At 46.1% G+C, this 57,671-nt stretch carries 41 protein-coding genes (1 of these 41 running past the window's edge); 15 read left to right on the top strand and 26 right to left on the bottom strand.

Features of this window, described 5'->3' with window-relative positions; translation table 11 throughout:
* From N2K84_RS09805 to N2K84_RS09790, 4 genes are all read left to right on the top strand, one after another.
* A protein-coding gene (locus N2K84_RS09805) for an alpha-L-arabinofuranosidase C-terminal domain-containing protein (RefSeq protein ID WP_282591626.1) crosses the window boundary here: on the top strand, positions 1–783 show its 3' portion. The gene continues 1,812 nt to the left of window position 1, outside the view; the window shows 783 of its 2,595 coding nt (coding positions 1,813–2,595); the start codon falls outside the window, past its left edge; it ends in the stop codon at positions 781–783.
* 53 nt (positions 784–836) lie between these two features.
* A complete protein-coding gene (locus tag N2K84_RS09800; RefSeq protein ID WP_282591625.1) occupies positions 837–3,332 on the top strand; it encodes a glycoside hydrolase family 2 TIM barrel-domain containing protein in 2,496 nt (831 codons plus the stop codon).
* A 21-nt stretch (positions 3,333–3,353) separates the two neighbouring features.
* A complete protein-coding gene (locus tag N2K84_RS09795) occupies positions 3,354–5,522 on the top strand; it encodes a glycoside hydrolase family 43 protein (RefSeq protein WP_282591624.1) in 2,169 nt (722 codons plus the stop codon).
* 141 nt (positions 5,523–5,663) lie between these two features.
* A complete protein-coding gene (locus tag N2K84_RS09790) occupies positions 5,664–6,269 on the top strand; it encodes an NAD(P)H-dependent oxidoreductase (protein WP_282591623.1) in 606 nt (201 codons plus the stop codon).
* On the opposite strand, the gene N2K84_RS09785 is transcribed toward N2K84_RS09790, so the two are convergent.
* From N2K84_RS09785 to N2K84_RS09765, 5 genes are all read right to left on the bottom strand, one after another.
* Entirely contained in the window at positions 6,266–7,606 is a 1,341-nt protein-coding gene (locus N2K84_RS09785; protein ID WP_282591622.1) for a BNR repeat-containing protein, read from the bottom strand. The genes N2K84_RS09790 and N2K84_RS09785 overlap by 4 nt on opposite strands.
* A gap of 305 nt (positions 7,607–7,911) precedes the next feature.
* Positions 7,912–8,928 (bottom strand): zinc-binding alcohol dehydrogenase family protein, encoded by a 1,017-nt coding sequence (locus tag N2K84_RS09780; RefSeq protein WP_282591621.1) that lies wholly within the window; start codon positions 8,926–8,928, stop codon positions 7,912–7,914.
* 15 nt (positions 8,929–8,943) lie between these two features.
* Positions 8,944–9,771 carry an amidohydrolase family protein gene (locus tag N2K84_RS09775; protein ID WP_282591620.1) on the bottom strand — a complete coding sequence of 276 codons (828 nt, stop codon included), beginning with the start codon at positions 9,769–9,771 and terminating at the stop codon, positions 8,944–8,946.
* 10 nt (positions 9,772–9,781) lie between these two features.
* A complete protein-coding gene (locus tag N2K84_RS09770) occupies positions 9,782–10,822 on the bottom strand; it encodes an aldo/keto reductase (protein WP_282591619.1) in 1,041 nt (346 codons plus the stop codon).
* 4 nt (positions 10,823–10,826) lie between these two features.
* The gene (locus N2K84_RS09765; protein ID WP_282591618.1) at positions 10,827–11,219 is read right to left on the bottom strand and encodes an L-rhamnose mutarotase; all 393 of its coding nucleotides are present in this window, start codon (positions 11,217–11,219) and stop codon (positions 10,827–10,829) included.
* 189 nt (positions 11,220–11,408) lie between these two features.
* Between N2K84_RS09765 and N2K84_RS09760 the strand changes: the two genes are divergently transcribed.
* Positions 11,409–12,428, top strand: coding sequence for a LacI family DNA-binding transcriptional regulator (locus tag N2K84_RS09760; RefSeq protein ID WP_282591617.1), 1,020 nt, complete (start codon positions 11,409–11,411; stop codon positions 12,426–12,428).
* 399 nt (positions 12,429–12,827) lie between these two features.
* Here N2K84_RS09760 and N2K84_RS09755 read toward each other — a convergent pair whose 3' ends face one another.
* The 10 genes from N2K84_RS09755 to N2K84_RS09710 all read right to left on the bottom strand — a co-directional run bounded on the left by N2K84_RS09755 (position 12,828) and on the right by N2K84_RS09710 (position 35,436).
* On the bottom strand, positions 12,828–14,426 hold the full coding sequence (locus tag N2K84_RS09755; RefSeq protein WP_282591616.1) for an alpha-N-arabinofuranosidase: 1,599 nt from the start codon (positions 14,424–14,426) through the stop codon (positions 12,828–12,830).
* A gap of 26 nt (positions 14,427–14,452) precedes the next feature.
* Positions 14,453–15,472 (bottom strand): arabinan endo-1,5-alpha-L-arabinosidase, encoded by a 1,020-nt coding sequence (locus tag N2K84_RS09750; protein ID WP_282591615.1) that lies wholly within the window; start codon positions 15,470–15,472, stop codon positions 14,453–14,455.
* Between the two features lie 11 nt (positions 15,473–15,483).
* On the bottom strand, positions 15,484–17,148 hold the full coding sequence (locus N2K84_RS09745) for an arabinan endo-1,5-alpha-L-arabinosidase (RefSeq protein ID WP_282591614.1): 1,665 nt from the start codon (positions 17,146–17,148) through the stop codon (positions 15,484–15,486).
* 90 nt (positions 17,149–17,238) lie between these two features.
* Positions 17,239–18,996, bottom strand: a complete 1,758-nt coding sequence (locus tag N2K84_RS09740; protein WP_282591613.1) for a RagB/SusD family nutrient uptake outer membrane protein — start codon at positions 18,994–18,996, stop codon at positions 17,239–17,241.
* A gap of 28 nt (positions 18,997–19,024) precedes the next feature.
* Complete coding sequence (locus N2K84_RS09735) at positions 19,025–22,240, bottom strand: SusC/RagA family TonB-linked outer membrane protein (RefSeq protein WP_282591612.1); 3,216 nt, start codon at positions 22,238–22,240, stop codon at positions 19,025–19,027.
* A gap of 25 nt (positions 22,241–22,265) precedes the next feature.
* Complete coding sequence (locus tag N2K84_RS09730; RefSeq protein WP_282591611.1) at positions 22,266–23,981, bottom strand: hypothetical protein; 1,716 nt, start codon at positions 23,979–23,981, stop codon at positions 22,266–22,268.
* Between the two features lie 546 nt (positions 23,982–24,527).
* A complete protein-coding gene (locus N2K84_RS09725; protein ID WP_282591610.1) occupies positions 24,528–28,880 on the bottom strand; it encodes a two-component regulator propeller domain-containing protein in 4,353 nt (1,450 codons plus the stop codon).
* A 154-nt stretch (positions 28,881–29,034) separates the two neighbouring features.
* On the bottom strand, positions 29,035–30,780 hold the full coding sequence (locus tag N2K84_RS09720) for a SusD/RagB family nutrient-binding outer membrane lipoprotein (protein ID WP_282591609.1): 1,746 nt from the start codon (positions 30,778–30,780) through the stop codon (positions 29,035–29,037).
* Between the two features lie 11 nt (positions 30,781–30,791).
* Positions 30,792–34,067 carry a SusC/RagA family TonB-linked outer membrane protein gene (locus N2K84_RS09715; RefSeq protein WP_282591680.1) on the bottom strand — a complete coding sequence of 1,092 codons (3,276 nt, stop codon included), beginning with the start codon at positions 34,065–34,067 and terminating at the stop codon, positions 30,792–30,794.
* Between the two features lie 124 nt (positions 34,068–34,191).
* Positions 34,192–35,436, bottom strand: coding sequence for an ROK family transcriptional regulator (locus tag N2K84_RS09710; RefSeq protein ID WP_282591608.1), 1,245 nt, complete (start codon positions 35,434–35,436; stop codon positions 34,192–34,194).
* A 257-nt stretch (positions 35,437–35,693) separates the two neighbouring features.
* Between N2K84_RS09710 and N2K84_RS09705 the strand changes: the two genes are divergently transcribed.
* Complete coding sequence (locus N2K84_RS09705; protein ID WP_282591607.1) at positions 35,694–36,860, top strand: DUF819 family protein; 1,167 nt, start codon at positions 35,694–35,696, stop codon at positions 36,858–36,860.
* 80 nt (positions 36,861–36,940) lie between these two features.
* Here the strand turns inward: N2K84_RS09705 and N2K84_RS09700 are convergent, their stop codons facing one another.
* Positions 36,941–37,843, bottom strand: a complete 903-nt coding sequence (locus N2K84_RS09700; protein ID WP_282591606.1) for a hydroxypyruvate isomerase family protein — start codon at positions 37,841–37,843, stop codon at positions 36,941–36,943.
* Between the two features lie 83 nt (positions 37,844–37,926).
* Positions 37,927–38,310: a VOC family protein gene (locus tag N2K84_RS09695; RefSeq protein WP_282591605.1), complete on the bottom strand. Its 384-nt coding sequence runs from the start codon at positions 38,308–38,310 to the stop codon at positions 37,927–37,929.
* A gap of 223 nt (positions 38,311–38,533) precedes the next feature.
* On the opposite strand from N2K84_RS09695, the gene surE reads away from it, so the two are divergent.
* Positions 38,534–39,295, top strand: coding sequence for a 5'/3'-nucleotidase SurE (gene surE / locus N2K84_RS09690; protein WP_282591604.1), 762 nt, complete (start codon positions 38,534–38,536; stop codon positions 39,293–39,295).
* The gene (locus N2K84_RS09685) at positions 39,295–39,597 is read left to right on the top strand and encodes a hypothetical protein (RefSeq protein ID WP_282591603.1); all 303 of its coding nucleotides are present in this window, start codon (positions 39,295–39,297) and stop codon (positions 39,595–39,597) included. The genes surE and N2K84_RS09685 overlap by 1 nt, the downstream gene beginning before the upstream one ends.
* A 13-nt stretch (positions 39,598–39,610) precedes the next feature.
* On the opposite strand, the gene N2K84_RS20530 is transcribed toward N2K84_RS09685, so the two are convergent.
* Positions 39,611–40,006 (bottom strand): DUF2752 domain-containing protein, encoded by a 396-nt coding sequence (locus N2K84_RS20530; RefSeq protein WP_428221987.1) that lies wholly within the window; start codon positions 40,004–40,006, stop codon positions 39,611–39,613.
* Complete coding sequence (locus tag N2K84_RS09680; protein WP_282591602.1) at positions 39,978–40,256, bottom strand: CD225/dispanin family protein; 279 nt, start codon at positions 40,254–40,256, stop codon at positions 39,978–39,980. Before N2K84_RS09680 ends, N2K84_RS20530 begins: the two co-directional genes overlap by 29 nt.
* A 232-nt stretch (positions 40,257–40,488) precedes the next feature.
* Between N2K84_RS09680 and lpxB the strand changes: the two genes are divergently transcribed.
* From lpxB to N2K84_RS09655, 5 genes are all read left to right on the top strand, one after another.
* Positions 40,489–41,619 (top strand): lipid-A-disaccharide synthase, encoded by a 1,131-nt coding sequence (gene lpxB / locus N2K84_RS09675; protein WP_282591601.1) that lies wholly within the window; start codon positions 40,489–40,491, stop codon positions 41,617–41,619.
* 39 nt (positions 41,620–41,658) lie between these two features.
* Positions 41,659–44,070, top strand: a complete 2,412-nt coding sequence (gene gldG / locus N2K84_RS09670; RefSeq protein ID WP_282591600.1) for a gliding motility-associated ABC transporter substrate-binding protein GldG — start codon at positions 41,659–41,661, stop codon at positions 44,068–44,070.
* A gap of 135 nt (positions 44,071–44,205) precedes the next feature.
* Positions 44,206–45,336 (top strand): DNA polymerase III subunit beta, encoded by a 1,131-nt coding sequence (gene dnaN / locus N2K84_RS09665; protein ID WP_282591599.1) that lies wholly within the window; start codon positions 44,206–44,208, stop codon positions 45,334–45,336.
* Between the two features lie 226 nt (positions 45,337–45,562).
* Positions 45,563–46,366, top strand: a complete 804-nt coding sequence (locus N2K84_RS09660; protein WP_282591598.1) for a 3'-5' exonuclease — start codon at positions 45,563–45,565, stop codon at positions 46,364–46,366.
* Between the two features lie 84 nt (positions 46,367–46,450).
* A complete protein-coding gene (locus tag N2K84_RS09655) occupies positions 46,451–47,065 on the top strand; it encodes a fumarylacetoacetate hydrolase family protein (RefSeq protein ID WP_282591597.1) in 615 nt (204 codons plus the stop codon).
* A gap of 87 nt (positions 47,066–47,152) precedes the next feature.
* On the opposite strand, the gene gap is transcribed toward N2K84_RS09655, so the two are convergent.
* The 4 genes from gap to N2K84_RS09635 all read right to left on the bottom strand — a co-directional run bounded on the left by gap (position 47,153) and on the right by N2K84_RS09635 (position 51,150).
* Positions 47,153–48,160, bottom strand: coding sequence for a type I glyceraldehyde-3-phosphate dehydrogenase (gene gap, locus N2K84_RS09650; RefSeq protein WP_282591596.1), 1,008 nt, complete (start codon positions 48,158–48,160; stop codon positions 47,153–47,155).
* Between the two features lie 391 nt (positions 48,161–48,551).
* Positions 48,552–48,722: a hypothetical protein gene (locus N2K84_RS09645; RefSeq protein WP_282591595.1), complete on the bottom strand. Its 171-nt coding sequence runs from the start codon at positions 48,720–48,722 to the stop codon at positions 48,552–48,554.
* 93 nt (positions 48,723–48,815) lie between these two features.
* Positions 48,816–50,555, bottom strand: a complete 1,740-nt coding sequence (locus tag N2K84_RS09640; RefSeq protein WP_282591594.1) for a serine hydrolase domain-containing protein — start codon at positions 50,553–50,555, stop codon at positions 48,816–48,818.
* A gap of 220 nt (positions 50,556–50,775) precedes the next feature.
* Positions 50,776–51,150, bottom strand: a complete 375-nt coding sequence (locus N2K84_RS09635; protein ID WP_282591593.1) for a cupin domain-containing protein — start codon at positions 51,148–51,150, stop codon at positions 50,776–50,778.
* A 685-nt stretch (positions 51,151–51,835) separates the two neighbouring features.
* Between N2K84_RS09635 and N2K84_RS09630 the strand changes: the two genes are divergently transcribed.
* The gene (locus N2K84_RS09630; RefSeq protein ID WP_282591592.1) at positions 51,836–52,225 is read left to right on the top strand and encodes a nuclear transport factor 2 family protein; all 390 of its coding nucleotides are present in this window, start codon (positions 51,836–51,838) and stop codon (positions 52,223–52,225) included.
* Positions 52,226–52,364: 139 nt separating this feature from the next.
* Here the strand turns inward: N2K84_RS09630 and N2K84_RS09625 are convergent, their stop codons facing one another.
* The 3 genes from N2K84_RS09625 to N2K84_RS09615 all read right to left on the bottom strand — a co-directional run bounded on the left by N2K84_RS09625 (position 52,365) and on the right by N2K84_RS09615 (position 55,230).
* The gene (locus N2K84_RS09625; protein ID WP_282591591.1) at positions 52,365–53,084 is read right to left on the bottom strand and encodes an NUDIX domain-containing protein; all 720 of its coding nucleotides are present in this window, start codon (positions 53,082–53,084) and stop codon (positions 52,365–52,367) included.
* A gap of 506 nt (positions 53,085–53,590) precedes the next feature.
* Entirely contained in the window at positions 53,591–54,556 is a 966-nt protein-coding gene (locus N2K84_RS09620) for a hypothetical protein (protein WP_282591590.1), read from the bottom strand.
* A gap of 332 nt (positions 54,557–54,888) precedes the next feature.
* A complete protein-coding gene (locus N2K84_RS09615; protein WP_282591589.1) occupies positions 54,889–55,230 on the bottom strand; it encodes a hypothetical protein in 342 nt (113 codons plus the stop codon).
* Positions 55,231–55,822: 592 nt separating this feature from the next.
* On the opposite strand from N2K84_RS09615, the gene N2K84_RS09610 reads away from it, so the two are divergent.
* Positions 55,823–56,539: a DUF6261 family protein gene (locus N2K84_RS09610; RefSeq protein WP_282591588.1), complete on the top strand. Its 717-nt coding sequence runs from the start codon at positions 55,823–55,825 to the stop codon at positions 56,537–56,539.
* Positions 56,540–57,671: the final 1,132 nt, after the last annotated feature.

The following is a 57,671-nucleotide window of genomic DNA, read 5'->3' as shown; positions in this document are numbered from 1 at the left end:
ATGATTTTTAAGGCCGTCCGGGAAAAGCATCCAGAGATTAGCGTGATTGGCACGGTGGGGCCGTTCTCGGAAGGAACAGACTACCGCGTGGGCTGGGATTTTGCGACGGAACTGAACGTGCCGATGGTGGACGAGCACTACTACCAACCACCGGGCTGGTATCTGAACAACCAGGATTACTACGACCGATACGACCGCTCGAAATCCAAAGTCTATTTGGGTGAGTATGCCACGCACATACCGGGGCGCAAGTTGAACATGGAAACGGCTCTCTGCGATGCCCTGCACCTGATTAATGTGGAGCGCAATGCCGACGTGGTGAGCATGACTTCGTACGCGCCCTTGCTGGCGAAACACGGACATACGCAATGGAATCCCGACCTGATCTATTTCAACAATACGGAAGTGTTCCCCACAACAGATTACTATGTGCAGGTACTGTTTGGACAAAACGCAGGCGACGAATACATCGCTTCGCAGATCAATCTTTCAGATAACAAAAAGGATGTGAAAAAGCGCGTGGCTTCCTCCTTGGTTCGCGATAGCAAAACCGGCGATTATATCTTGAAACTGGCCAACCTGCTACCGGTTTCGGTAGACGCCAAGATTAAGCTGGCTGACCTTCCGGTAGCGGAAGGCGAGGGGGTTTTGACCTTGCTTCAAGGTGAACCAACAGATGAAAGTGCCCGGCCAGAGAACCGTACGATTTTGGTTGCCCCGGAATTTGAATTCGAAGTACCGGCCTATTCATTTTCAGTAATCCGCATGAAGCCGAAGGAATAGAAACTGAATCAAATTCAGAAGATTAACGACGACTACTATTAATACTCAATACGATGAAACAAAAATTGATTTGCTTGCTATTGGTCAGTTTTGTTGGCGTGAGTTCCCTATTGGCACAGGGGGGATTCGGACAAGCTGAAAAGATCAACGCGAATTGGAAATTTGTTCTGCAGGATGTTGAAAATGCAGAGCAGGCGGATTTAAATGACCGGCGTTGGCAGACTGTTCATTTGCCCCACGACTGGAGTGTCCGGCAGCAATTGAGCCCCACTCTGGCCAGTGCTACAGGCTATTTGCCCGGAGGAATTGGTTGGTACCGGAAGAAACTATTTGTACCCAATGAACGCGAAGGCGAAAACGTATACCTGTATTTCGAAGGGGTGTACAACCGAAGTGAGGTGTTCGTGAATGGGGTTTCGCTGGGAAAGCGGCCCAACGGCTACATCTCCTTCATGTACGATGCCACGCCTCATATCAACTACGGCGAAGAAAACCTGATTGCCGTTCGGGTGGATCACAGCCAATCGGCCGATTCGCGCTGGTACACAGGCTCGGGAATTTATCGCGATGTGTGGGCGGTATATGCGAACCCGGTTCATTTGGCGCAGTGGGGCGTTTATGCCTGGCCCGAAAAGCAGAAAAAAGGTTATCAACTGAATGTTGAGGTGGAGGTGGAAAATGGCACCAGCGAGTCTTCAGTTTTAAGCATTCAAAATGAATTGTTTTCGCCTGATCAAAAGTTGGTGGGTAAATCCTCTGAAAAGCTGACGGTCGATGGAAATCAATCCGGAAAAATTCAATCCGAACTAAAAGTTGCCAAACCTGAGCTTTGGTCACTCGATCATCCGGCCTTATATACATTGAAAACAACTGTTTATCGCGATGGTCAAAAAATTGATGAAACAAGTACTCAAACCGGCTTCCGTCATTTCACTTTCGATCCCAATAAAGGGTTTGCCTTGAACGACGAATGGATGAAGATCAAAGGCGTTTGTCTGCACCACGATGCCGGTGTACTCGGTTCTGCCGTACCCCGCGAAGTGTGGAAGCGCCGCTTGCTTACTTTAAAGGAAATAGGCGTGAATGCCATTCGTACCAGCCACAACCCGCAGGCCACGGATTTGTACGAGCTGTGCGACGAGCTTGGCTTGCTGGTAATGAATGAGGCCTTTGACGAATGGGAATTTCCCAAACGCAAATGGCTTCAGGGATGGAATGTCGGAATGCCGGGCTTTCAGGGCTCCTTCGATTTCATTGAGGAGTGGGGTGAGCAGGATTTAGCCGATATGGTGAGGCGCGATCGCAACCACCCGTCTATTTTTGCCTGGAGTATTGGCAACGAAGTGGATTATCCGAACGATCCGTATTCGCATCCGGTGCTGGATGGCGGCGGCGAAACCGGATTTACCCAGCCTATTTTTGGCGGCTACAAGGATGATGCGCCCGACGCCATGCGATTGGGTGACATTGCCAAACGGCTGGTGAAAGTGGTGAAACAATACGATCAGTCCAGGCCAACAACCGCCGGACTGGCCGGTGTTGCCATGTCGAACCAAACGGCCTACCCCTTTGCTTTGGATATCACTGGCTACAACTATACGGAAAGTCTGTATGACCGTGATCATTCCAAATATCCCGACCGCGTGATTTTTGGAAGCGAAAACCGGCACGATATGGGAGCCTGGAAAGCCGTCACCTCACGCGATTATATTTTTGGCCAATTTCTGTGGACGGGGATTGACTATTTGGGAGAATCCGGTCGCTGGCCGTCGCGCGGCTTCTACTCGGGCTTGCTCGATTTTGGCGGCTTTATCAAACCCCGGGGGTACTTCCGGCAATCGTTATGGTCGGAAAAGCCGATGGCCTATTTGGGAACTTATCCCACGCCTGGCCGCGGCAGCCAAAGCCAGCTGAAAGACGTTTGGTCGCAACTGGAGGCTGAAAATGCCGGTGAAGCCCGCGAAGAGAAAGTGCCTTCGATGGATGCCTGGTCCATCTGGAATTACGATGAAGGCCAATTGATCCGGGTGGTTTGTTACACGAATTCGGCTTCGGCTAAACTGCTATTAAATGGCGATCTGGTTGGCGAACCCCAGCCCTACAACGAAGAGACCGGGATCATTTTTTGGGATATTCCTTATGCTTCGGGTAAGCTTGAAGTGGTTGGGATGGATGCCAGCGGAAAGCAGGTCAGCGATTGCGCCCTACAATCATCGGGACGGCCATACGCCATTGAGGTGATTGAAGGCCAAGAAGCGATTACGCCGGGCGGAGTCGCTCAAATAGCTATTCAGGTGGTGGATGAAGCAGGAATCCCCGTGATGCTGTCGGATGAAGAAGTGACCTGCCAGATTCATGGCGATGCCCGCTTACTTGGTCTGGAAGCCAGCAACAATTCAGACATATCTGATTACACCGACAACAAACACCGTGTTTTTCATGGCCGGATGATCGCTTACATTCAGGTGGGTGATAAGCCGGGTGAAGTCATGCTGAGATTTTCGGCTAACTGGCTAAAGCCTGCCGAAACAAAATTGATCGTTCAATAAAAACCTTAAAATTCAAATTCGATGACCTTCAAGAATAGAATAAAAAAACCCATTCGTATGGCCAACTTGCTGTTTGCTGTACTTGCCCTGTTTGGCTCATGCAACCAATCTCAACCGGACGATGAACTTTCCGCCTACCTCTTTACCTATTTTACCGGCAATGGCCCGGGCGAGGAGGCCATCCACTTTGCGGTGAGTCTGGATGGCTATAACTATCGTGCGCTGAACAACAATAAGCCCATTCTGGATTCAAAGGAAATCAGCACCTCGGGCGGTGTGCGCGATCCCCATATTTTGCGTGGCGCCGACGGCTGGTTCTACATGGTGGTCACCGATTTATACGTGCCCGATATGGGATGGAAAAACTACGCCATGGTGTTGCTGAAATCAAAAGACCTGATCAACTGGGAATCGTCGAAAGTGAATATTCCCGAAACCTTTCCCGAAGAGTTTGGCGATGTTTGGCGGGTTTGGGCGCCGCAGACTTTTTATGATGAAACCACCGGGAAGTATATGATTTACTTTTCGATGAAGCAGGGAGACGAGCCCGACATTATTTATTATGCCTTTGCCAACGAAGATTTTACGGGACTGGAAGCCGCGCCCCAACAACTGTTTTATAGTCCCACAGACAATGCGGCCATCGATGGCGACATTATTTTGAAGGATGGAACCTACCACCTGTTCATGAAATCGGAAGATGGTGAACCAGGCATTAAGCTAGCGCTTTCAGATCAACTAACCGAAGGATATGAATTGGTGAGCGACGAACGGGTAGATTGTGAAGATCGTCCGGTGGAAGGTAGCGGCATTTTTAAATTGATCGGTTCCGACGAGTATATTTTGATGTACGACGTGTACACCAGCGGACGCTACCAGTTTACCAAAAGCAGCGATCTGCAAAACTTCTCGGTGATTGATGAATCGATCTCGATGAATTTTCATCCGCGCCACGGAACCGTGCTGCCCATTACCGGCAAGGAACTGAAGCAGCTGATTCGCCAGTGGGGACAGTTTGATGATCTGCTGATTGAGGCTCAATCCGCTTCGCTGAAAAAGCAAAATGTCGTGATCAATGGAAATGAAAGGACGATTGAATTACCCCTTAAACGAGGAACTGATTTATCGGCCTTCGATCCGGAATTCAGCGCCTGGCCGGGCATTGATTTTCATCCCAAAGGAGCGCAGGATTTCTCCGGCGGGGCAGTTGAGTACATCTTCAGTATCGACGGCAAAGGCGAAGTGATTTACCAGGTTTCGGCTGCTATGGACCATAATCCGGTGTTGGAAGGCTACTATGCTGACCCTGATATTTTGTATTCCAAAAAGACCGGCAAGTACTACATCTACCCAACCAGCGACGGTTTTATGAACTGGAGCGGAACTTACTTCAAGGTGTTTTCTTCGGATAATTTGGTCGACTGGACCGATGAAGGCGTGATTCTGGATTTGAAAACTGATGTGAGCTGGACCGACCGAAATGCCTGGGCGCCTTGTATTATCGAAAAGAAGATCGATGGCGAGTACAAGTATTTCTACTATTTCACGGCAGCACAAAAAATAGGGCTGGCTGTGGCCGATGACCCAACCGGGCCGTTTGTGGATAGCGGTCAACCGCTAATCGATTACAAGCCCGAAGGCATCACCGGAGGGCAGGAAATTGATGCCGACGTGTTTACCGATCCCGAAAGTGGAAAAAGCTACCTCTACTGGGGCAATGGCTACATGGCCGCCGCCGAACTGAGTGAGGACATGCTGTCGATCAAAAAAAATACACTAAAACTGATGAACATCGACAACACCTACCGCGAAGGAACCTACGTGATTTATCGTAACGGCACTTACTATTTCATGTGGTCGGAAGACGATACCCGCAGCCCCAACTACAAAGTTCGCTATGCTACTTCCGACTCGCCGCTGGGAACACTAACCATCCCCGAAAACAACATTGTCATCAGGCAGGACGCTGCGCAGGAGATCTTTGCCACCGGCCACAATTCGGCTATTCAGGTTCCCGGCAAAGATGAATGGTATTTGGTGTATCACCGATTTACCCGACCCAAAGGCATTGACATGGGCCGCGCCGGAGGTTTTCACCGCGAAGTGTGCATCGATAAGCTGGAGTTTGATGAAAATGGCGGCATCATTGAGGTAAAACCCACAATAAAAGGAATAGAGCCGGTGAACTAAAGAAGAAAAAATGTGTTAGAATAGATCTGTGCAGATTGATATAATATTAAAAATAATCTTGAATAACTTGTGGAAGCGAGTGGCCCGGCCGTGTGCCGGGCTTTCTTTTTTAGCTTTAAGGAAACGAAAACAAAATCAGAAATGAAAAACTTTAAAACACTGGCAGTGAATCGGTACACAACCAAAAAATACGATTCGACAAAGAGAATTTCCGAGGAATTAGTGGAAGAGCTGAAGGAAGTGTTATGGCTAAGTCCGTCTTCCATCAATAGCCAGCCCTGGCGTTTCACCTTTATTGCCAACCCAACATTGAAAAACGAATTAGCGGAATATTCTTTTCACAACGAGGAAAAGGTGAAAGATGCCAGCCATATTGTGGTGTTTAGTGTGATCGACGATGTGGCTGTCTTTGAAAAGCAGATAGCCAAAAATTTGCCGGAAGGTGCGATTGCGTATTATAACAAGAACATCAAGCCGGGACCGGAAGATCAGATTAAAAACTGGATGGCCCATCAAGTATATTTGTCACTGGGTTTCTTTTTAAGCGCCTGCGCTCATATGGGAATAGACTCAACCCCGATGGAAGGCATTGATAAACCCGCCTACAATAACTTGCTGAAATTGGATGGGTATCGCACCTTGTTTGCTGTCGCCCTTGGCTACCGCGATACCGGCGACTCCAATCAGCCAGTTATCAAACCCAAATCACGCCTGGATCGCGATCAGGTGGTTTTTTCGGTTGATTAACGGGAGGCACTCTTCAGTGCTACCTCCAGGATATTCACCATTTGAGGTTCTAGCGCCACACTGGTTTCTTCTTGTCCCTGTCCTACTTGCTGAAAATACAGGTGTAGCTTTCCTTCGCGTCTCAGCAGCTCGCTATCGTACGACGGTTCCCATCGGTCAACCGGGTAGGGGCTGATTATTTGCGAGTTCCAGTTGAATGATCCGGAGATTATTGTTGAAGCCAGGATGACGTGGTTGTCCACTTCTTCATCGCGGTAAATCAGTACCAATTGCTGTTCGCCTCCATTGGGCATGACCATCAACTGCGGACGGCTAATGGGAATGCTTCGCGAACCCATGCCACCCAGCTCAAAATTAAGCGTACGATTCGAGGCAGACGATGATTTCCACGATCTGTTTTGTTTGTAAATGACGTGGAATTGGGTACAACTGTCGCCTTCGGCCTGGTAATACGTGGCGATGTACGGATTGCCCTCCCGATCCGTCGTCATAGAGGTCTGGTTGATCAGATTGCTGCCCTGCGCGATAACTTTCACCACCTCGGCAGTGGCTTCGGTGATGGGAAGTTGGTACATTTCGCCGGTCGATTTTTGCCAGCTCAAACCGCCGTCTCTCGAAACAGCATAACACATATCATGATTGGAGCGGACATCGGGCGTTTCGCGCCACACCCACGACACATGTATGTGCCCCAAATGATCGACAAACAATTGCCAGTAAGCATTTCGCTGGCCTTCGCCGTCAATCAGGTTGGTTTGTAACCGTGACCAGCATTGCATTTTCAGGTCATATTTGTTCAATACCAGGTTGCCATTTCCCGAACCGCCATCACGATAGACAAAAAGCAGGTCGCCGCCATTCAACGCGTAAAATTCGGGGTACGACACCACATCTTCGTTTTCCCCGGTCATACTCAATCGTTCACCCATTTCCAGTTCTTCTGGCTCCACGCTCCGGCAATAGTTCAGCGGGTTGTTGTGGTGGTCCCAGCTCAGGTGCAGGTAGCCGTCGCCATCCACCATCAGGCTGATCACATTATGGGCATCATGCACATTCCCGGTATATTGGGTTTGGTGAAGTTCCCACTCAGAACTTCCGTGCTTGCGGCGGGCCAGCACCACGTGGGCAGTACTGTCGTAATAGGCCACAAACTGGTAATTGGCAGATGAAACCACCGAATTCTTCCGAAAGATAGTAGCATTTACGCTGGTTTGCGACCAACCTTTACCTATCGGGACCAGGTTTGCGTTGATTTCTGTTTCTGCTTTCTTTTCGGATGTGCAGGACAAACCTGCCAGTAAAAAAATCATTGTAAAAAGCCGGATCACTTTGGTCATAGGGCATTCAAGGTTTTCGCAGAAGGAAATCGATGTTTCCCTAACATTCTGCTATTAGTTAAAAACGTACATTTCGCTAAACAATGGGTAAAAATACATCTTTATTCGAATGAACATCCGTAAAATGCGTTAGCTTTTGCTCACGACCAAGGTGTTTTGATCCGGATTGACTTCACTATATTGAAACCTCATCACTTAAAAACAAAAAACGCCCCGATTCTCTCGCGGGGCGTTTTTCTATTATTCCGACTCTCCGGCATTTGCGGAGTGCAATACGATTAATGTAATTTGAAGTTAGGCAGCTCTTAAAAGCGCACCAGGATCTTTAAGATCTTACCGGGGTCTTCCGACCATTTCTGCATTGCCCCGGCAGCTTCATCCACCGAAACAATATTCGAAATCAACAGCGTTTCATCCAATCCGGCATTTTTCAGGTATTTGATAACCGCTTCAAAATCGGTGGGGTTGGCATTTCGCGAGCCCATAATTTCCATCTCTTTTTGTACCCATAGTTTGGTGGGGAAAGCAATCTCGGCTGCCGCATAACCAATACAAACCACCTTGCCCGCAAAGGCCACTTCTTCAATGGCTGCCCGGTAGGTAATCGGGTTTCCGGCGGCTTCAATCACAACAGAAGGCCCGTTTCCGTGGGTCAGTTTCTCCAGCTCTTCATGCAAATTTTGCACCTTCGAATTAATCAGGTGAGTGGCTCCCAACTTTTTGGCCGTTTCCAGTTTCGAATCGTCAATATCAACAGCAATCACAGTGGCTCCGCGTAAATGGGCCCGGACAATGGCGCCACTGCCAATCATGCCGCACCCAAATACCACCACCGTATCCAAATCGGTAACCTGCGCATTGTCGATGGCATGAAAACCGACTGTCAGCGGCTCCACCAAGGCCAGTTGCACATCCGTCAAGGCCACATCAACCAGAATTTTTTGCCAGGGCACCGCCAGGTATTCGGTCATGGCGCCATCGCGCTGAACCCCCAATGTTTGATTATAGCGGCAGGCATTAAACCGTTTCTTCCGGCACGATGTGCAATGGCCACAGTTAGTATAAGGAACTACCGTCGCCCCCAGCCCAACCTGAAAATCAGCCGGGACGTTCTCTCCCACTGCTTCAATCACGGCCGAAATCTCGTGACCGGGAATGCGCGGATATTGTACCATCGGATTTTTCCCCAGAAAGGTGCTCAGGTCGGAACCGCAAAACCCAACGTATTTTATTTTTAACAGAACATCATCCTTCCCGAGACGTGGCATCTCACGTTCAACCACCTGCATCACGCCCGGTTTTGTTATTTCTATTGCTTTCATAATTAACTTGACATATTAGAGTTGATAAATCCTTACGGCATTTTCATAAAAAATCTGTTTTTGTTCCGCCTCACTTAAAGCAGATAAAACCTTTTTCACCAGCTTCAGCCAATCGGCGTACGGGGTTGCCACCAGGCATACCGGCCAGTCGGAACCATACAACAAACGGGAAGGGCCAAAGGCTTCCAACACAACATCGAAGTAGGGCTGAAGTTGTTCTGCCGTCCAGTTTTTGTAATCAGCTTCGGTGACCATGCCGCTGATTTTACAGCTCACATTCCCACGTTTCGCCAGTTCTTTCAGTTTTTTTGCCCAAGCCGTTATTTCATTGGCCTTGATTTTTGGCTTGGCGATATGGTCGAGCACAAACTGCTGCTCCGGGTGCTGGTCGACAAAGCGGATGGTATTGGGCAGCTGGTGTTCAAAAATCAGGATATCGTAAACCAGCCCGTAATTTTTCAAAAGCGAAATTCCCCGGTTAAAGTCCTTCCCAAGAATAAATTCGGGGTCCGGCTCGCCCTGCACCACATGGCGGATGCCTTTTAACCAGGGATTGGCGGCATAGTGACGAAGTAATTCATTGATAGTCTTATCGGCCAGGGGCAACCAGCCAACCACGCCCCTCATAAAGTCGTTTTCAGCAGCCAAACGCAGCAGCCAACCGGTTTCTTCTAAACATTGCCGCGCATGCACCGAAACAACGCCGTCCACGCCATTGCCATCAAGCGTTTGCTTCAAATCACCTGGCAAAAAGCTTTTTCGGATAGCCGCCATTTCCTCATCAATCCAGTCAAATTCAACCGGATTATAGTTCCAAAAATGATGATGTGAATCGATTATCATGACAATACAATTACAGGTACGGATAACTTTGATCAATGATACCTTCCCGCTTAAGCTCGTGCCAGAAATCTTCGGGGAACTCTTCGTCGAGGACAGCCTTGTTGTGCGCCATCCGGTGCGGCTTGCTGGGGTTGAGCGCCACCGCAGCAATTTGCGGCGCCGAAAGGGCAAACTTCAGGCAGGCATCACCCGGGGCAATCCGGTACTTTTCGCAGATGGCAAAAAACTTTTCGCGCCAGGCAAACAACGGTTCGTCAGCGGGATCATCCGGATTGACAATGCGGTAATCGAAATAGTCGCCACCGGTTAAAAAGCCCGCATTAAAAATTGCCGAGTTGATAATCCCTACCCCATCGGCCTGCAATTGTTCCAGAAAGTCAACAATCTCTTTTGGGTGGTGGTAAATTGTAAATTTATTGGCAAACATTACCCAGTCAAATTTTACCTGTTGGTACAGCTCCTTGATTACCAACCAGTCTTTGGAACCAACGCCAACCGCTTTAACTTCTCCTTTTTCTTTCAGTTCGAACAACGCGCGATAGGCGCCTAACACATCAGTCAACCGTTTTTCCCGGTCCCGGCTATCTGTTGCCGCCATCAGATATTCATCCGGATCGTGTACCGATACCAATTCGGCTTTGTATTTGTTTCCCAGCAAACGGCAGCCTTGCTCCCAACAATCCAGGATTCCCTGGCAGCTTATTTTTTGCACGGCGTCGTACTTCAGATTAGCCCAGGCGCCCGGCTCGAAGGTTGGCTCATCGGTTTCCAGCGGAACACGGTACCAGCCCAGTTTATTGCTGATGCTGATTTGTTCCGGCGCAATGCCCAGCTGTTCCAGGCCACGGCCGATCACTTCGAGCGCCAGGCCGGCGCCGTATTTTCCGGCCGTGTCAATCATCACAGGTCCGTCGGCCACCTTGAACCATTCCTGCATCAGAGCCAGTTTCTCGGCCTCCGTCAACTCGCGGTAAAGGTTTCCCAAAAAACTCGTTCCGTAAATAATCGGCGGACAGGCCATGCCTGTTTTTCCTAGATATCTTGCTTTCATACTATTACTTTAGCTCCTTTTGCTGACCTTCGATGGCAGTAAAAGCCAGCTGCTGGTCGAGTTCATAAATCCGCTCCATCAATTGCCACTTTTCATTGGCCGTAGCCTCCCGGCTGGTTACCTGAAAACGCGAGACAAAAGCTTCCCACTCAGCCTGCCGGGGTTTTCCGGCCAATTCGGCCATCGCGCGGTCGTGATCAAAATCCGCCACTGTATCCATGATCATGAACAACCGGTTTTCGTGAATGTAGATTTCCATGTCCAGAATGCCAACGTCTTTCATTCCCCGGGATATTTCAGGCCAGGTATTTCCAGGTGAATGCACGTGTTTATAGGCTTCGATCAGCTTCGGATCGTTTTCCAGCAACAAGGTTTTGCAATACCGTTTAAATTTCATTTCATTACTGTTTTTCACAAAAATCAGTTAAACCAACTCACCATACAAGTCCTTTTGCACTTGCTATAGCCGCAAAGCTTTGCGCAAAGCTTTGCGGAACGGAAAAAATGTTTTTAAACACAGAGCCGCAACCCGGACCGTTCATTCCAACAGACAGAAAAGCTATCTTTGCTGAGCGAGTTTTGAATTATGGGCAACAGACACACCTCCTTAAAAGATTTGGCCAGGGAACTGAACGTTTCCATTTCCACCGTTTCGCGCGCCCTGAGAAACCACCCGGACATCAGCCCGGAGATGCGTGAAAAGGTAAAACAGTTGGCCAATCTCCGGAAATACAGTCCGAACCCGCTGGCCATGGGTTTGCTGAAACAGGAAACGCGGATGATTGGCGTAATTGTCCCCGACCTGGTGACCCATTTCTACGCATCCATCATTTCGGGGATCGAAAGCCTGGCAAAAGAAAAAGGCTACTTCATTTTAATAGCCAGCTCAAATGAATCGGCGGAAAAAGAAAAGGAATCGATTGAAAATTTACGAAAAGCCCGGGTGGAAGGATTGCTGATTTGCCTGAGCCAGGAAACCACTGACACCGGTCATTTTGAGAATCTATTGGAGCAAGGAATCCCGCTTGTTTTTTTCGACCGTGTATGCTTGCAGGGTCAGATACCAACAGTAACAGCCGACAATGCGGAGGCTGCCGGTAAAATTACCCGCCATTTTTACGAACAAGGTTACCGCCGAATCGCATTTATCTCCGGGCCGGAACAACTCAACATTTCACGCGAACGCCTGGCTGGTTACAAGGCCGGGTTAGAGGCCTGCAACCTTCCTGTTGACCCTGATTTGATTGAACGATGCAACCTAAGCCACGATTCGGCCAGACAGGCAATGAGCCGCCTGCTGAAACTGCCGAATCCACCCGACGCGGTTTTTGGCATCAATGACACGGTGGCTTTTGCCGTGATGAAGGAAATAAAAGAGCACGGACTTAGGATTCCCCGCGACATGGGCTTGGTGGGTTTTACCGATGAATTTCATGCGACCGTTGTCGAACCTCAATTGACCTCCATCACCCATCCAACCTTTGAAATGGGCCGGAAAGCCGCCGAACTTTTCTTTGACAAAATCGAAAAGAACGCTCCACCCGAAACCATCATCCTTCAAACAAAACTGGTAGTCAGGGAATCATCGGCCAAGCATTCTGACTGAACCAACAGGATAAATTACCGGCCTCGGAGCACCAGTCTGCGCCCAAGCGCTGAGTATCCTGCTACTGTTCCCTACCCAACCCGATGATTACAACGGGCCAACCATCTTCTGTCCACTGTATTTCGCGAACGTGGCCCACCAGAAGGACATTTGATGCATTTATTCCGGGCACACTCCCGAGCAATTTTCGCTGAGAGACATAATACCATTATTTCAACCCGGTTTCCTGAAACACGCAACAATGCGAAATTCCAACCACCCGGTGTGATTATTGATTTCCGGGGCTTCCAGGGCTTGCCAGCCGTTGGTTGAAATGTTCCCACGGCCAGCAAGCTTTGAAAACCAAGCTATTCCAGCAGGTAAATAATACATTTACTCATTCCATTGACGCCTAAATATCTAGCGAACTATCTTACCCTTTAGCATGGTAAAAGAGTGCGGTGGAAATTGATAGGTAAATTGTTCTGCTTTTTTTGTTTTTACAGCTTCTTTCTGAACGGTTTCAACCGTCGTTTTATCGAAGTCGTTTTCTGCTTTGATATCCGGACCATTCACTTCGTAAACCTCAAACTCGCCATCAAAAAGTCCTTCCTGCGAAATAATATCGGTTGCAATGGCTTTGTCTTTGTGGCGGTTAATTACGGCAATAACAACTTCGTCATCGTTGTATGATACTGCAACATCAAGATAAGGCACATCATTTTGTTGTGTGGCTTGTTCAGCCAGTCCGAGGTAGAATTCATCGGTGTCATAGGTATCGCAATCCACATATACATCGAGCGCAGTTCCGAACATATTGTTGGCAAAAAGCTGAAGCGGATAGTAAATAGTTTGCTTGAACATGCCGTCTTTTTCAGCAAAAATAGGTGCGATAACATTTACCAGCTGTGCCATGTTGGCCATTTTTACAATGTCGGCATTGCGGATGAAGGCATTCAGAAACCCTGCGATAACCAACGCATCTTCGAGGTTATAGCGTTCTTCCAGGGCGCGTTCGCCAGTCATAGTTTCATCCTGGCGCCAACGGTACCAAATGTTGTACTCGTCCCAGGCAATGTAAATCGGTTCGCGGTCGCCTCGGTCGGCTTTTTCCATTTCACGCTGTATCATTCCCTTTACCACCTGTGTACGTTCTTCCAACACCAAGGGCGAGGATACAAAATTATAGTAATTATCCTCGTGGTTCCCCACATACATGTGCAGGGCGATGTAATCCACCACGTCGCGTAATTCGGCCAGCACCGTGGCATTCCATTCGTGCGGGTCGTTATTTGGCCTGAAGTTGGAAGCACCGGCAGCAATCAGTTTGATGTTCGGATCGGTCAATCGCATCAGCTTGGCGGCTTCGCGGGCTTTTTTGCTGTAATCTTCAGCATTCAGGTGTCCCATCTGCCAGAATCCGTCCATCTCATTTCCCAAACTCCAGTATTTGATGTTATGCGGTTCGGGATAACCGTGCTTTTTGCGGAGTTCGGCATAATACGGGCCTTCTTTCACGTTGCAGTATTCAACCCATTCCTGGGCTTCTTTTATGGTTCCTGTCCCCAGGTTTACAGCGAAATACGGTTCCGTACCCAATTGCCGGGCGTAGTCGATAAACTCGTTGGTCCCAAACTGGTTGGTTTCCAGGCGTGCCCAAGCCAATTCCATCCGAGCAGGGCGTTCCTCTTTGGGGCCGACACCGTCTTTCCAGTGGTAGTTTGAAACAAAGTTTCCACCCGGATAACGCGTTAGCGGAATGTTCAGCCCTTTGGCGGCTTCCAGTACATCGGTGCGGATTCCATTTTCATCAGAATGCGGAGATTCGGGATCGTAAATACCGCCATACACACAGCGGCCAAGGTGCTCCACGAAGTTGCCGTAAATGTTGTTGTTGATCTCGCCGATTTGGCGGTCAATGTCAATTTTAATCCTGGCGTTTTCCTGTGCAAACAGAGAGCCCGAAAACAGCAGGCCTGCGATGACCAGATTCCGTAATTGTCTTATTTTAAGTTTCATATTCGTATATTTTAGTTATTTCTGATTCAGTTTTGAACAACAGGCCAACCGTCGGCATCCCATTGTAATTCTTTGATGATAAGTTTTGGCCGTCCTTCGTCATTCGCGTCGTAACCATGAAAAATCAGGTAATCTTTTCCGTTAAACGTGTAGGTTGAATTGTGTCCCACACCGTACCAATTCTTATCGCCTTGCAGCAAAATGCTGCCTCCTCCCGTTGCCATGTTTTTTCCTTCTTTATCAAGGTAGGGGCCGGGAATCGATCCTGAGCGGCCGACAATCATCTTATAGGTGCTGTTCACTCCTTTGCAGCAATAATCGATAGACGCGAACAGGTAGTAATACTTTCCCTTTTTAAAGATGAACGGCGCTTCAATGGCATTTCCACCCGCATCAACCGGATTGTTGTCAACAGAAGGCGGATTCGGTTCATCAGGCGATTTTTTGCGCGAGGCAATGGTTGGAACCATGTCCATATCTTCGGCCGGGGCAGTTGCATCTGCGTTCATTTTCACCAGTTTCAAGCCGTCCCAAAACGAACCCCAGGAGAGGTAAGGAGTACCGTCATCTGCCACAATTAAATTGGGATCGATAGCATTCCAGTTGGTTTTACCCGGGAACGACTGGATCACTTTTCCGTGATCGACCCATTCAAATTCAGGATCGGCCGGATCCAGCGTTTTATTGGTTGCCAGTCCGATACAGGAAGTGTTTTTCCCGAAGGACGAAACCGAATAATAGAGGTAATATTTCCCGTTGAAAAAGGAAATATCGGGCGCCCAGATGTGGCCTTTGAAATCTTTAACTGATTCGGCAGCCCATTGGGGTGCTTCTGAAAACACAGGTTTTTCGCGGGTCCAGTCTTTCATGTCTTTTGACGACCAAACACTGATTCCCCAACCGGTGCAAAACAGGTAATAGGTATCATTCTGCTGGATCATCACCGGATCATGAACGGTCGGGGCTTGTGCATAAAGTTGCCCCCCCATGGCCAAGCCGAGAAGGGCGAAAACCAAACGTCTTAGTGATTTCATTTGTCGTTGCATGCTTGTTCGTATTATTTTTTCATTTTGCCCCAATAAGTCGCATTCAGATTTTTTTCCGTTCCGGCATACACAAAGGTGACCACGCGCGGGGTTGCATCCCAATCCACTTCACGCTCAACACACACAATTACATTGCCCAGAGTGAGCTGCTTTTTAGCGGCATCGTAGCTCCAACTACCGGTCAGTGCCCCCGACATGGTGCCATTGGTATTGAGGGTCAGCGAAGATGCGCTATTTTGCTGGCCATAGGTGTATTGCAGGTTGATGTGCTCCCAGGTTCCTACAAGCGAATCTTTAGTTATTGTGCCGTAATCGGGTACGGCGGCGTAACGTTCGGGCAAGGCTATCGGCCACAGGTTATTGGGCTCGCCTGCGGAGGCCGGGCACCACACAATGCGGCGTACATGCCCCATCATAATGGCATTGGAGTAGGCATTTCCGCCAACATTCACCGGCAAACGTCCCTGCGACATATAGAACCAGTTGTCGGTATCCTCCTCCTTGAAAATACAGCAGTGCGCGATACCCACCCATCCGTAGCTCAGATTGAATTTATAAGGATGGGTAACGATGGGATAGCAATCGCCACGGCCATTGGTAAAGTTGCGACCGGTGATGTCGTAATAAGGTCCTTCAATGTTTTCGCTCCGAACTACCCGCGTGTTGTAAGGTACATCGAGTCCGTCGTAGGCCATAAATAAATAGTAGTAGCCGTCTTTGTAGATAACTTCGGGCGCTTCGCTGCCCTGCCAGCGCGAACCGTCAGTGCGTGTGCCAATTCGTACACCATAGCGGGAAACCAGTTCACTTGCACTGCTGGCATAGGGCTCACCGAGTTTGTTGAAAGGCTTACCGGTTGTTGCATCGACTTCCAACAGGGCAAAGCCGCTATGCCATGAACCATGTATCAGGTAATGATCACCCTCGGGTGTGACGATATAGGTTGGGTCGATGGCGTTGTAGTAGAAATAGGCGTTCCAATCGTTTGTACTGGAGCGGCTGTAGTCTAGTCCACGATCCGATGATGAACAGGTCACATAGCCCTTGTCTTCCCATACCGCTCCGGCGGGATCGGTCGATTCGCACATGCCAATAAAAGCACGTTCGGTCCAGCTTCCATCAAAGTTGGCCGCAGTGTTGGCTTTACCGGTTTTGATGTAGTTATCGATAACAATGCTGTAGTACATGCGCAAAATCTCATTTCCCCCAACGCTGACGCGGCGCACTACCGGTGCCCAGTAGCCGTACTGTATATCGTCAGCGGCAATGGCTTCAAGCCCCATGCGCGAACGGATGGCATTGAGCGAGTCGGCGACCCAGCTGGGTGGATCGTAAAAAGGCCCGCCTACCCATTGCCAGTTTACCAGGTCTTTTGAACGTTTGCCCTGGAAATGTCCGTGTCCTTCGTGGGCATTACCGTATGAGGCATCGGTACCGTACATGTAGTAGTAGCCTTTGTAGTATGCCACCGAGGGGTCGTGCACGTTAGCCAGGTTCCACTGGCTCCGGTTCGCCCACGATGATATGGATGAATAATCGTCGGCATAGCTTGGAATGGTGAAATCGGTATCGGTGCCGGTATCATCATCTTCGGGCTCAAAGTCTTCGTCCTTGCACCCCGCAAACAATAGCGCTGCGATGCTAACCGATAAAAACAGTAAATTCTTTAGTTTCATGTCTGATGTGTTTTCATAGTTAAAAAGACTTCCTTATCAGCAATCTAAAAAACTGCGGACAAGGAAGTCTCTGATTTCAGAGAACAAGTATTAATCTACCACAGGATGTACAGTATAACCTTTTTCAAAGAAAGCAGGTCCGTTATCTTCATTCTTGTTAGCCGAATTACCGACCAGGTTGGGGTTGGCATTCAGCGTAGATTGATAAATCGGGAAATATTCATGTCCCGGATAGTAGTACTGGAACGATGAACCGCTGGCGGTTTCGGCAGTTAGCTCATCGGTATTAGCCGTGCCATCAAGCTTATAATAAGCATGTTCAACCAACTGATTCAGACGACCGGAATTGTAGAAGAATCCCCAACGGAGCAAGTCGATGCCGCGACCATTTTCGCAACCGAATTCTTTCGGGCGTTCAACGTTGGCGATTTGTTCGAAAAGCGCTTCTTTCGACGTAAAATCAGCAAGTTTAAGATCCGGCAGGGCAACACGGTTACGCACCTCGTTAATGTAATCGATAGCAATTTGAGTTGGACCATTGATTTCATTTTCGCATTCGGCAGCGCGCAGTAAAACATCGCTGTAACGCATCAGGCGCAGGTTGACACCACATTTCAAGCCGTTTGTAATCGAACTGTAGATGTTGTTTCGCGCATTGGTAAACTTAGCGATTGATATACCTCCCTGAGACGTGTTTGATACCGGAGTTGCGGTGATTTCCTGTTGATAAACAGTATTGCTGCGAGGGTCTCCATCCGGATAAGCTGCCGTTTTCAGTCCGTTGTAACTGTTATACTCCGGCTCGTAGGTAACCAATGTCCAGTATAAACGCGGGTCGAGGCGACCATCGGTACTGTTCTCTTTTTTAAACAGGTTATATAACCAGGGTGCACCGGCCAAGTCGCCCCAGCTTCCTAGTTGCTGCGATGCGTAGTTACTTTCAACAGCATGGCCCTGAGTAGCTTCCGAGCTAATGTTTACCGGAGTCCACTCTTCGTCGGTACCACCAGTGCCATAGTCCATAAATTGAACTTCGAAAAGGCTCTCCGAGTTATTTTCATAGGCCGAACCTTCCCGGAAGTTGTCACCATAGTCGGCTGTTAGTTCGTAATGTCCAAACTCACCGGCGATGATGTCTTTCAGAACATCATAAGCTTCCGTAAATTTATGACGGAACATTAGCGCACGCGCCAAATAACCGGCAGCAGCGCCGCAAGTAGCACGGCCTTTAGCCCATTCGCCACCTTCATCGCGCGATGGCAATATCTGCATCGCTGTTGTCAGGTCGACCTCTATTTGGTCGAACACCTCGTCTTGCGTGGCATTGGCAGCAAACATGGTATTAATATCCGCATAATCCGTATAATCAGAAAACAACGGAACAGTCTGGTAATAGGTAGCCAGGTTATAGTACGCCAAAGCCCGGAGGAATAGCGCTTGTCCTTTTATCTGGTTATAAGAATCTTCCGACATCGAAACGCCGTCGACTTTCGCCAAGACAAAGTTTGAGCGGTTTACAACATGGTAGTTATCGCGCCACATCCACTGGTCACCAATTTCGATGGTACCCGGTGAATTGAGGTTATCGTAGTTGATATACCACTGTTGCGATGAGTTCCAAACTTCGTCGCCACGTACAGCATCCATCGTGTAGCCAACGCGGGCAAAAGTACCTTCGAGGCGGATCCGGTTGTAGCAGGCAATAACAGCTTCTTGTAATTCTGACTCAGAATCGCCAAAATCGTAGGTTGTCTGGCTGTTCGGGTTCGTAACATCAAGTTGGTCATCGCAGGCAGTCATGCCACCGATAAGCGCCAATAGGGTTAGAATTATATTTAAACGTTTCATAGTGTTACCCAATTTTTAGATTTTGTAGTTAGAATGACAAGTTTACACCGAACATGATGGTCCGTGGTGTTGGATACGAAGCATAGTTGTACCCCGGAGTCATGGTACCTCCGGCAAAGTCGACGTTGTAACCTTTATACTTCGAGAATGTTGTCACATTCTGAGCTGATGCATACATCCGGACACCGCTGACATAACCACCAAACCACTTGTCGGGGAAGTTATAGCCCAACTCGATGTTGGCTATTTTCAGATAAGAGGCATTTTGGATGAAACGCTGGCTGAACAAATCGTTGGTGATTGAACTTGACGTCTTGTAGGCGACACGGGGCACATTGGTGTTTGTGTTGTCTGTTGTCCAGGCATTCAATAAATCAACGCTTTTATTGAGTGCACCGTATGAGCCACGTAAGGTGACATCAAGAAAATCGACTGCTTTGAATTTGGCTGCGCCATAAGTCGAAACGCTCAAGTCAAAACCTTTGTATTCAGCACGTAAATTCAAACCGTAATGAATCTTGGCGAGACCGCTGCCCAGGAAAGTCTGGTCACCTTCAAGGGTAATTGTACCGTCGTTGTTCACGTCTTTATACTTCACATCACCCGCTTGTGCTCCGTTCTGTGTCACTAATTCGCCTTCATCGTTGTAATTATTATCGATTTCCGATTGCGACTGGAAGATACCTTCGGCAACCATGCCGTAAAATTCACCCACTTCACGGCCGACCTCTGTACGGCTGTAGCCACTGGTAATCGGATTATTTAAAACACCCAACTTGGTTACTTCGTTCGTCAGGGTCGATAAGTTGGCTGAGACATCAAACTTAACAGCGTGATCGCGATTGTGGTAAGCAAGCAGGAATTCCAAACCGGAGTTCTCCATGGTTGCTGCGTTCATCTTTACCGTTGCGTTGGTAACACCAGCCTCCGCCGGAACCGGCACATCATAATGAAGGTCGTCCGATATTGCCTTGTAGTAACCAAAGGTAAACTCTAACTTATTGTCGAACATCGCCAGATCGAGGCCAAGGTCAAGCATCTTCTTTTTTTCCCATCTAATCGTTTCGTTTACATAGTTTGAAATTGATGAACCGGTAACTTTATCGTTGCCAAAGCTATAGGTATAGTCATTTCTAAACATCGTAAGCATGTAGTCGTATGGGCCAAGGTTCGAAATATTACCCAATTCACCGTAGCTGGCGCGAATCTTCAGCAGGTTAATCGTCGATTCGGCTACCGGGAAGAAGTTTTCACGTTCGATACGCCAACCTCCTGAAATAGACGGGAACCAATCCGCACGGTCGGCAGACGAAAGACGACTGGAAGCATCTCGACGCACGGTTGCCGAAAGCAGGTATTTCTCATCAAAATTGTAATTGATACGACCGATATACGACGCCAGCCCACTTTCGCTTTCATAGCTTGTTGCATCACTCTCCTCGGCATTGTTCAAATGCAAATAGTATGGTTCGGACATGGTATAGCCTATGCCTGTAAGGATGTATTGGTAATTGCGTTCAAATGTTTGACCAACAACCATATTGACTTTGCTTTTGCCGAAGCTACCATCGTAGTTCAGGGTGTTTTCAATCAATCCATCGCTGTAGTTAACAGTCTGATGTGTCAGTATCTCACTGCTTTTTGACAAGTAGTTTGTTGTACTCTGGATAAATGCCGGTACGAAGGTCATGTTTTTGACCGAGGTTTTGCTCTGCGACAGGTTCAGGTTATAAGCAAACTTGTGATTCTTGCTTTTGATACCCAACATATCCATCAAGTCAACGTTGACAGAACCGGTAGCAACAATGCGGTCAACTTTCGAATTTCGTTTCAGCAAACTATTGGTGAGCAAAACGTTGGTTACACGCAAGTCGCCATGAACGTCGTCATAATACGTACCAAAACCGTACGAGTCGTAGCTGTATTCTGATGCAGCCGAAATCTTGTCGTCTAGCACCCAGGTCGATTCATCGTACGCTTTAATCGTTGGAGGTGTAATCAGGGCCGAAGCCATGACCGGATATTGCGCACCATATAAGCCCGCTACGTACTCGTTGGCGTTACTGAGAGCCATATTGTCCTGATCGCTGTGGCTATACACGATGTTCGTTTTGATTTTGATAAACTTAACATCCATCGCATTGTTGACACGGGCGGTGTAACGGTCGAAGTTAGGCCCCGCACCTTCCATTGTTCCTTTCTGCCCGTAGTAGTCAAGACCGATGTTGTACGTATTGTTTGCACCACCTCCGGAGAGGTTGATGTTGTGATTCTGACGAACACCCGTTTTGAACGCTTCTTCGAACCAGTTGGTGTTCACCAATGCTTCACCGTCAGCTGTATATAAATAGTTGTCACTAAACGGATCGTACCCGCCGGGAACATCCATACCGCTGTTACCATAGGCCATTTTGATGTATTCACCATATTGCCTGGCATCCATCACATCGTACACATCTTTCTGCACCTGGTCGAGACCGAGATAGCCACTATAGTCAACCTTCATGGCCTGGTTCTTTTTTCCCTGCTTGGTGGTGATGATAACTACACCGTTAGCAGCACGCGAACCATAGATGGCAGCTGCAGAAGCATCCTTCAATACCTGAAGGGTTTCGATATCGTTTGGCGAGAAATCGCGGATGGTTGTTCCCATCGGTACTCCATCAATAACGTAGAGCGGAGAGGTGCTGCCGAATGAACCGATACCACGAATACGAACTGTAGGGTCGGCCCCCGGTTGTCCGTCGGTTGTAATTTGAACACCGGCAACTTTGCCTTCGAGCATGGTTGAGATGTTCGAGTTCGATACTTTCTTCATCTCTTCGGTGTTGACAATCGCAACTGAACCGGTGAGGTCAACCTTGCGTTGTGTACCGTAACCCACTACAACAACTTGCTCAAGTCCTATCATATCCGAAATCAGGGCAATCGTGCCAAGTTCCGTTTTTCCGCCAACGCTTACTTCCAGGTTTTTGTAACCTACAAACGATACGACCAGCGTAGCATCAGAAGAAACAACAAGGGTGAAGTTACCATCCATGTCGGTAATGGTACCATTGGATGTACCTTTTTGTATTACGGTTGCGCCTGGAAGCGATTCGCCGTTTTCGTCAACGACTTTAGCTTTTACAGTTATGTTGTCTTGTTGAGCCATTGGCATCTGGGCGGCATTGCCGTTACCTTCTGCGTATGTTGCCGTTGCGAATGCCAGCAATCCCAACAGGAATAAATAAAAACATTTCATAGTATAAATTTTTTTATCTTAATGATTATTCGACAATTACGAGATAAGCCCCCTCTAATACGAGTGCACAATTCAGATCAGAACTGTCAACTGTTATACCCGCATATTTTTGGAAATGTGTTTCGCCGTTGGCATAAGTAACAGTGTAAAGTATATCTGCAGTATTGTCACCATTATTAGTAACGGTGATGGCCACCCTCGAACCACTTATATTTGAGGTGAATGCATCCCAATTCCAGTCATTTGTGAGGGTAGCTGTGGCATAACCAGTGCCCCATCCGAAGTTGTCCATCCGAACCACAGCATTTTCAGTCATGTCAGCTTTGCGAAGAATTGTACTAGGGCTGTTCCAGTTCGCCAGACCATTGGAGTAGCAGTACATGATGATTGTCTTGCTCGAACCTGATGCAACTGTATAGTCATCAGAGAATGCCGTCCACCAAGCGGTAGAGAAGTCAGTGGCACCTACCTGACCTATTCCCTTTACAAGAGTTAGCGGGCAAGTTGTAGTAACTGTACTTGTTGCACCAACATAAGAAATAACAGCGCTTTGAGCACCTTCGGCAGCCGGAATCTTGCCAAACTGAAGCGTTTCGTTGGGTAAGACGCCTGTTGTACCGTCTGAATAGGTAGCTGTTACGGCAATACCTGCATTGTTGAATATGATAGAATCGCTGTTATAGAAGTAGTATGTGGTTATGTTTGGCAAAGTAGTAACCTCCAGACTTTGAACAGAGTTGGTTACTTCCAGCGTATAGAAGGTTGATACAGCCTCGGTGTATGCGCCTTGCTTCGTTTTGCTATAAGCCAGAACAACTGTCTTTTCTCCAAGAGTTGTCATATCAGGAATAACATTGAATGATATATCTGCAGTATCAACTTGCGCAGAAGATCCGTCAGCGTAAGTAACTGTTGCGGTTGCATTACCCCAGAAGTCTTCATTACCTAATTCAACAAATGCAGGAGCTCCGTCAACAACGATTGAAACCGGATTAACATCTTCTACCACCGTAACTTTAGAAGGAATAAGGTATGCTTTTTTCATCTCAAAATAGCTGCCATCACAAATTAGGAAAGCTGTAATATCGGCAGTGGCAGAAACCGGTTGCTGATAGGTTTGAACCAGCTCTACACCATTTGTTCCAAGGGCAGTGGCTGTTACAAATACATTGCCGGTAGCCGAGTGGTCAACTTCGAGCGTAACAGAAGCACCTTGCATAGTCGTGCGGAAGTCGTTCCAAATATCGCCGTCCCCGTCCGTGTCGGGATAATTTTGGGTAATCATGGCTCCATCGTAAACATAACCTTCATCCACCATACCACCACCCCAGCCGTAAGCATCAGAGCGTAGAACAAAGTATTCCGCATAGCCGTCGGCATCACGATCTGCTATTTCATTGGCGACAGCAAGATTCCAGTTATTCCAGTTGTTAACACCGGTACCATGGTTAACAAACTCTAAATGCAATAACTTGTTTGCAGGAATGGTGAAATAATCAGAGAAGTAAGCCCACCAACCGGCACTATTATCTTCAGGTCCGACTATCGCTGTAGCGATATTGAGGTAAGTCGTGTCACCGGTATCGATACTTGCTTTCGCAGCCGCAATTGAGTCGATCCTGCTCTGCAGGTCAGATGGCGCATCAATTGAATAAGGATCCAACTGCTCGCACCCAACTAAGCTTAGTGCTGCCAAAAATGCTGCGCACAAAGCCCACCTTGTCAGTTTAGTTGTTTTCATAAAGTCAAATTTGATTAAGTTCATTTTTTTATAACTATGTCTGTGTCTTTAGTTTTGTAACCTAAGCCCTGATTTAGTTTCTCGATATGGGCGGTTACCAGGTTTTCCTCGTCATCCGACAGTTCGATGGTACTGCCATTCCCTATTTACATGATCAGATAATGTAGTTACTTGTTCCATTTTTTGCGTTGGTTCAATCTGAAGCATTCAACTGTACCAAATCAACAGTTATTATTTCCGGCGGTCCCTTTTTGGGTTCGTCGCCGATCTTCGGATCAATGTCTTTTTTTATTGTGACTTTTTGTACTACAAACGAGTTTGTTTGTAGGATAAATAACAGACCTGCAAAAGAAAAAAGCAGGAGAAGACAAACAGCTTTTGGAGTCCTCATAAGTTTGGTATGTTTAGTTATTTGAAATACGTCAACCGTAAAAGTATGGTTGCTTAAAACAGTTGTGGAGGACAAAAGGATATTTCAAGTGGACAAAACAGGAATTCAAAGACACACCCACCCAAACAAAACAAAAACAAACACTTAAGGGAATACTAATTTGACGAAGAAAACTCAGAAGGGCTCATTCCATAGAACTTTTTAAAGATGCGGCTAAAATATTTTGGATCGTTGAACCCCACCTGAAAGGCGATATCGGAGATGGGCTGTTTGCTTTCGCGGATAAGCACAACTGCCTTTTTCAGTTTGAAGGAGTTGATGAAATCGGTAATATTCAAGTCGGTGATTGCCTTAATTTTTTTAAACAGGAGGCTTCGGCTGACAAACATTTCGCTGGCGAACTGGCTGGCCGAGAAATCGGGATTTTGGTGAAATTTTTCAAGGATGCTGTAAGCCCGGGACAAAAACTCTTCGTCCACCGAATTGGTGGTCAGATCCGAAACCGCGTTGTCCTGCGGGCTGCTGAACATCTTTTTCAATCGTCTGCGGCTTTCAATCAGGTTGACCATCCTGGCCTGAAGTACTTGCAAGTTAAACGGTTTTGGCACGTAATCATCGGCGCCCGACTCCAGCCCCTCAATCCAGTTTTCCACCATCGCCTGCGCCGTTAGCAAAATTACGGGGATATGGCTGGTTTGAATGTCCTTTTTCAGATGACTGCACAATTCCAAACCATCCATCAGCGGCATCATCACATCGCTGATAATCAAATCGGGTGAGTATTTTCGTGCCATCTGCAGACCATCTTTCCCATTTTCGGCACCCAGAATCCGGTAATCAGTTTTCAATGTTTGTGTCAGGAACGAGCGCAGATCGAAATTGTCTTCCACAATCAGCACCAACGGTTTCGACCTTTTCTGTTCATCTGCTTCTTCCTGCTCCGTTTCGTTGACAAACACCATATTTTCGAGCAAAACGTCCACCCGACCTTGCAAATTTACTTCTGCAGGCACAACCGTCTGATCTAGTTCCTTTTCGTCGAACTGGCCGGGCAAATAAGGCAAGCGCACCAAAAAGCGACTTCCTTTTCCGGGTTCACTCAGTACCTGGATATGACCATGAAGGGCCTGCACCAGCTCAAGAGTCAGCGCCAGCCCGATGCCAGAACTTTTCAGACTGGTATTCTTTTCGGAACGAGCCTGGTAAAAACGTTCAAAAATGAAGGGTAAATGCTCCGCTTCGATACCGGGGCCGGAATCTTTCACCTCGACACACACATGCGGAGCTGGTAATTCAGCGAAAGTTCCTTCGGCGGCATAGAAAACCGTCATACTGACCATCCCTTGTTCGGGGGTGTACTTGAAGGCATTCGACAACAAATTGTAAAAAATGTTCTCCAGCTTTTCGGCATCAAACCAGGTTTCAGCAGGTGGATCGGCAGCCAGAAACCGATAGTCGATTTTTTGGTGTTGGGCCAAATCGGCAAACGACTCAAAAACCTGAAAAAGAAACTGTTTCAGATCGCCTTTCGCTACACGAAGGTTCATCTTCCCGGTTTCCAACCGGCGGAAGTAAATCAACTGGTTGATCAGATGCAACAGGCGCTGGGCATTCCGGTTGATGATTTTCAGTGTGTTGACCGTATTTTTATCTTCCTTCAGGTTGCGCATCAACTGCTCAAGCGGGTCGATAATCAGGGTGAGCGGGGTGCGGAATTCGTGCGAAATATTAGTAAAAAACCGCAAGCGCAACTGGTTCACCAGGTTTACCTTTTCGTTCAGCTCAATCAACTCATCACGCTGCTGAGCAATTTTGGTGTTCTGAAGTTCCAGTTCCACCTTTTGCCCTTCAATCAACCGCTGCCGTTCTTCCAGCTGCTGGTTGGTTTTTTGCAGACGAAAAGCTTGTTGTTCCAGCTTTTCCTTTTGTTCTTCAATTTTCTCGGTTCGCTCTTTTACTTGCTTTTCCAGTTTCCGTTTCTGCTCTTTGAGAAACCGGACCCGCATACGAATATAGGCCATCACCAGCAAGGTAATCGCCAACACAAAAATTACCCGAAACCAGGCTGTTTGCCAAAAGGGCGGATGAACCACAATTTTCAAGGTAGCTTCTTCGTCAGACCAAACCCCATCGCTGTTGGATGCCTTTACCCGGAAAGTATATTCGCCTCCCGACAGGTTGGTATAATTGGCAAAACGCCGGGACGCGGGAACCTCGACCCAATTTTGGTCAACACCTTCCATTTTATACTGGTACCTTACCTTTTCGGGCAGGAAATAATCGAGTGCCGAGAATTCGATCGAGAATACAGCATCTTTATACGAAAGTTCCAATCGTTCGGTCATGGTTACCGACAGAGGCAGAATTACTTTCGAATGGTATTTCTGTCCAATGTTTACCGGGTTATTGAAAACCGAAAACTCGGTAAAAACAGGTTTAACATTTTTCTCGTATCGGTCAATTTCAGAAGCATTGAAATAGTTCAGTCCTGAAATCGAACCAAAATACAGGTTCCCTTCCGCATCGGCATCCGAAGCCGTCCAATAAAACTGGTCGCTCAGCAACCCATCTTTAACAAAGAAGTTCTGAAACTCCTCGGTAAGCGGGTTAAACTTCGAAAGGCCCCTGTCTGTGCTTAACCACAAATTACCCTGCAAGTCCTCTTCAATGGCATACACAACATTGTTGCACAAGCCTTCTTTTTCGGTATAACGAATGAATATTTCCTTGCCGACCTCGTTCTGTTCGTACCTGCAAAACCCATTGCCGTAAGTACCTATCCACACGTTTCCTTGGCGGTCCTCGTGCAGCGAAATCACGTAATTTCCTGCCAACGAAAGCGTATCGTCTGCATTATTAAAGTATGACCGGGAAGCAACCTCAACAAGGTCGTCCCTTGTTTTCAGTTGAGCGGCATCCAGCCGGTAAAGTCCGTGACGTGTACCAATCCACAAATGACTTTCCCGATCGAGGAGCAGGCAGCCTACTTCGAACGGATCAGGAACTTTCATCCTTTCGTGCAGATGCACAAAGCTTTTTTGATCGATATTGAACAGATCGAGTCCGCCAAGTGTTCCCACCAGAAGCTGCCCGTCGCCCATGCCGATCACTGATGATACAAACTCAGAACACAGGCTGTTGGCAGAATCCGGATCGAAGTGGAAATTTTCGAAAGTTTTTTCCTTTTGCGAAACAAGACGGAAAAGACCGGCTCCCCAGGTTCCCAACCAAAGATTTTTACGGCCATCGCGGTAAATCGAAGTAACAAAATCACTCCCTATGGAGGCCGGATTGTTAGCGTCAAAATAGAAGCGCTCCACTTGTTTTCCCATCCCGGTAATGCGATTCAGCCCACCTCCGGCCGTTCCTACCCATAACACATCGCCTTCGTTATAAATGGAGTTGATGGTATTATGGCTCAGACTGTTCGGGTTGGCCCGATCGTGACGCAATGAAGCAAAAGGCTTTTGGTGGATGTTGTACTGATTCACGCCACCTTTGTCGGTACCAATCCAAACATTACCCTGCTCGTCGGCCAGCAGCGAATTAACAAAGGGATTGTTCAGGTTTTCCTGATCGAAAAAAGAGCCTTTCACCTGAAAAAATGTACGGTCGGCAGGATTAAAATAATTGAGCCCGCCCAATGTACCAACAATCACATTACCAAGCGGATCCTCGGTAATAGCAGTAACAGTAAGATGATCCAACGCCCCGGGATAATTCACCTGCCCCGAATAGTAATAAACGGCAGTTATATCCGGTTCGTACTGGTACAAGCCAACATCAGTACCCACCCAAATCGTATTCTTCGAATCAATGAAAATACAGAAGATATTGATATTCTGAAGTGAATACACCAGCTCGCCAAAAGACGGATTTAGCGCCAATTGGCCTGCATCCATCACGGCAAGACCGCTTTCAGTACCCACAAAGGCATTGCCTCCGGCCAAAGCCATGCAGTTGATGTGCCTACCGGGGAATAAACTGTCATCCAGCTTTTGCGGGACCAACTGTCCACCGTCGCGGCTGATTAACCACATGCCGTAGTTCTCGGTACCTACCCACAAACTGCCGTGTAGGTCATACGCCAGGTGATTGATGGTCATGGAACCAAAAATTTGCTCCAGGTTCCCGGGTAGATCAAACCGATCGGTGCTGAAATTAAAGTGGGCCAGGCCTTTGCCGGTACCGATCCAGATATTTCCATCCGGATCTTCACACAAGGCATGGATGAAATTATCGTGCAGTCCATCAGGATGTGTATCCCGTTTGTAGGTTTTAAACGAATAACCATCGTAACGACACAATCCGTTCCAGGTACCAAACCACATGAAACCACGCTTGTCCTTCAGGATACAATCAACCGTGTTTTGAGGAAGCCCTTCGTTGGCTGTGAGATACTGAAACTTATACTGCGATTGGAAAGCGGCACCGATAGCTGGATTGGCAGTAAGTAACAAACCCATCATCAGGCAGGTCAGCAATCGTATAGATACCGTTTCTTTCATCGTTTCCAAAGATAATAGAAAGGGAAATACCGCTTGCCTGAACCAGCCCAAAAATCACGGAAACGTGGATGCCGAAAGACATAAAACAAGATAGGCTGCCAAAAGAGACAGCCTATCCGAAAAGAATATCTAATTGACTTTTAACAATATCCGATTAATTCTTTGTTCTGCCAGTCCACCAAACGGGTGTGTCATGATCATTTTTATTTGCGACAGCAGCATAATTATCCGGATTGGTCGTTTCTTCACTTGAAGGATAATAAAACCGCTCCATCCAAATCCACTTTGATGAAACCGGGGCTAAAATACCGTAATCCTTCTGTAAACGGCGGGTCTCACTCCAAATCTCCCAGTAATTAAGAATATTTAAGTGTGCCATTTTCTGATAAAAGATTTCTTTGATCTTATCATTACTATCCAGATTACTAAAGGCATCTGATTTGTTGTCGAGAAACGCACCAATGACTGCAACAGAAGGTTTCGGATATTGCGATCCGTCCATGATGTTGGCAGGAATTGGAGGAACAGATGTGACACTAAATTTATTCGTCCTGTTTACCTCATAATACCAGTCGATTGATTGCGAAATTGCCTTTCTGTATTCACTTACAGGATCGACACTTCCGGCTACTTCCGGATATCTGATTGCCGCTTCGGCCAACAATAAATGAGTTTCGGAAGGCGTAAATGACGGGTATTTCATATCGAAATTGAAATAGGTAATCTTATTATAAAATGAAAAATAAGGCTCCAGGTGATCATCATAGTTCCAGTCTTTCGCATTTGTAATACGTTCTGCATCGTATCCCAACTCTGTCATGTCAGCCTCGATATTCGGATACTGGTCATTTCCCCAAATATCGCAACCAACATAGTCTCCAAATTTGTTAGGTTGAAAAACAACGTATAGTCTTGGATCCACTTCTTCTTCCGGTGTTCCGGGACCTTTGTAGCCAAAAACATCACGAAGGATAAAACGAGGAGCATGGAAGTTGTACCACATTTCCATTACTGCGCGGGGCCAATACCATTCCATGACGTGGGCATAATCTTTTTCTGCCATGCCAATCAAATCTTCTGTTTCTGATACAACCGGAAGATTATTCCCAACAATATCGCCAATTACTTCCTTCGCTTTGTTCGGATCGACATTACTTAAACGCATGGCCATTCTCAATCTCATTGAGTTTGCAAATTTTCGCCATTTCAAAATATCACCGTTGTTTAAGATATCATGAATCTTAAACTTCTCATGCGCAAGTGAACTATTTAAGGTGGTGTTTGCTAATGCAGTTTCTATTTCTTTCAGTTCATTCAGTAATGTCGTGTAAATATATTCCTGAGTATCATATTTGGCCCAGAATTTATTTTCATAAGCACCATTTGCTTCAGAAAAAGGAACATCATCATAGATGTCGGTCAAACGCTGGAACATGAATGCCTTGACAACATTGATGCAGTGGACATAAACTTCGTAGTTTGCTTTTTCCTCTTCCGGCAGTCCATTCAACATGAGGTTAATTACTGGGATATTCTTATTGAAATCGACGTATGTTTTATTAAACTGCGTTTCTCTCAAGGTTACCCCCGACCAGCCAGTCCAGGTTGTAACACTATTGTCAGGCTGATTGTTGTAATAAGCATACGGGAAGGTTCCCAAGCCCAATAGCCGGTTAAACGCGCGGCTTTGGTGGTATCCCGGTCCATATTCCATTCGGAATAGTTCAGTTGGCTGAAGAGCGCCGGTAAACAGCATCTCAAAACTGGGCTGCGTTTGTTTTTCAGGGTTATAGAATTCTTCTTCCAGTTGGTCCTGGCATGAAGACAGCGCAATAAACACTCCGCTAAACAGAATGAGGATTGCTTTCCTACTGAATATGTTTATTAATTTATTCTTCATTGTGGTAATTTTTAAAATCCTAATTTTATTTCACAACCGATACTTCTTACGCCGGGAATACCGGAATACTCGGTAAACTCATTCGTCCCGGCATACGACTCGGGAGTAACGTTAGGAACAGCTTTATACAAGTAGGCCAGGTTGTTCCCAAATACAGACAGTCTTACGTTGGTCAGGAACGATTTCTGTAAAAGTTTTTTAGGTAATTCATATCCCAAAGTCACCCGGCGGAATGAGATGTAATCGCTTTTGTAGATCGCATCCTCAGCGATATCCATACCTCCCTGCCAGTATGTTCTTTCGTAGTATTGCTGCGCTGAAATTAAGATGTCATTTTGTGCCCCATCGGGTTTTACACCAGGTAAAATTACCCCGTCGTGCAGAATGAAATCATATTTGGAATCAGTAGGAGCGGCAGCTGAATGAGAGTCAAGTGGAATAAGCTGGTTACTTGTATTTACATAATATGGACGCCCCCCACGAGCCTCATCCCGGTATTTTAAAGATTCAGTACCTGTTCCGTTTCCTTTTAGGTACATATTGGTTTGAGAGATCAATGTCCCTCCAAATTGGAAATCGAAGTCAAAATCGAGGAACAAGCCTTTAAAGGAGAAATTTGTATTGAATCCTCCGGTAATATCAGGAATCTGTTTTCCAACTTTCTTTTGCTGTTCTTTATCAAAATCGTAAACACCGGTAGATGTGTTAATCACCAAATTACCATTGTCGTCGCGCTTCCATGGGTTGATATAAATCTCGCCGTATTCGCCACCAACCCGGGCTTCCATCTTCGCGCCGGTAATGCCCCATAACGGAAGGATTTCAACTCCTTTCGACAGCTCAATGATTTTGGTATTGTATTTTGCCAGATTTAAGGTTGTTTGCCACTGGAAATCTTTTGTGACAAGCGGTTTCCCGGTTAACTGCAACTCAAGCCCCGAGTTCTCAATATCCCCGGCATTCACAATAATTCTATTAACGCCTGATGATTTCGGCACATTCAACCCGATGATTTGGTCATAAATGTTTGATTTAAACCAAGAGAAATCAACCGACAAACGGTTTCCTTCGAAAAAGCTCATCTCGAAACCAACCTCAAATTCACGTTTTCTTTCTGGTTTCAGGTTTTCAGGAGGCAATTTCCCTTCAGCGAGACCAGCTTCAAAATCAGCCGGAGGCATATCTGATGATGCTGTTGCATAAGGAATTCCGCCATAACTGTTTATGTCAAAGGCGAGGTTTCCGAAATAAATCGGCCCTGGGCGTCCAACATCAGCAAACGATCCTCTTAGTTTCGCATATTTAATTACATCCGGCAATTCCAATGTTTCGCTGGCAATCCACGAGAAACTTGCTCCGGGGTAAAAGTAACTGTTGTTTTTCGGTGGTAAGATCGATGACCAGTCGTTTCGTCCTTGAACCTCAATATAGAGCTGATCTTTATACGAAAGCTGGGCAGAAGCCAGAACTCCATACAGTACACTTGATCTCCTACTGCCCCAACCTTCTGATTTTACATCATTACTACTGTTTGACAAGGAAAACCAGTTTTCGACAAGGAAATTTGTAGTTGTTGACATGACATTGCGATCGGAAAAATTCTCGTAAACGAATCCTACCAGACCACTAATACCAAAATCGTCATTAATCTTTTTATCGAAATTTAGATAGGCATTGTTGTAAAAGTTGATGATATTCCTTTCGTCAACAGAATAAAAGCCTTGGTAAGCATCTTCACCTAAAGGTTTGATCACCTTCTTTTTAACTTCGTTAAGTTTTCGCGTCATATCAAAACCTGAGCGAAGCGTAAGTGATAACCAGTCCGTAAAGTCAATTTCTAAATTAATCGATTGCAAAAGGTGGTGCCTGGTTTCATCAAAATCATTTTGGGTTTGATTCCAATAATATGGCGCACCCAATGATCCGACTAAAGCACCTGCCATTTCTGCTTTATTCCTGTCCCTGAAATACCAGTAGATTCCTGTTTCATCGGTAATATGCTGTTCCCATAACTCCGTTTTCATATCACGGTTGATACCGAATGTCACCAGACCATCCTGCATCCTAAACGGGGCATTATGGTTGAATGTGTAGTAATAATTACTGATGTAGTTAGCTCTTATTTTATCTGAAATATTCAATTTACCGTTGAAGCTGAAGATATGGTTATCTTGGTATGCGCCAAGAACTGTACTTTCAAAATTTTTATTGGTGTACCCGAAACGAATATTCCCCAGTTCGCCGGCATTGGATAGTGAAAACCCATTTGTCCGTAAATGCCCTGTTTTAAATATATCTTTATGATTGTCCGGTTGAGGGGTATATGGTCTCATTACACCATCCCACCATAAAATCTTGCGCCCATCCATCCTTGGTCCGAATCCGGCGCCACCATCACTATAATATACTGGCGTAAGAATGCCATTTACATCTTTGTATTTAAATCCATCGGCATCTGTTAATTCGGCATCTGGAGTCGCATACCCCACACTGGATCCAGATCCGAATTCGTTTTGAAGCTTCGGCAAATAAGCAACATTGTCCCAGGTATAGCTGGAATTTACCTCAATACCAAGCCCTTTTTTCTTTGAGCCAGATTTAGTTGTTATTAACACAACGCCATTTGCCCCTGCATAACCATATAAAACCGAGGCTTTTGCACCTTTCAGGATTTCGATAGATTCAATATCTTCAGCATTGATGTCGTTGATTCCGGTTCCTTTATCGCGTCCGGTTCTATCGTTCCCACTTGTTCCCGTATGTTCATCAAAAATTGGAATCCCGTCAACAACAAACAATGGTCGGGTAGATGATGAAGATGTCAATGATACCGAATTTCGGATGTTAATGACCATACCGCCGGTTGGTCCGTTTGCAGTCCCGGAAACCCTTACCCCGGATGCTTTACCGTAAAGTGAAGTCAATGGGTTAATAGGAATCCCTCCTTTAACCAATTCATCCGATTTAATGGAACTAACAGAATAACCGAGTGCCTTTTTCTCCCGTTTGATACCCAATGCAGTAACAACCACTTCATCCAAACCGGTAGTTTCAGGGTGCAAAATAACATCGTAAGTCATTGAATTCTGAGCTGTGTACTCATGAGCTTGCATCCCGATGAAAGAGAATACAACAACTGCCCCTCTTTGTACGGAAATAGTATATTTTCCGTCAATGTTGGTAACAGTTCCGCGCGTAGTTCCTTTTTCGAGTACGGATACTCCGGGAAGTGGCATTCCATCTTCAGATCCGGTTACGGTTCCTGAAAGATTGACCTCTTGGGCCATCAGGATGCCAACTCCCATAAAAAGTGCGACAAAAGTTGTCAACCACCTTTTAGACAAGTTTAATTTTCGATTCATAAGCATAATTTTTAGAACATAATAGATATAAAATAATGATTAAAGAGAGCTAGTTATTCATATTAATATCCATGGATTTGTCGCGGAAGATATTTTGAAACACCATGACCGCTACGCCTTTCAGCCCCGAGTGGTCGCCCATTTCAGATATCTCTATGCGGACGTTTTCTGATATATTTTTCAGACAATATTGATTAAGCGCATGTTGCACCGGAATGAGGATGAATTGTCCGGCCTGGGTGAGCGGGCCGTTCAGCACAATCAGTTCGGGATTGTACAGTTGAATGAGGATGGAGATCCCCCAGGCCAGGTTGGTGCTGATGGTGGTGAGCAGCGAGATGGAAAGCTCGTCACCCTTTTTGGCGCAGTTGATGATGTCGTCCGGGGTGAGCTCCTGCGGACGTTCCCCGAACTGACTGGTCAGCTGCGAAATGGTGCCGCGGGCAATTTCTTCCCTGGCCATATCCAGCAGATGCTGTGCCCCGGCAATGGTTTGCAGACAGCCCCGTTTACCGCAGTCGCAGAGCTTGCCATTTTCCATAATGCGGATGTGACTCAGCTCGCCCGCACAACCAGTTGCACCGCTGTAAATGTCACCGTTCAGGACCATGCCCAGCCCAAGTCCCCAGTTCCAATTAATAATCAGCGTATTGTTGGTATTTTTTGCCTTCCCGAACACAAATTCGCCCAAGCCCTGCATCCGCGCATCGTTTTCGATGTAGGTACGGATGCCGAATCGTTTGGTCAGACGGGCAGCAATATTTCTATCCTCGGTTCTTTTTATGGTTCGGTTGATCCCGGTTTCCGAATCCACCAACCCGGGCATACTTACACCAATGGCAGAGAGTTCGTCTGGTTGAAGGCCTGCTCGTGTCAGCAACTCACCAATAACCTTCTCCATCTTTTCTTCCAGTTTCGGATCGTCAATATTAGTCTCGAAACCAACTACCGGCAATACTTCCTCGTTCAAACTGTTAAAAATGACAGCTTTGCCCCGGTATTGGCCCAACTCAATGGCCAGAATAAAAAAGGCGTCTCCGGACAGGCTGTAGATGGTGGGCTTGCGTCCGCCCTGCGAGTTGCCGGTGCCGGAGGCAACCACCACCTTCTCTTCAATGAGATCTTCCAGAATGGAACGCACTGTAGGCAGGCTGACATTGATTTTTTTGCTCAGCGCCGAGGCCGATTGCAAGTTCCGCTTATACAACAGGCGGATGATCTGCATCCGCAGCTTGTATCGCTTCAGCTCGCTGATAGCCATCCTTTGGGTGTCTTCCTTCCGGTGTAAAACCATTGCTGACTTATTTTCGATTCATTCATACAATATTAAAATATAATTTTCACACAGACATATACTTTTGTAATTTTTTTCATAAGTATTTTCAGAATGTGAATATTTTTTATAACATTTTTTCACATCTATTCACATCCCTACAGCACTAAATCTGAGTCAATGCAGAAATAAAAAGGGAAATCTGTCCCGTTCAAGATAGTTCTCCTTATTTTTACCCCACAGAAAACAAGGGCATCCCCCTACTATAATAATATGGTATGTTCCCGTTAATTTCCTACGAAAATCATTTATTGCTTTTTGCCGTTTTGCTGGGCGCTGCGGCTCTTGGCATTTGGTCCGAACACAAAAAATGGCTGGGCAAGGTTTCCGGCATTCTGGTCACGATGGTCCTGATGTCCATTTTATCAATGACCGGCGTAGTACCGGCAGCTTCCGGAACCGACGTTCCGGTTCCCGTTTACAACCTGGTTTTCGACTGGTTTGTCCCACTGTCGATCCCTATGCTGTTGGTGGGCTCTAACCTTGGACGGATTATCCGGGAAGGTGGAAAATTGCTCGTTGCCTACACCATCGGAGCTATCGGCGTGGTATTGGGTTGCTTTTTGGCCTACGCCCTCATCGACTTGGGGCCAGATTCGGCGAGCACGGCCGGAGTTATTGCAGCCACGCTAATTGGCGGGAGTATGAACTTTGTAGCTACCGGCGAAATCCTGAACTTCAGCACACACCCGCTTTTTTCGGCCACTATTGCCGTGGATAATTTCGCAGCCAACCTTTTTGTTTTGCTCCTGATCGCTGTTCCTTCCGTCCGGCTGTTGCAACGCTTTTTTGTAAAGGAAAAAGCGGAAAACCGCGAACCGTCAATACCGGAAGAGAGTTCCGCCACCCCCATCACCTTGGAACGGATTGCCCTATCGGTGTTTTTAGCCGCCGCCATTGCCGGGGCCGGCATGCTGCTCGAAGAAATCTTCCAGCACTTTTTCTCGACCCGGATGAATATGAGCATCCTGATCATCACCGTACTCTCTGTTTTGGTTGCCAACCTCTTTCCCAAACGATTGAAAGCACTTGAGGACACTGCCTTTTCCATAGGTTTATGGATGATGTATCTATTTCTGGCCACCATTGGCGCAGCCACCAACCTGAACGACATGTTGCAGGTAGGCCCTGCTGTATTGGGATTTTACCTGGTCGTATTGTTGGTTCATCTGCTGGTATTGCTGGCAACAGCCCGACTGTTCAAGCTGGATGTATATGAAGTGGTGGTTTCGTCAGCGGCCAATATCATGGGGCCTTCGGTAGCAGCCCCCATGGCCGCCTCGCTTGGGCAAAAAAAACTGATCACACCGGGCATCCTGGTGGGTATCCTGGGCTATGTAATCGGCACGTTTATCGGCGTATCTATCGCCTTGTTTTTAAGCTGAAAACTTCATTTAAAAGAAAGCGGCAAAAGCAGCAGTTCTCCACCGTATGCTTTTGCCGCTGATCTTTTAATCCTGCCGGGCTACCACTTATCGGCCTGAGCGACCCGGGCTGCTGCCGCAAGTTCGCCTTCCAGCGGCCAGCATTCCAGTCCCACGTAGCCGTCATAACCCAGTGTCTTCAGTTCTTTGAACACACGCGGATAGTAAATTTCTCCTGTGCCCGGTTCTTTTCGCCCCGGATGGTCGGCCACCTGGATATAGCCAACCTGATCGAACCCTTCGTTTAGGTGTCCGCACAGGTCACCTTCGGAAATGTGCATGTGATAGAGGTCCCAGTTAATTTTCACCATGGGCGAATTCACTTCGCGGCAAATTCGCACAGCGTCAGGGCTTCCGTACAACGAATGCCCTTTATGGTCAACCCGGATGTTCATGGGTTCCAGGATCAGCATCAGCCCGGCTTCTTCCACCAAGGGTTTCACCCGCTTAAGGGCAGTGATGATATTTTCGTGCATTTCCTCCCGGCTCATGCCTTCCTGATCGTTTCCTCCTACCACCGTGGCTTTCGGGCAATTCAGTTTTTTGGCTACCTGAATGGCCTCTTTGATCTTCTCCTCAAACAAATCGTGATTGGCCGGATTGTTCATGCCCGGCTCGAACCCCCAGGCCGTAAATTGTCGGATGCTCAGACCAAGCTCCTGGCATTTGGCTGCCATGGCATCCAGGTCTTTATCTGCGTAACTCCAAAACTCGATTCCGGGAAAACCCAGTTCGGCGGTTTTCTCCAGGCGATCCAACACCGGGAGGTCTTTCCACCAAATCTCGATATTGACAGCAAATTTGGTATTGGGCGTTTGCCCCGGCTTTTTTAATGCCTTGTTTTCAGGTTGACAGCCGTTGAGGTTAGTTAAAACGAGCGCACTTGCAGCTGCAGCAAGACTTCCGTTTTTCAGGAATGAACGGCGAGAGGAAGTAAGTTTCATGGTAATTGAGTTAAGTTAATGGCCCCAATTTACGGATTCTTCCCCTAAAAGAAAAGCCGGGATAACCGGCCTATCTGTTCAGTCTATTTTTTTGAATGCAAACCTACGTGGTTTCCTTCGGTATCCTCAAAAAGGGCAAAATAACCAATCTCTTCGGTAATCAGGGTTTTGGGAATAATGACAATTCCACCGGCAAATTCAACACGGTCGAGTACCGGCTTCAAGTCATCTCCGGCATCCAGAAAGACCCGGGTCCCCAAACTGCTGGGCGTGCAACCCTCCCCTTGTACAATTGCGCCTCCGACGCCATTCGAATCAGGATCCATCGGCAAAAATCCCATCCGGTGCTTGCCCATCACCTGTTCATACAACTGACTATCCAATAATTTGGAATAAAACTCCTTGGCCCGGTCAAAATTCAACACCGGAATTTCGGCCCATACAATGGCATTTTTTGATGTTTTCATGGTTTTACAATTTTAGATTATCATTTTCAACATTCCTTACAGCTCATTGGTTGCTCCAACCACTTTATCTATTCCGAAATTTATTAGCCATTGCATTGTACGCATTTCAGTAGTTGGAGTTCAAGCTGATTTTTTACGAGATAATTACCTGAATTTATCCGATGATCAGACTGACTTTCGGGGCGTTTAGGTTATATTTGCGATTCAAATTAACAAAGACAAAATGAAAGACCGCCCGCTAATATTGGTTACCAATGATGATGGCATCCACGCCAAAGGACTGAAGGAACTTACCGAAGTGATGAGATTGTTTGGCGAGGTGGTCGTAGTTGTTCCGGAGGTGGCCATGTCGGGCATGTCGAGCGCCATAACGGTGGACAAACCCCTACGTGCCACCAAAATGAAGGAAGAAGAGGGCTATACACTTTTCAAGTGCAACGGCACACCGGTTGATTGCGTAAAAATCGGCTTCAATCATCTGCTGGACCGTCATCCCGATTTTGTGGTTTCAGGGATTAATCACGGGTCCAACTCGTCAATCAGCGTAGTTTATTCCGGTACAATGGGAGCTGCCATCGAGGGGTGCTTGCACGGGGTAGCTTCTATGGGTTTTTCACTGTGCGACTATGCCCAGGATGCCGATTTCACCCGGGCCAAAATGGTGGTTGCGCGCATCTTTCAGGCTGTTGCCGAAAACGGGCTGCCTCATTTTACCTGTCTGAACGTGAACATTCCCAAAGGCGAAGTGAAAGGTATTGAGGTTTGCCGCCAAACCTCGGGAAAATGGGTGGAAGAACTTGAAAAACGGACTGACCCCCACCAGCGTGATTACTATTGGCTAAGCGGCTATTTCAAAAATTTTGAACCGGACACGGCCGGCACGGATATGCATGCCCTCGACAACCAGTACGTTTCGGTGGTTCCTGTTACCGTTGACATGACCTGCCACGAAACTTTCCAACAAATGAAAAACTGGAGATTTTAATGGCAACCAGCGGAAAATTCAACCAGAACAGGCTCCGGATTGGCTTTATCCCGGGCATCATTTTACCCGTTTTCGTCTTTCTGCTGATGTATCTTGTCAGCGGACAGAAAGTACCGTTCACAGATTATCTCACGGGACTTTGGCACTTGCATGCATTGGTGAAATTAGCAACCCTGTGCGTAACCCCCAATTTGTTGCTATTCCTTTATTTTTTCAAAAAGAAACATGACCTGGCAGCCCGGGGCGTACTGATGGCCACTTTTGTGTATGCCTTTGCCATCTTACTATCAAAGGCATTCTAGCCTATAAAAATCGTCAAACGACATTCCGTAAAATCCAGTAGGTAATTACAACGGCCAGCACAACGAAAATTGCCCGTGTTCCGAAAAGGAATTTCCTGATTTTCAACATACAACCAATAGGCTTTCTTATCAAATCCAATATTGCTCCCAGTAACAAATACGGCATAGCGATTACAAACAACGCATTTGCCTTATATGCTGCCGGGATATCAAAATGAAGCAAATAATGAATGGCACGTTGTGAGCCGCACCCGGCACAATCGTAGCCCGTCAAAACCTTGAATGGACAACTTGGGAAGTAACTCGTTGTTCCCGGATTAAAATTCCAGTAAAAAATTGCAATAAATCCCAGCGAGACAAGAATTACCCCCCACTTGACCTTAGTTCGCCATGATTCCCGCAGCAACACCCAATACCATTAAAATGATGTAAATTAAAATCACAGCAATGCCAATAAAGAAACCTATTTTTGTCCACTTGCCGGCTTCGCTGGAAGCTCTCTCGGCACCGGCAATATCTCCAGCATAAAAACGGGATTCAACTTTTGCGGCATTTACAATACCAACAATGCCAAAAGGCAGGCAGCACAGTATCGTAACAAGGATTGATTCAACCAACCAGGTTTTCGGTGGTTTTTGATTGACGGTTTGGTTTTCCATAAAATTGATTTTTGCCAGGTCTGAAAATTATTGATTCGTACAATTTGAAAATCGAAAATAATGATTTTCCAGATGAAAAGAAATAACATTATAAAAATCAGAAAAAAAAATAATCGACCCATCATTGATTTTGATCCTTAAATTAAAAAGCTATTAACCTGCAAACAGGTCAAGCATGGCAAATTCATTTTTAACAATTACTTTTGGATGCTCACACTTTTTGTTACACAGAATGAGATACTATTTTATAGCAGGCGAAGCTTCGGGCGATTTGCACGCCTCCAACCTGATCCGGGAGTTGATGCGGAAAGATGAATCAGCCGTTGTTCGCGGCTTTGGCGGCGAACTGATGGAAAAAGCCGGCATGCAACTGGTGAAGCATTACCGCGACATGGCCTTCATGGGCTTTTTACCCGTGTTGCTGAACCTGCGCACGATCAAAAAGAATTTCATAACCTGCGAACAGGATTTGCTCCAATTTCAACCGGACGTGCTGGTGCTGGTGGATTACCCCGGTTTCAACCTGCGGATGGCCGAATTTGCAAAAGCCCACGGCATTCGGGTATTCTATTATATATCCCCCAAAATATGGGCCTGGAAAACACATCGCATTAAAAAGATAAAGGCATTTGTGGACGAGATGTTCACCATTCTTCCGTTCGAAACCGAATTTTACCGGCAGTTTGATTACCCGGTAAATTATGTGGGCAATCCCGTGCTGGATGCCGTGCAGTCGATTCCACCAAAACAACCGGGAGCGTTTTTTAAGAAAGGCAATAATATGCCCGACAAACCAATTATCGCGTTGCTTCCCGGAAGCCGATTACAAGAAATCCGCTCGCTGTTGCCCCGGATGCTCAAGGCAGCAGCTTCGTTCAAAACCCACCAGTTGATCGTGACGGCAGCGCCAAACATTCCGGATGAAGTGTACCGAGAGCTACTGAAAGGCTATGAAGCGAGCCTGTTGCAAGGCAAAACCTACGAAGTGCTGCAACAGGCCGATGTGGCCGTGCTGGCTTCGGGAACAGTTTCGCTGGAGGCCGGTGTAATTTGCTGTCCGCAAGTCGTGTGTTACCGGATGGCAGGCGGGGCCTTGTTTTTCAAAATCGGGCAAAAGGTACTGAAAATAAAATGGGTATCGCTGGTAAACCTGATCCTGCAACGCACGGCGGTAAGGGAACTGTTACAACACCAATGCACGGTGAAAAACATCCGCGAAGAATTGGAGAAGATATTAAATAATCCCGCCTACCGCAAACAAATTGATGCCAATTACCGTGAGCTGATCAACCGTTTGGGCGAACCTGGCGCTTCGGCCCGCGCTGCCAGCCTGATGGTAGCGAAACTTCAGCAAAAGAAATAATCTTTTGCTATCTTCGTTTGCCCTAAAACGAATTGACGCATGTACAGCCTATTTCGGAAAGAAATTACCGGTTTTTTCGGGTCGGTTACCGGCTACCTGGTAGCTTTTGTTTTTTTAATTGCCAATGGTCTATTCCTTTGGGTATTTCCGGGGAACTACAACCTGCTCGAAAACGGGTATGCAACCTTGGACAGTTACTTCTCGCTTGCTCCGTGGATCTTCCTGTTCCTGGTTCCGGCGCTCACCATGCGGCTGATTGCCGAAGAAAAAAGGCTGGGAACGCTCGAAATACTGGTTACCCGCCCGCTGTCGCTATTCCAGCTTGTATGGGCAAAATACCTGGCCGGATTGTTTTTGGTAGCCGTTTGCCTGCTTCCTACACTGGTGTATTTCTACTCTATTTATGCCTTGGGAAACCCGGTTGGAAACTGGGACAGCGGCGCTGCCTGGGGATCGTTTACCGGACTGTTCTTTTTGGCGGCTGCCTATGTGGCTATCGGGTTGCTGGCTTCATCGCTTACCGACAACCAGATCTTCGCGTTCATGGCAGCTTTTTTCCTGTCGTTTTTCTTTTACACGGGCTTCGACTTTATGGCATCCATGAACCTGCCGGTTGGCCTGAAATCGTTCTTCAACGGTATTGGCATCAACAAACACTATTTATCCATGAGCCGCGGCGTGGTTGACTCACGGGACGTGGTTTATTTCGTGTCGCTCACTTTTTTTGTCCTGATGCTCACCAGTATCTTCCTTCGGCAAAAACAAAAGAAACTAAAAAAGCAACTCCAAAAGCTGGCTTTGTTGGCAGTTGGGCTGATCCTGCTTGCGGGCATCTCATCCCGTTTATTTTTTCGCATCGACCTGACCACCGAACAACGCTACAGCCTCTCCCCGATCTCGAAAGAACTAATCAACCAACTGGACGCACCGGTGAAAATAAATCTGTTTTTGGCGGGCGAATTGCCCCCCGGATTTCGGAAATTGCAGCTGGCTGTTGAAGAAAAAATAGAAGACATGAATGCCTATGCCGACATACGCGTGCGGTATGAAAGCATGAACCCTTATCAACTAAAAAATGCCAACGAGCGAAACCAGCTGTTTGAAAACCTGATTTCGCTGGGTCTGCAACCAACCGATTTACGGCTGACACGCGATGAAGGAACGGTGACGCACCTGATTTTTCCGGGAGCGGTTATCCGTTACAAAGGCGAGGAAATCGGGGTAAACCTGTTAAAAAATAATCCGGCCCTGGCAGCTGAAGTGAATCTGAACAATTCGGTAGAAACACTCGAATTTGAATTGATGCGGGCATTGCAACAGCTGCTCGGGCATGAAAAAGACGAAGTTGCATTCCTGAACGGACAGTCGGAACTGAACGATGCCGAAACGCATGATCTCCGCACAACCCTGTCTGAAAATTATCGGGTAACCAATCGCCTGGCAACAGACCTTGTTTCGGGCGAAATGCAACCAAAGGCGTTGATCATTGCCGATCCGTCGCAACCATTTAGTGAAACCGACAAGTTTTTTATCGACCAGTATTTGATGCGGGGCGGCAACCTGCTTTGGCTGGTCGACCCGGTACTGGTAAGCCTCGACAGCCTTAGCCGCGGCGAAACTACCCTGGCCTTTCCGCGCGACCTGAACCTGATGGACCAGCTGTTCCGTTACGGGGTGCGCGTAAACCCGGTTTTGGTGCAGGACGTGGAGTGCCTGATGATCCCGGTGAACACCGCACCGGTTGGCAGTGCTCCCAAGTTCACCCCGGCCCCCTGGTACTATTCGCCCTTGCTCACACCCGCCCAATCGCATGTTATCAGCCGGAACCTCAACCGGTTAAAAGCGGAATTTGTTAGTTCTATCGACACGGTTGGCCAACATATCGATGTGAAAAAGACAGTCATCCTGCATACTTCAACGTATTCCCGCATTGTAAAAACACCGGAAGAAATCAGTCTGCAAAGTATCAACAACCCACCCTCACGCAACTTGTTCCAGCAATCGCTGGTGCCGGTTGGCGTATTGCTGGAGGGGCAATTTTCATCGGCATTCAAAAACCGCATCACCGAAGATTTCAACACCACCCATATTGAATTTCTTCCCGAGTCGAAACCGGCAAAAATAATTGTCCTGGCCGACGGAAGCCTGATCGCCAACCAGGTGTCGCGGAGAAACGGGCAGACCCAAACGCGGCCGCTGGGCTACGACAACTTTTCGCAACAAACATTTGGCAACAAAGAGTTTCTGGTGAATGCGGTGAATTACCTGTGCGACGATACCGGGATCATGTCGCTAAGGTCGCGCGTTTTTAAATTGCGTTTGTTGGATAAAGTAAAAGTCCGCGAGGAAAAATTCTTCTGGCAACTGCTGAATTTGCTGGCGCCATTGGCCCTGATTTCGCTATTTGGATTGATTTTCAATTTTGTCCGCAAACGAAAATACCGCGGTTAATTACTTTGTATAAAATCTCAAACGAAAACATCAAGAAACAAAATCAAAGTTTGTATATTCGTGTGATTGTGTTAACCGGATGTAAAAGTCCGCAACATTTAAATAATCAGATCACTAATACTTAAAAAAATATCAATGAAATTTGTTGTTTCCAGTACCGAATTGCTCAGTCACCTGAATGCGATCAGTAAGGTGATTAGTTCGAAAAATACATTACCCATCCTGGATAATTATTTATTTCAGCTGGAAAGTAACCGGCTAACGGTTACTGCTTCAGATTTGGAGTCAACGCTTATCACCAGCCTGGAGCTGGACAACACTGAAGGTCAAGGCGACATCGCCGTTCCGGCCAAGTTATTGAATGATACGTTGAAAGAATTTCCGGAACAGCCGCTGACCTTTAAAATCGACCAGGACAGCTTTGCCATTGATATTTATTCTGAAAACGGAAAATTCAGCATTGTCGGGAAAAGTGGCGACGACTTCCCGCAACTGCCCGTGCTGCGCGAAGAGGTTGCCTCCTCCATCAGTGTGAGCCACGACGTACTGCAAAGCGGCATTGCCCGTACCTTGTTTGCCACAGCCGATGATGAACTTCGCCCGGTGATGAACGGAATTTTCATTGAGCTGGGGCAAAACGACCTGACCTTTGTCGCCTCGGATGCCCATAAATTGGTACGCTACAAGCGCAGCGACGCCAAAGCCGAAGTGGAATCGTCCTTCATTCTGCCCAAAAAACCGGCAGCCTTATTGAAGAACTTGCTGGCCAAAGAAGACTATGACGTGAAACTTCAGTTTGACGATAAAAATGCCTTCTTCACACTCAGCAATTATAAGTTGATCTGCCGCATGGTGGAAGGGAATTACCCAAGCTACAACTCGGTAATCCCAACTCATAACCCAAACAAACTGGTGGTTGACCGGTTGGAATTTTACAACACCATCAAACGGGTATCGGTATTTGCCAACCAGGCCAGCAACCTGATCAAGTTCCACATTCACGACAACCAGCTGGTGGTTTCGGCCCAGGATGTCGATTTTGCCATCTCGGCCGTTGAACGCCTGAAATGTGAATACGAAGGCGATGAAATTGAAATCGGCTTCAAATCCACCTTCTTGCAGGAAATCCTGGTTAACCTGTCATCAACCGATGTGCGTGTTGAATTGTCAGACCCCACCCGTGCCGGCCTGCTGTTGCCCGCTGAAAAAGATTTTGACGAAGAAGACGTGCTGATGTTGTTGATGCCGATGATGATCAACGCGTAATTAAAACACATCAAAGGGGCAATTTTTAAAGTCAATTCGGTTCGGAACGTCACCCTGAATTCAGTTCAGGCCTGGCTGTTCAATAAAGATCCTGAACTTGTTTCAGGATGACGACAAAAACAGGACTTTTAAAATTGCCTCTTTTCTTTTTATACGAATTTGAATTGAACAGGCTCGACTGAATACGTTTCACAACGCCTGTTTTTCCTGAATAAAAACCATATAGATGAAGCTCAATTTAAAAAATCCACTGATTTTTCTGGACCTGGAAACTACCGGGATCAATGTGGTGACCGACCGGATTGTGGAAATCGCCTTACTGAAGATTAACCTGGACGGCTCGGAAGAAAGCCGCGACCTGCGGATCAACCCCGAAATGCCAATCCCTGAATTTGCCAGTAAAATACACGGCATTTATGATGAAGACGTAAAAGATGCCCCCACTTTTAAAGAAGTGGCCAAGTCGTTGGCCAAATTTATGGAAGGCTGCGACCTCGCCGGATTTAACTCCAACCGTTTCGACATCCCGTTGCTGGCCGAGGAGTTTTTGCGCGTGGATGTGGATATCGACTTTAAAAAGAGGAAGTTTATCGATGTGCAGGCGATCTTTCATAAGATGGAAAAACGCACCCTGGCAGCGGCTTTCAAGTTTTACTGCCAACAGGAACTGGCTGGCGCCCACAGCGCCATGGTGGACACCAAAGCTACTTACGATGTACTGAAAGCTCAGCTCGACCTTTACCAGGATACGGAATACGAGGAGGGTAACGGACGGGTAAGCAAACCCATCAAAAACGATATTGCCGCCCTTAGCGAATTTTCGTCGTACGACCGCAACGTGGATTTTCTGGGACGCATCGTGTATGACGAAAATGGCGTGGAAGTGTTCAACTTTGGCAAAAACAAAGGAGTTCCTGTTGAGAAGGTATTGCGCGAACAACCCGGCTATTTCGGCTGGATCATGAATGGCGAATTTCCGCTGTACACCAAAAAGGTGCTCACCGCCATCAAGCTGCGAATGAAAGAATAAAGAAGACACGAGTAGTGAGTGATGAGTCCTGAGTTTTTTCACTTGCGGCTCACTACCCGACACTCGACTCATAACCCGTGAATTATGAAAATCATCTGTATCGGAAGAAATTACAGCGAACACGTCCGGGAATTGAACAACGACATCCCGACAGAACCGGTTATTTTCATGAAACCGGATTCGGCCCTGCTCCGCAACAACGAACCGTTTTATATTCCGGATTTCAGCAAAGATGTACACTATGAATGCGAGCTGATCGTTCGGATCAACCGGCTGGGGAAAAATATCGAAACGCGCTTTGCCAACCGTTATTACGATGAGCTTGGACTGGGCATCGACTTCACGGCCCGCGACCTGCAAAACCAGCTGAAAGACAAAGGTCTTCCCTGGGAAAAGGCCAAAGCCTTTGACCGGTCGGCCGTAATCAGCAGCGAATTTGTCGCCAAATCCGAATTACCCGATCTGAATGCCATCCGTTTTCAGCTGAAAAAGAATGGCGAAACCGTTCAAAACGGCGACAGCTCGTTTATGCTGTTCCCCATCGACGAACTGATCAGCCAGGTATCGAAATATTTTACGCTTAAAATTGGCGACCTGATTTACACCGGCACACCGGCCGGCGTTGGGCCGGTAGCAATTGGCGACCGGTTGGAAGGTTTTCTGGAAGGCAAAAAGATGTTCGACTTTGAGGTAAAATAAGAAGTTATTTTTAAAACTGTCAGCAACAAAAAAACCGCCCCAATTGGAGCGGTTTTCGTTTTTATCGAAGGATATAAAATCTTCAGCTTATTTTACTGAATCCATGTATTGGATCAGTTCGCAAACTTTTGCAGAGTAACCCATTTCGTTGTCGTACCAAGAAACAACTTTTACGAAGTTTGGAGACAATGAGATACCAGCGCCAGCATCGAAGATTGAAGTACGGGTGTCACCAACAAAGTCGTTCGATACAACTTGGTCTTCGGTGTAACCCAGGATACCTTTCAATTCACCTTCAGAAGCTTCTTTCATAGCAGCGCAGATTTCTGCGTAAGAAGCGCCTTTTTCCAAACGGGCAGTCAGGTCAACCACTGATACGTCAGGAGTTGGAACACGGAAAGCCATACCGGTCAGTTTGCCGTTCAACTGAGGAATAACTTTACCTACAGCTTTGGCAGCACCGGTAGAAGAAGGGATAATGTTCTGACCTGCGCCACGGCCACCTCTCCAGTCTTTTGCTGAAGGACCGTCAACTGTTTTTTGAGTAGCAGTTGTAGCGTGAACAGTTGTCATCAAACCTTCAACAATACCGAATTTGTCATTCAATACTTTAGCAATCGGGGCCAAGCAGTTGGTAGTACATGAAGCGTTTGATACGAAAGTCATATCATTGTTGTAAGAAGTGTGGTTAACACCCATTACAAACATAGGGGTATCGTCTTTTGAAGGAGCAGAGAAGATAACTTTTTTAGCGCCAGCGTCGATGTGACCTTGAGCTTTCGTTTTTTCCAGGAAAAGACCAGTTGATTCAACAACATATTCAGCACCAACAGCGCCCCAGTTAATGTCAGCCGGGTTTCTTTCAGCAGTAACACGAATTTCTTCACCGTTTACGATCAGTTTACCGTCTTTTACTTCAACATCACCTTTGAAGATCCCGTGAGTAGAATCGTATTTTAACATGTAGGCCATGTAGTCAACATCGATCAAATCGTTGATAGCAACAACCTGAATTGTTCCTTTTGCGATAGCCTGACGGAAAACAAAACGTCCGATACGGCCAAATCCGTTGATACCGATTTTAATTTTTGACATAGTTGATAGTTTAAAAAATTAATGAAAGAATTATTCTTTGATTTATTAGCTTGTATTTTTTTTAAAGCCCCACAAAATAACGAACTATATTCTATACAGTCAAATTTTTTGTTTTTCTTTTATTTTTTTCAACAAGAGTTTAAACTTGAATTAATATTGGCTGAAACGTATTTTTGCCCCTTCCAACAGGCGTGTTCCCGTGGCTGCGAACGGACTTGGGACTTGCGGCAAACGTGCTGCAAAAAGGAAATAACAGAAAACCACGACTTCGTGTTATACTCAAAAACAAATCAGACTGTTACACTGATTTTAATGCGCCAAACAAGCTTTCTGCTTATCGGCCCGGTGTTATTCCTCAACAGGAAAAAACAACGAAACAAGAATGGAATTTTCAGCTGTTGATAGCAGCTCCGCCGGTTCGGACCGTGGCTTGCTTTTGCATAAAAGGCCCTTGTGGTTGCAAGCTTTCGCCCCGGGAATAGGCCGGACATTCGCAGGTTTTGCAGGAAGTGAAAAATGCCATCAACCCGACAAGGGCAAGTAATATCAATCGGTATTTCATCGTATTTCTTTTTACAAATAAACGACAATAATTCCGTTTGTAATAGTTGAAAAATCCATCATCTTATCCTTCGAATTCATCTATTGACTGTTGTTATTTTAATTTCCGGAACGTTATTCCTCCAAAATCAATTAGATCATATTTTTCATCTTCCGTAAATTTAACGGTAAACCCAAACCCTACTCCCAAACCACTTGTAATAGCATACCCATCGGAGATTACATTTAACGGGAAAGGATATTCACCATCATAGGCAATTAATTTCAGCATCAATATCCGATCATCGGCTATCGACAATGCAGCCCCTTTGAATTTTGTATCCCCCATCAATAGCTGGTAACCATAGTGTTCATAAGAACCAAGCTTTTTTGCAAATTTCGATGTATTAAATGAATTCAGCTTATATCCTAACCTTGATTCCTGCTCTCCTTTTTTATGAATCAGAATATGAAAATTGCCATAATCCATAAAACAATATCGTTCTTTATCCTTTACAGAAAGGGAATCCTGACCTACTTCATACGGTACAAATTCATCTTCAGAAAGTGCTTTTAATATATACTGTTTGCCGTCTCTGTAAATTACCAGATTGTCGTCGTCCAACGAAACCGTCAGATAGGAAAATCCCTGGGAATAATCTCCTGTATGTTTTTCCTTAACTACTAACGGTAAATCGATGGGGTTAATTTCATGATGTACTTCTTTTATCACCGGTGGAGGGATAATGTCAGGAACACTTAATCCGAATTTATGTATGAATTTGAAGGTGAAATCACGTTTCAGCGATTCGCCTTCTGCTGAATTGATTAAAATTATGGCTGCTGCATTTTTATCAGGGATCAAGCATATTTCGGCATGTCCGGTTATAGCATCACCTGCGTGGGTAACTGCAAAAACCGAATCATTTTTAAACATAAACCATCCCAATCCCTTTTTGTTGGACTCCAGTACGGCGCTCCCGGTTTGAAGCGTAAACATCTCCCGAATTGTTGATGTACGAATCAAAGGCGAGTTCATGCCATGATAGGCATGCATTAACTCTCTGGCGTATTTTATAAAATCGTTGATATTGGTGTAAATGCCTCCGGAGGCGATATCCCTAAAACCGTAATCATGCATGCTCTTTCCACCGGAATATACCCTGGTTCGTCCTTGTAATGAATCCATAAAAAAACCAGAGCTGCTCATTCCAAGTGGCGCAAAAATATTTTCGTGGATATACTCCGGATAATCCTGCCCGCTTACCTGTTTGATGAGATGCCCTAAAATATTATAGCCTGAATTGGAATAGGATTCAACTAAACCCGGAGGATACAATAAATACGATTCATTAATAAAACCCAATACATCGGTGTATTTTCCGGAACCCAGGTCACCGTTTTTCAATACATCTGTCTGGATTCCCGAGGAATGAGTGATTACCGATTTTACGGTTACATCATCTAAATTCTCACCTCTGGTTAAAGGATCAAACTGTGGCAGGTATTTGTTAATGGGTTGGTTTATATCGAGTAATCCTTTTTCCTGAAGTTGCATGATTGCCAAAACCGTGAATGTTTTTGTTGCAGAGGCTATGTTTACAACCGTATGCTCAGCCATTGGCACATTATTTTCTTTGTCAGCATATCCAAAACTTCTTTTCCAAATAACAGAATCATCAACTAGAATGACAGCATTAACTCCAATTATTTGATCCGATTCCATTTTTTTGATGATTAGCGCTTCACTTTCCTTGATCAGTTCCGGATAAGCAGCCTTGCTCTGAGCATTTATATTACTCATCAGAAAAATCAAATGAGCCAATACAAATAACTTGAATTTTACATTTTTCATCACAAAACATGACTTTAGATTACGACATCACAAAAACGATTTTCAAGGATACCGGCACAAACATTCATCATGAATTGGGTTGAACGGCAACCTTTTAAAAAGCGCCAAAGCCCAACTGTCCATCGGCGCGAATGCGGAAACACGAGCGTTTACAAAAGTTCGCCAGCGGAGGATACTACGTGCCGTCGAGTCACCTATTTGTTCAACACGGGCATGCACGTCAACCTTTACCAGCCATTACGTTGGCTACATGGTCAATTACCTCTTTAAATTCTTTTGAAGGACTAAATTCAATGAACTTAACATCCTCCTGAACGATTACCGTATGCCCATGCGGAAGAAAAAACAGATCTCCTTCATTCAAAATTTCCTGAGTTTCATCGTCATATTTTACAAGTAAAGAGCCACTTAAAATATAGCCCCAATGAGGACAGTGGCAACTGTCATTTTCCAGTCCCTTTAGCAAAGGTGTAAAATCTGTTCCTTTAGGAAACTCGTTAAAACAAACGGTCATACCACCAAAATCAGGTTGTACGCGCATAAAGGTACCTGGTCCTTCCATCGCTACCGGAATGTTTTCTTTTTTTATTTTCATAACGATTTATTTAGTTCTACTTTGACAGATTAAAAAAGAATCTCGATTTTTCTCCTGTTTTACCCCGCCCTAAAGGGTGACAGGAGAAAAATCTGGCTGTTCCCTTTAGGGTTCAGGGTAAAAACAGGCAGATTTTTCGAATGTGTCAAAGTAGAATTAGATGAATAATGATATTCGTTTACAGAGATAGTACGGTCTGCACACACGAATAGTTTATCATTTAAACGCTGGAAATATCCCGGCACTTCATTCACCTGGAAAACACGAAACAAGTTGTAACTAAATCTGCTGTCTTTTTCGTAGTAGTGAGTAATTGTACAACTGAAAAAATCCAAAAATCATACGCTTAATCTGATCGTGGTGAGATTGCGTCTCATTCATCGGATTCCTCTTTGCAGGAAACGATCGCGTTCTTTCAATGCCTTACAATAAGCCATTTAATTGAAACGCCCTCACACACTGCATTTCTACAGTTTCTTAATCCTACTTTGACAGATTAAGATTGGTGTTAGATTTTTTCTCCTGTTTTACCCCGTTCCTGAAGGGTGTCAGGAGAAAAATCCGGGTGTTCCCTTTAGGGATTTAGGGTGAAAACATCCGGATTTTTCGAATGTGTCAAAGTAGAATTGACCGAACTTGTATCATCAGATCCGCACATGATAAACAATTACAAAAATTTGAACCCATGAAAAATTTAGACATTTTAAAGAAGGGATACGAGAGTTTTGCAAAAGGCGACATTGCAACAGTTTTAACAACCTGGCACGACGACATTGTCTGGGAAGAATGTCCCGGTATGCCTATGGTAGAAGGCGATGGTAAATACGTAGGCCACAACGCAGTGGTTGAGAAGGTTCTTGCAAAAATCCCGGACTACATTGATAATTTCAATATCGAAATTTCCGATTTTATCGATGGCGGAGACAAAGTAGCGGTAGTGGGTTATTACACCGGCACGTTGAAAAGGACCGGAAAGCCCTTCAAAGCTCAAGCTACACATGCGTGGACTTTCAAAGACGGCAAAGTCAGCCATTTTTTCCAGGCAGTAGATACTGCAACCATCATCAACGGATAATTGAAAAAGCAACGTCCCGGCTCTGTAAACTGACCAAAGCATTTTTTGCCTTTGGACCGATCGTATTTTGCACCAAGAAACGATCAAAACATCTGTGTCGGTAGTTCAACAGACACCTCCGGGATTGGCAAGCGGATCTTTAAAAAAATACTTCTCCGCCAGACACTCTCAGTTTGATCTGCCGCTCAATCAGTTTAAGTCCTTTGTTGTGAAGCGCTGCCTCAACAACGCTTTTATTATAGGCATTTACCTCGTCCGATTGTAAAAAAGCCACCGGGTCAATCCACCTGGCTTCCACAATTTCAGACGAGTCATTTACGGCAATTTCGTCAGAAAGTGCTTTGGCGGTGCACACCAGGTAAAGGTTCGATTCGCCAAACTGCCCGTTGCGGAAATGGCCAACATTCATGATGGACTCAAATTCAACCTGTATTCCCGTTTCCTCGAAAACTTCACGTTTCAGGGCATCTTTCAGCGATTCGTTTTTATCAATATGCCCGCCGGGAAGTTTATAGCCGGCAAAAAACCGGTCTTTCACCACCAGCAGCCGTCCTTCGTGCAACACGATGGCGCCAACGCCTGCGATGTAGTTTTTTGTGGCAGGAAGTACCGCATCCGGAAGCAATTTCTTAACCAGCATCAGGTTTTTCTCGTCGCAATGATGAAATTCAAAATCCAGCCGGGTCAGGATCGGGATAAAATCCGATTTCCCGATCGGTATCTTTACCCACAGCAGTTTTTTATCCTGTAGCGATGCAAGTATTCCTGCAATTTCTTCTGCAAATTCATTCGGATCATCCGGAAGTGTGGTTTCGTCGGCCATCACGCCGTCGTATCGGTTGACTATTAATTTAATCATAAACAAGTCTTTTTTCAGGAGGCTGAAAATACGAAAATTCTCGTTGCGGATTTCGGGAAACGCCCACCGCCCCATCGTCATTTCGACATTCTCCTGGCGACTTCGAGTCACCTGGTGAATAAAACTTCCACACGGCGTTGCCGCGGGCTGTTGCTTGCAGGCCGTTGGCCTGACCGGCCTGCCGCGTTTCCGCTTCTATGCACCAAAGGTGCAACAACACTAAGGCAGGGCAACGCCCTGTCATTATAGCATTACGCGTTTACCAAAGCCCCGAAAGGGCGCGAGCAAGGGGATAAAAAAACGATTCAGCTCATGAGGATTGAAATCCGATCCAGCCAACCGCCGTCGTTGGCATACCCGGAAGAGCAGGGGTTTGCTTTTTTCGGAATTCACCTGGTGACTTCGAGTCACCTGGTGAATAAGACATGCTCTGCTATTAATCCCGGTTTACGTCAACACCGCGCTCAGCCACTGTGCTGCGCACTGGCCGAACGCTTAATTGTTTATCAGTTGTTTTTTTCTTCTTTTAGTTCTTTAATTAGTTTCTTTCTTGATTCTTTTTTTCTTAGTTCCCCTACTTCGAAATCATTTAATAGTCTGTTATATAAACAAATATTTCCACCTATATTCTTTAACTTAACATCAGATCTAATTGAGTTAGACGTAACTATGTTTGAATATGGAATAATTACTTCTCCTTCCAATAAATTTGAGGATATTGTCATTTTTCCAGTTGCGCCTTTCACACAAATAAATGAACCATTTACTTTATTAAATTCAATTTCTTTTTCTTTCGCCTTCAAACGAAATCGTTCAGTGTCAAATTCAAGTCGAAGTAAACCACCAGTTTGAATACAGAACACACTAGTATCTCCGATAGTATTTTCAATTTTGTCTAGCGCATAAAACGCTGTAAATTTTACCTCATCTTCAATTAGATAATCGATTGCTTCGATTGTCCATTTGGCCAAATAAAATAAATGACTGTCTACTAGACTTAAATCTTTTGTTTGATTTTCTTCATTTGGATTGCTTAATTTCCAATCTAAAGAGTCTTTTAGGTACTTTTGTCTATCTTGGTCAAAATGAGTAAATCCTAACTTATTTGCCGTAGCTTTTATTATTTGTGACGGGGTATAACGATTTCCATCTTTAGCAGCACAAAATTTTCGTGCTAAAAATTCTCGAACAGGAATTTTATTCCTGTTAGGGATAAATCTCGGGTCCCAATTACACGGATTGCTTAAATCAAATTGCAAGCCTTCAAGTAAAGTAGGAGAGAGTTCTTCTAGGCTAGTTATTGTCCATACAAATAATGGTCTCCCTATTTCTTCTGAATATTTTATTAACAATGGGTTATCACCATCACAAAGGAGTAGCCTTAAGGGAACTGAAGTATGCAAATACATCTCCTTTTCCAAAAACACTTTGAGAGATTGTTGATTTTCTTTGATGGCTTCTAGTATATCCATGACTGTCTATTTTTAATAAATCACTCGTTTAAACTAACCAATAGAGTAGAGCCTGACAGCCCTCTCAATGTTTACATTACGTAAATGTACAACTTATGCGTTGACTGTCAGTGCCCCTTGCATCAAACCGTACGTGAAGTTTTTCCGGCTCATCCGGGTTTGCAGAACCGGCATTCAACTTGGCTGGATCGCCATCCTCTCTTTGTCGTTAAAAACGACAACAAGCTTCCTCCTAGTCTTAGCGAAGCGGTGACAAGGAGGAGGTGAAATATACTCCTGCTCCTATTAGAACCAATCCAATTAAAATACCCCAGACACTCATGATAAAATCATTAATTGTCAAAATTTGAACGCATTACAGATTCCAACTGCGATATTAAAATCAAAGAATAGTCTTTTAAATCTTCTGATACCATGTTTGTATTTTTTTCATTTTCTGGCAGGCAAATATTTTTATAGTCAACGGTTTTTAAGAATTCAATCAAAGAAGGAATATCATCACAACCACTAGCACTACATTTATTCAAAAGAGCTAAACGACCATTGTAAGTATCTTTAAAAAGAAATCCAGAATCTTGATTTTTATATTTTATTTTTTCTTTCTCTAATTTGTCCTCGTAATCATATATTGCTTTTGTCAAAAATTGTCTGACAGAAAAGTCATTTTTATCCATTCTTTTAAGTTTATAGTATTAGACATCATATTTTAAATCATTAGAGTGAACAGGTCACATTTGGCGGTAACCCATTTATCTGTACCCCAAGTCATCTCACACTTCCGCTGCCGGGGTGATCTGTGTAACTGTTATTTTCCGCTCCCCAATTTACAAAACATATTCAACATACGTCTTAAAACGCCGGGAAATTGAACAGGGAGGGCGTTAAGATATCTTCATGCTTAGGGAAAAGAATTAGCGGAGCTGTGAAGATTTCTTAATAGCCGGAAAAACTGAAAAGGAAGCCGTGAAGATTTCTTCAAACGCCCAAAAAGAGGAAAGGGAGGCCGTGAAGATTTCTTCAAACGCCCAAAAAGAGAAAAAGGAAGTCGTGAAGATATCTTGAAGCCTCCACCAACGGATAGGTGATGGCTTGAAGATTTATTTCTAATGGGTAGAAATAATATTATATCAAAAAAATACAAATTTTCTTTGCTATTATCGGGCGATTGGTTGTAAATTGTGTTTGTTAAATATACAAACACCCTTCATCCTGAGTTTTTTACTTGCGAAAGGTGTTTCAACTATTCCTTTAAATTTTTATAAAACGATGATGATTGAAAAGTTAAATCACAACAGCCGCACTACGGAAGTAGATGCCGCGTTGGTGCGCATGATTGGCGCGTACCGGAAAACGAGTTTAAACAGCGATGCTTATTTGGCCGATTTGTTCGCGGGATTGGAGGGGCAGTCGGCGCTCATGTCGGAGGCCATTCGCCGCATGAAGGCCGAGTCGGTGCTCGAAGAAAAAGATGAAATGCGCGATGCCACCCTGCGTTCGGTATTTTTCATGGTGCAGGGGATGATGTATCACCCCGACCCGGCTGTGAAAGCCGCCGCCGAAACGGTTAACAAAGTGCTCGACCACTATGGCATGTCGGTGATCGGCGAGAGCTATGCCACCGAATCGTCGCTGATTGGCTCGCTGCTGGGCGACCTGGCCAAACCGGAGGTGCAAACGGCCATCGCGTCGCTGTCGGGCCTGGCCGAACTGGTGGCGGCTTTGCAGGCTGCGCAGGACGATTTTGAGGCTGCCCGCATTGCTTTCGAAGAAGAAAAAGGACAGGAAACCACCCAGGTGAATGCCACGGCCCTGAAACGGGAAGTGGTGGACATCATCAACAACCAGCTGGTGGTGTACCTGCGCGCCATGGCCCAGGTAAACGACGCGGTTTACGGCCCCTTTGCCCGCACGCTGTCCGAAATTATTGCCGATAACAACGAGGCGGTGAAACGCCGCAGCAAAAAAAAGGAACCGGCCGCCTGATGCCGTTCGCCTATCAAAACTGCCCCCTCCGGTAAATCGAAGGGGGCAGTTGTTTTCCTTTCGAAATTCACCTGGTGACTCCAAGTCACCAGGTGAATAAGAGGCCCTGTCCTATCCCTCGTTTGAGCGAAGCGGTAACGAGGGGTTCGCTGGCTGTCGTTTGTAACGACAAGAAGTGGTCATGCTGAACTTGTTTCAGCATCTATGGCCATTTGCCGCTTCTGCAATTCTCGACAGAGATCCCGAAATAAATTCGGGAGGACACTTTCAGAGTTGGAGGATGCCGGAGGCATCAAATGTTTATAGGAAAAAGGAGCCAGGCTTCCGGTTCGACCCGCGGGGTCGCATGTCCTCCACCAATGGATTTGCTGGCGCGATTTTGTAACGCGGGTCCGCAGGCGGGGCGGTCATGCTGAACTTGTTTCAGCATCCGTTGCCATTTGCCGCTTCTGCAATTCCCGACAGAGATCCCGAAATAAATTCGAAAGGACGCTTTCAGAATTGGAGGATGCCGGAGGCATCGAATGTTTATAGGAAAAAGGGGCCAGGCTTCCGGTTCCACCCGCGGGGTCGCATGTCCTCCATCAATGGATTTTCTATAAACATGCAATCCCTGCCGGAATTATACGGACGTAAACGTTGTTGCCCTTTCCTCTCCTTCATTTGATCGAAGCGGGAACAAAGAAGAGTTGGAGGATGCCGGAGGCATCAAATGTTTATAGCAAGAAGGGGCCAGGCCTCTCCTATCCCTCGTTTGAGCGAAGCGGTAACGAGGGGTTCGCTGGCTGTCGTTTGTAACGACAAGAAGCGGTCATGCTGAACTTGTTTCAGCATCTATTGCCATTTGCCGCTTCTGCAATTAGCGACAGAGATCCCGAAATAAATTCGGGATGACGCTTTCTGAATTGGAGGATGCCGGAGGCATCGAATGCTTATAGAAAAAAGGGGCCACGCTTCCGGTTCGACCCCCGCGGGGTCGCATGTCTTCTACCAATGGATTTGCTGGCGCGATTTTGTAACGCGGGTCCGCAGGCGGGGCGGTCATGCTGAACTCGTTTCAGCATCTATGGCCATTTGCCGCTTCTGCAATTCCCGACAGAGATCCCGAAATAAATTCGGGATGACGCTTTCA

Source organism: Gaoshiqia sediminis (assembly GCF_025907915.1).
Taxonomy (GTDB): Bacteria; Bacteroidota; Bacteroidia; order Bacteroidales; family Prolixibacteraceae; genus Gaoshiqia; species Gaoshiqia sediminis.
Note: the sequence above shows the minus strand (reverse complement) of the source record. Positions and strands in the feature narration are given on the sequence as shown.

Coding starts and splice junctions, on each gene's coding strand:
- N2K84_RS09640 (WP_282591594.1), bottom strand. CDS start 50,555: ATGAAAAATGTAAAATTCAAGTTATTTGTATTGGCTCATTTGATTTTT.
- N2K84_RS09615 (WP_282591589.1), bottom strand. CDS start 55,230: ATGGATAAAAATGACTTTTCTGTCAGACAATTTTTGACAAAAGCAATA.
- N2K84_RS09680 (WP_282591602.1), bottom strand. CDS start 40,256: ATGGAAAACCAAACCGTCAATCAAAAACCACCGAAAACCTGGTTGGTT.
- N2K84_RS09735 (WP_282591612.1), bottom strand. CDS start 22,240: ATGAAATGTTTTTATTTATTCCTGTTGGGATTGCTGGCATTCGCAACG.
- N2K84_RS09630 (WP_282591592.1), top strand. CDS start 51,836: ATGAAAAATTTAGACATTTTAAAGAAGGGATACGAGAGTTTTGCAAAA.
- gldG (WP_282591600.1), top strand. CDS start 41,659: ATGTACAGCCTATTTCGGAAAGAAATTACCGGTTTTTTCGGGTCGGTT.
- N2K84_RS09795 (WP_282591624.1), top strand. CDS start 3,354: ATGACCTTCAAGAATAGAATAAAAAAACCCATTCGTATGGCCAACTTG.
- N2K84_RS09745 (WP_282591614.1), bottom strand. CDS start 17,148: ATGAAACTAAAGAATTTACTGTTTTTATCGGTTAGCATCGCAGCGCTA.
- N2K84_RS09620 (WP_282591590.1), bottom strand. CDS start 54,556: ATGGATATACTAGAAGCCATCAAAGAAAATCAACAATCTCTCAAAGTG.
- lpxB (WP_282591601.1), top strand. CDS start 40,489: ATGAGATACTATTTTATAGCAGGCGAAGCTTCGGGCGATTTGCACGCC.
- N2K84_RS09790 (WP_282591623.1), top strand. CDS start 5,664: ATGAAAAACTTTAAAACACTGGCAGTGAATCGGTACACAACCAAAAAA.
- N2K84_RS09685 (WP_282591603.1), top strand. CDS start 39,295: ATGGCAACCAGCGGAAAATTCAACCAGAACAGGCTCCGGATTGGCTTT.
- N2K84_RS09760 (WP_282591617.1), top strand. CDS start 11,409: ATGGGCAACAGACACACCTCCTTAAAAGATTTGGCCAGGGAACTGAAC.
- N2K84_RS09635 (WP_282591593.1), bottom strand. CDS start 51,150: ATGAAAATAAAAAAAGAAAACATTCCGGTAGCGATGGAAGGACCAGGT.
- N2K84_RS09705 (WP_282591607.1), top strand. CDS start 35,694: ATGTTCCCGTTAATTTCCTACGAAAATCATTTATTGCTTTTTGCCGTT.
- N2K84_RS09610 (WP_282591588.1), top strand. CDS start 55,823: ATGATGATTGAAAAGTTAAATCACAACAGCCGCACTACGGAAGTAGAT.
- N2K84_RS09695 (WP_282591605.1), bottom strand. CDS start 38,310: ATGAAAACATCAAAAAATGCCATTGTATGGGCCGAAATTCCGGTGTTG.
- N2K84_RS09800 (WP_282591625.1), top strand. CDS start 837: ATGAAACAAAAATTGATTTGCTTGCTATTGGTCAGTTTTGTTGGCGTG.
- N2K84_RS09660 (WP_282591598.1), top strand. CDS start 45,563: ATGAAGCTCAATTTAAAAAATCCACTGATTTTTCTGGACCTGGAAACT.
- gap (WP_282591596.1), bottom strand. CDS start 48,160: ATGTCAAAAATTAAAATCGGTATCAACGGATTTGGCCGTATCGGACGT.
- N2K84_RS09785 (WP_282591622.1), bottom strand. CDS start 7,606: ATGACCAAAGTGATCCGGCTTTTTACAATGATTTTTTTACTGGCAGGT.
- N2K84_RS09775 (WP_282591620.1), bottom strand. CDS start 9,771: ATGATAATCGATTCACATCATCATTTTTGGAACTATAATCCGGTTGAA.
- N2K84_RS09730 (WP_282591611.1), bottom strand. CDS start 23,981: ATGAAAACAACTAAACTGACAAGGTGGGCTTTGTGCGCAGCATTTTTG.
- N2K84_RS09720 (WP_282591609.1), bottom strand. CDS start 30,780: ATGAAGAATAAATTAATAAACATATTCAGTAGGAAAGCAATCCTCATT.
- N2K84_RS09750 (WP_282591615.1), bottom strand. CDS start 15,472: ATGCAACGACAAATGAAATCACTAAGACGTTTGGTTTTCGCCCTTCTC.
- N2K84_RS09740 (WP_282591613.1), bottom strand. CDS start 18,996: ATGAAACGTTTAAATATAATTCTAACCCTATTGGCGCTTATCGGTGGC.
- N2K84_RS09645 (WP_282591595.1), bottom strand. CDS start 48,722: ATGAAATACCGATTGATATTACTTGCCCTTGTCGGGTTGATGGCATTT.
- dnaN (WP_282591599.1), top strand. CDS start 44,206: ATGAAATTTGTTGTTTCCAGTACCGAATTGCTCAGTCACCTGAATGCG.
- surE (WP_282591604.1), top strand. CDS start 38,534: ATGAAAGACCGCCCGCTAATATTGGTTACCAATGATGATGGCATCCAC.
- N2K84_RS09725 (WP_282591610.1), bottom strand. CDS start 28,880: ATGAAAGAAACGGTATCTATACGATTGCTGACCTGCCTGATGATGGGT.
- N2K84_RS09755 (WP_282591616.1), bottom strand. CDS start 14,426: ATGAAACTTAAAATAAGACAATTACGGAATCTGGTCATCGCAGGCCTG.
- N2K84_RS09770 (WP_282591619.1), bottom strand. CDS start 10,822: ATGAAAGCAAGATATCTAGGAAAAACAGGCATGGCCTGTCCGCCGATT.
- N2K84_RS09700 (WP_282591606.1), bottom strand. CDS start 37,843: ATGAAACTTACTTCCTCTCGCCGTTCATTCCTGAAAAACGGAAGTCTT.
- N2K84_RS09765 (WP_282591618.1), bottom strand. CDS start 11,219: ATGAAATTTAAACGGTATTGCAAAACCTTGTTGCTGGAAAACGATCCG.
- N2K84_RS09710 (WP_282591608.1), bottom strand. CDS start 35,436: ATGGTTTTACACCGGAAGGAAGACACCCAAAGGATGGCTATCAGCGAG.
- N2K84_RS09715 (WP_282591680.1), bottom strand. CDS start 34,067: ATGGCCCAAGAGGTCAATCTTTCAGGAACCGTAACCGGATCTGAAGAT.
- N2K84_RS09780 (WP_282591621.1), bottom strand. CDS start 8,928: ATGAAAGCAATAGAAATAACAAAACCGGGCGTGATGCAGGTGGTTGAA.
- N2K84_RS09625 (WP_282591591.1), bottom strand. CDS start 53,084: ATGATTAAATTAATAGTCAACCGATACGACGGCGTGATGGCCGACGAA.
- N2K84_RS09655 (WP_282591597.1), top strand. CDS start 46,451: ATGAAAATCATCTGTATCGGAAGAAATTACAGCGAACACGTCCGGGAA.